Origin of the sequence: Agrococcus sp. SGAir0287 (genome assembly GCF_005484985.1) — a bacterium.
Lineage (GTDB): Bacteria > Actinomycetota > Actinomycetes > Actinomycetales > Microbacteriaceae > Agrococcus.
In genome coordinates this window covers 170157-226526 of record NZ_CP027942.1, presented here as the reverse complement: position 1 = coordinate 226526, position 56370 = coordinate 170157, and the positions used below count along the sequence as shown (strand labels likewise).

The window sequence follows — 56370 nt, the reverse complement described above, 5'->3', positions numbered from 1 at the left end:
GAACGCGAGCACGACGCCGTTCAGCAGGCCGCCGAAGACCGCCCCGCGCCAGCCCGCGACGGCGTTGCCGAAGACGCCGCCCGCGCCACCGCCGAAGAACAGCATGATCATCGGCGGCACGAGCACGAACCAGCCTGCGAGCGCGAAGACGCCCATGAGCACGAGGAAGACGACGGTCGAGGTGATGAAGCCCACCATGACCGACGTCGGCCCCTTCGTGAACGTGACGGGGATGTCGAGGGCAGGCTTCGTGCCCGGCAGCACCTTCTCCGACAGGCCGCGGAACGCGGGCACGATCTCGGCGAGGAACATGCGCACGCCGAACAGCAGGATCGCGATGCCGGCGGCGAAGCGCAGCGCCTGCAGCAGCCCCCACACCCACGGCAGCACGGCGGAGCCGGCCATCTGCTCCTCGACGATCGCGGCATCCGCGAACGCGATGGCGACGAGCATGATGATGCCCGTCACGAACGCGGTCGAGACGGTGATGTCCTTGAAGAACGACAGCGCCTTCGGCAGCCGCAGCCGCTCGGAGTCGTGGCGCACGGGGTCGCCGAGACGCAGCGCGCGGGCGCCGTAGCCGGCTGCGAGCGCGAGCGTCGACGTCGTGTGCGCGAGTCCGACGGAGTCGTCGCCCATGACCTTGCGCATGAGCGGCTGCGTCCAGAGCGGCTGCAGCACCCAGTAGCAGGCGATGATGACGGCGCCGGCGCCCGCGACGATCCAGCGGTCGACCTCGCCGAAGGCCTCGACGATCGTCGCGGCGAGCACGACGGCCATCCAGTACATGAGGTGACCCGTGAGGTACACGAACCGCGCGGCCGGGAAGACGCGCACGATGAGCAGGTGCACGACGAAGCCGCCGGCGATGATGAGCGGCACGACGGATCCCGGCCCCTCGTTGAACTCGGCGAGGGTCGACTCGGCGGCCGGCGGCTCCAGGCCCATGGCGCTCGAGACGATGGCCTGGAAGGCGACGAGGCCGCCGACGAACAGATCGATGCCGATGTTGAGGATGACCACGCCGATCGTCGCGCGCATCGCGCCGCCGACGACCTCCTCGATCGGCTTGCGCTGCAGGGCGAGCCCGACGAGGGCGATGAGCCCGATGAGGATCGCGACCTGGCTGAACAGGTTGTCGGTGATGGTGCGGACGATGTCCTCGAAGACGCCCATGGGGTCCCCTCTCGGTGCTGGTCCCGAAATGGTATAGCCCACTTCGCGAGCGCGCCAGGCTCGTCACACGATCGTCACATCGCGAGCGCGAGCCATGTGCGCGGCGCAAGCGCCCCGAGCGGATGCGACGGGCGTGGAAGAGTGTCGGCATGGCGGCAGATCGCACGACCCTCGTCATCCTCGGCGCATCCGGAGACCTCACGTCCCGGCTGCTGCTGCCCGGCATCGCGACGCTGCTGCGCGCCCAGCCATCGCGCTCGCTCGAGATCGTGGGCGCCGACCTGCGCGACCTCGGGCAGGACGAGTGGCGCGAGCGCGTGCGCACGGCGATGACGCTCGCGCACGGCGCGGGCGACGACGCCGAGCTCGGCGCCGGCGCGCGCCAGGTGGTCGAGACGACGCGCTACGTCGCCGGGGACGCCACCGACGCGACCGCGCTGCGCGCGCTGCTCGACGGCGTCGACTGCGACCGGCTCGTGCTGTACTTCGCGCTGCCGCCGCAGATCAGCAGGAAGGTCTGCGAGGCGCTCGTCGAGGTCGGCGCGCCCAAAGGCGCGATCCTCGCGATCGAGAAGCCCTTCGGCTCGAGCCTCGCCGATGCGCGCGACCTCAACGCGCTCGTGCAGCGCATCGTGCCCGAGGACCAGATCTTCCGCATCGACCACTTCCTCGGGCTCTACACCGTGCTCAACCTGCTCGGCATGCGCTTCGCGAACCGCATCCTCGCGCCGCTGTGGGATCGCGAGTCGATCGAGCGGGTCGAGATCGTCTACGACGAGACCGTCGCCCTCGAGGGCCGCGCCGGCTACTACGACTCGGCGGGCGCGCTGCGCGACATGATCCAGAGCCACCTGCTGCAGGTGCTGGCGCTCGTGGCGATCGAGCCGCCTGCGACGGTCGACGCCCGCGACCTGCGCGACGCCATCGGGCAGGTGCTGCGCGCCGCACGCGTCGAGGATCCGACGAGGGATGCGCGCCGCGCGCGGTACACGGCCGGCCGCATCGGCGAGCGCCACGTGCCCGACTACGTCGAGGAGGAGAGCGTGGATGCCGCCCGCGGCACCGAGACCCTCGCCGAGGTCACGGTGCACGTCGAGAACCAGCGATGGGCCGGCGTGCCGTTCGTGCTGCGCAGCGGCAAGGCGATGGGGCGGATCCGCAAGCAGGCGGTCATCCACTTCCGCGAGCCGGCGCACGTGCCGCACGGGTTCGGCGGGCGACGCGAGGGCGACCGGCTCGTGCTCGACTTCCGCCCCGACTCCTTCGCGATCCACCTCACGACGAACGGCAAGGGCGATCCGTTCACGCTCGAGCAGTCGGTGCTGCGCGGCGAGCTCGGCGGCGGTCAGCTCGAGCCGTACGGCGAGGTGCTCGCGTCGATCCTCGACGGGGATCCGCGGCTCGCGGTGCGCGCGGACGCCGCGGAGGAGTGCTGGCGGATCGTCGAGCCCGTGCTGCGCGCGTGGAAGCGCGACGAGGTGCCGCTCGCCGAGTACCGCGCCGGGGGCACGGGACCGCGCGGCTGGGCGTCGAACGGCCCGTCGAAGGAGTAGTCGCTCGGGTCTCTCCGGGCGAGCACGTCACGGAGTCTCGCGACGGCTCGACCAGCTGGAGGTGGCGCATCTCGATGCGCTCGACCCTTCGAGGCTCGCTTCGCTCGCACCTCAGGGGCCGGTGCTCGGGGGGCCCACGCAGCCGGTCGAGGAGCGCGCGAGCCGCCAGGCGAGCACGCGTCACGAAACCACGCGACCGCCGCACCCGCCCAGCCACCCGCGCGGTCGCGTCGAGCAGGCACGTCACGTGGTCTCGCGACGGCTGCGGCCTGCGGCTGCGGCCTCCTCGACCAGCTGGGGGTGCAGACCCAGCGCCGCCCCTACTCGTCGACGAAGGGGATGTGCTTGAAGCGCCAGCCTCGCTCGATGGACGCGACGACGCCGGCGATCGTGATGCCGACGTTCCAGTCGGCCGGCAGGCGGATGGGCGAGACGAACGACCATCCGAGCCGATCGCGGACGGGCTCGAGGTTCGTGACGAGCTCGACGAGCTGCGGCAGCTCGAGGATCGCCGCGCCGACGACGATGGTGAACGAGACGGCCGCGACGACGGCGCTCGCGACGGGGAAGCGCTCGGCGAACCGTGCGCGACCGTGCTCGGCGGTCCCGCGCTCCGGCGTCATGCGACGCGCGCCCGACGACGTCACGAGCCGTGCGCGGCGCACCCGACCGGAGGCGATCCTCGCCTCGATGCGAGCGCCCGGCAGCTCGAAGCGCGCGGGGCTCGTCGCCTTCGCCACCTGCACGCCGTCGCGGTAGAGCTCGATGCGCTCCTCGCCGTCCGCCGAGTCCTGCTCGACGACCCAACGCGATCCGTCGTGGTCGATGCCGAGCTGCGTACGCCACAGGAACTGCACGTGCCGCATCGGCCGCAGCGCTCGTCCGTCCCCCGGCTTCGTCCGTCCCATGCCGGCGACGCTACGGACGCGCGCCTCGGCCCGCGTCATCCCTTCGACGCACGCGTCGGCCGCGGCATCCGCCGGTCGATGGATGCCGCGCGCGGGTCGGGACTGGCCACGAAGGGCTGCCCTTCGTGGCCGATGCCGACCGTTCGTGGCCAGCGTTCGACCGTGCGTGGCCAGTCCCGACCGTTCGTGGCCAGTGCCGACGGCGGCAGCCGATCGCCGCCGCACCGGCGCGCGCAGCAGGCGAGGTTAGGCTTGCCTCATGTCGCAGCGTCAGGAGGAGCACGCGCTCCGAGCGACCGCGACGCGCGACTCCCTGCCGGACCTGCTCGGCGGACGCCGCTCGGCGATCGAGGCGAGCATCCCGCCCGCCGCATTCCTCGTGGGCTGGCTCGCCGGCGGCGCGCTGCCCGGATCCCTGACACTCTGGCTCGGCTGCGGCGCCGCGGTGCTCGCATCCCTCGTCATCGCGATCGTCGGCCTCGCGCAGGGCCGACGCCCGCGAGCCGTCGTCGTCGGCCTCCTCGCGGTCGTCGTCGCCGCCCTCGTCGCCGCGCACACCGGCGAGGCGCGCGACTTCTTCCTCATCCGCCTGCTCTCGAACGCTGCGAGCGCCCTCGCATGGGCGGGATCGATCGTCGTGCGCTGGCCGCTGCTCGGCCTCATCGTCGGCGCCGTCGTCGGCACGCGCACGCGCTGGCGCCGCGACCCGGTGCTGCTGCGCGCCTACCAGCGGGCATCGTGGATCTGGGTGCTGCAGTACGTCGTGCGGCTCGCGGTGTTCGTGCCGCTGTGGTTGCTCGACCTGCCCGGCGCGCTCGCCTTCTTCCAGGCCGTCCTGACCTACCCGCTCGTCGCCGCGTGCCTCGTCGTCTCGGGCGTCGTCCTCGTCCGCTCCATCCCGCACGGGCACCCCGGCATCCGGCATCCGCGCGCGCCCGAGGAGCGGGCGGCGACCGCATCCGGCACGCCGGACGACGCCTGAGGGTCTTGTGAGCCCGCCGCGCCCGGGGCTACCCTCGTGGCCAAGCCAAGCGGTGCGGACCGACCAGGAGCCTTCACTCACCTCGCGATAGCGAGCTCCCAGCGCCAGTCCGCACCGCTTCCTCGTGCGGCGACGGATGCGCGATCACGCCGCGGATGCTCCGAGGAGGACGCGTACGGCGGCGAGACGCCGAGCGACGGCTGGCAGCACGCACGGGAGCCGCACCCGAGGGCGCTGGCGCGCGCTGACGTCGCGGGAGCGAGGGCTCGAGGGTGCACACCGCAGCGCGCAGAGGATCCACGGATCTTGATCGACGGTCGCACCGAGGTTGGCTGGCCCCCGACGAAGCGGAGAACGGTGCGACCGTCGATCACGTGCGAGAGAGCACGCTTCGACGCTAGCCGCGCGAGGAGCGCCCGATCCGCCCATTCGACGGGAGATGTGGGCGGTCCTTGCCGGATCGAGAAGATCCTCGATTCCTGTGCCGCGGCTGCGGTGACGCGCCGCGAGCGCCAGCGCCTCGCCGACTGCGCGTCAGCGACGGCGAGCGCGGCCGCGCGGCAGCAGCTCGACGTCGGGCAGGCGCGGGGACGGCAGCGTCGGCTCGCCGCCCGGGACGACGCCGAAGCGCTCGCGATCGTCCTCGGCCGCGTCGCGCTCGCGCATCCACGCCTCGCGCGCGGCGGCGACGTCGTCGTGCCGCGTGCCGACGAAGTTCCAGAACATGACGATCTCCTCGGCGAACGGCTCGCCGCCCAGGAGGATCGCGACCACGTCGCCGCTCGCCGCGGCGTCCGTCTCGACGCGAACGAGGTCGTCGCCCGGCGCGAGCACCGCCATGCCGCCGACCGGCACGGGCACGCCGCCGATCACGAGGCCGTCGGTGAGCGCGAGGACGCCGTGCTCGAACGTCGCACCGACGGGTACCTCGGCGACGCCGCCGGCGGGCAGCCGCACCTCGGCGCCGAGCAGCGGCGAGTGCACCGGCACCTCCGCGCGCAGCGTGCCGAGCGAGCCGGCGAACACCTGCACCGTCGCGTCCCCGACGCGCAGCGTCGGCACGGCGTCGAGTCCAGCGAAGTGCGGGTCGATCCAGCGCTCGGCCTCGGGCAGCGCGACCCAGAGCTGCACGCCGTGCAGCGCGACGGTGTCGGGCGTCGAGTGCTCCGAGTGGGCGATGCCGCGACCGGCGGTCATGACGTTGACGCCCCCCGGCGAGACGGTGTGCACCGAGCCCACGGAGTCGCGGTGCTCGATGCTGCCCGCGACGAGCCAGGAGACGGTCTGGAGGCCGGTGTGCGGATGCGGCGGCACGTCCATGCCGCCATGCGTCGTCACGTCCTCGGGGCCGAACGCATCCGCGAAGCACCACGCGCCCACCATGTGCCGATGCTTGTTCGGCAGCACGCGCAGCACGGGCATCGCGCGGGGTCCGCCGAGCGGCACCTCGCGCGGCAGCAGCAGCTCGACGCCGGCGCGCTGCGCCTCGTCGATGCACGCGCGCTCCGACTCGACGACCGGCGCGGCCTCGTCGTTGCTCATGGCACGAGGCTACGCCGCGATGGCGATCGTGCGCCGGGGAGGGGCGGACGACCAGGATGCGCCGCTACGGTTCGTCGCATGAGCGAGCATCGGAGCGTCGGGCACGACGGCATCCCACGCGCGCCCGAGCCCCTCATCCATCCGCTCGGCGAGCGCGACCGATCCGTGACGCCCGACGGCGTCCCGCTCTCCGGCTGGTGGCGCCGTCTCTTCGCCTGCCTGCTCGACGCTCTCCTGATCGGCGTCGCCGCATCGATCGTCACGGTCCCGCTGCAGATCGCTCGCCCCGACGTGTGGCTCGGGACCGTGCAGTCGGGGAGGGTCCTCGACATGCTCGTCACCCTCGACGCGCGCCTGATCGTCGGCCAGCTCGTCACCGCCGCCCTCCTGCTCGTCATCGGCGGCGCGTACTCGATCCTCATGACGTCGCGACTGGGGTGGACGCTCGGCAAGCGCGCGCTCGGCATTCGCGTGCGGCATCGCGACCGCGAGCGGTTGCCGACGCTCGGCGAGGCCGCCGCGCGCTGGGCGGTGGCGCTCGCGCCCGGCGCGCTCGGACAGGTGCCGAGCGTCGCGGGCATCACGAACCTGTGGACGATGGTCGACGGACTGTGGCCCATCTGGGATCGGCGCCGCCAGGCGATCCACGACAAGGTCGCGCGCACGAACGTCGTCCTCGCGTAGCCGCGCCCCACCCGCACGGCCCCAGGCGCCTCGAGGTCGCGCCCACGGGCGGCACCGCATCCGCCGTCGCCGTACCCTGGAAGGCATGAGCGAGCAGTCCCGGGAGCCCGGCTGGTACCAGGATCCGTTCGGCACCGGCCCCGAGGATCGTCGCTACTGGGATGGCGAGACGTGGCTCGCGGTGCAGCAGACGCAGCCCGTGGCGTTCGAGGCACCGGGCGCGCCCGCGCAGCCCGCGCCGCCGATGCCGCAGCAGCCGCAGACGGGCCAGCCCTTCGACCAGCAGGGCAAGACGTACGACCCGCCACCCGCCGCGCCGCTCGGCTGGGGGCAGCCGGCGTCGCCCGAGGACCGCATCCGCACGCCGGACGGCGTCGAGCTCGCGTCGTGGGGTCGACGGCTCGCCGCCTACGTCGTCGACGCGATCGTGCTCGGCGTCGCGTTCGCGGTGCTCGGCGGCGTGCTGGGGCTCTGGTCGGCGTTCACGGACCTCGCCGAGTCGATCGACCCGACCGCGACCGACCTCACGCCGCAGGTGGAGGCCTTCGTCGCCCAGCACTCGGGCGCCCTGCTCGCGTTCTCGCTGCTGCAGATCCTCATCAGCGGCGCCTACCACGTCGTGCTCGTCGCGACGCGGGGCCGCACGATCGGCAAGCGCATGCTCGGCATCCGCGTGCGCCTCCGCGAGCGCGAGGGGCTGCCGATGTGGCGCGCCGCGCTCTCGCGCTGGCTCGTGCACTACGGGCTGCCCACCCTGCTGTCGGGCGTGCCCGGGCTCGCCTTCCTCGGCGCCGCCTTCCCGATCGTCGACGGCCTGTGGCCGCTGTGGGATCCGCGCCGCCAGGCCATCCACGACAAGCTGGCGAAGACCGCCGTCGTGCGCGGCTGACGGTGCTCGTCGCGGCCGCGATCGGCGGCATCGTCCTGCTCGGCTCGACGACGCAGCGCGTCGCCGGCATCGGCTTCGGGCTCGTCGCCTCGCCGATGCTCATGCTGCTGCTCGGACCGCTGCAGGGGGTGGTCGTCGCGAACGTCTTCGGGCTCGGCACGGCGCTCGTCGCGTACCTCGGCGTCGTGCGGCAGGTGGAGTACCGGCGCATCCTCCCCATCGCGGCCGCGGCGGTCGTCGCGATCGTGCCCGGCGCGCTGCTGGCGCGCTCGCTGCAGGGGCCGCAGCTGTCGATCCTCGCGGGCTGCCTCGTGCTCGTCGCGCTGTCCATCAGCGTCGCCGCCAGGCGCATCCGCGGGCTCGACCGCTGGCCGGGCCTCGTGACCGCCGGCGCCGCGGGTGGGGTCATGAACGTGCTGGCCGGCGTCGGCGGACCGGCCGTCACCGCCTACGCGATCGCCGCGCGGTGGGAGCACAAGGCGTTCGTCACGAGCATGCAGGCGTACCTCGTGATCGTGTGCGTCGTCTCGCTCGTCATGCGCGGCGAGCTGCCCGCGCTCACGCTGCCCGAGTGGATCGTGGCGGTCGCGGCCCTCGGCGTCGGCGCGGTCGTCGGCGCGTGGGCGGCGCGCCGCATCGATCCGCGCGCCGGCCGCATCGCCTGCGTCACCGTCGCGACGCTCGGCGGCGTCGCCGTCATCGTGACGGGCGTCGTGCAGCTCGCGACGGCGTAGCGACCTCGCGACGCGGATGCGCCCCGAGCGGAGCCTCGGGGATGGAGTCGACCCGAGGCCCCGCTCGCAGCGCATCCGCGCGGCGGCCGCGGCGTCAGACGACGGCGCGCATCGCCTCCTCGAACGCGGCGGTGGCCGCGTCGGACGGCTCGGATCGCAGCGCGGCGCGCACCACGTCGGGGCGCGCGGTGCACGCATCCACGCCGTGCAGCGCGAGGTCCACGAGGCGCTGGGGCGATCGGATGCTCGCGGCGAGCACCGACGTGTCCGTGCCTGCGACGATCCTCGCCATCCCGCCGATCCGTGCGGCGCCGTCGTGCCCGGCGTCGTCGAGGCGGCCGAGGTACGGGGCGATCCAGCGCGCCCCGACGCTGGCGGCGGCGAGAGCCTGGTGCTCCTCGTAGACGGCGGTGACGAGCACGGTCGCGCGGTCGGCGACGAGCGCGGCGGCGACGCCCAGCCCGACCTCCGTCGCAGGCACCTTGACGGCGACCTGTGGGGCGATGTCGCGCAGCATCCGCGCGTGGTCGAGCATCGCGTCCCGTGTCTCGCCCCACGTCTGCAGGAAGACCTCCTGCGCGCCGGCGGCGATCCATCCCGACACCAGCGCGGGCAGGTCGGCGAGCCGTGCGCCGCTCGCGCGCAGGATCTCCGGATTGGTCGTGACGCCGACGACGAGGCCCTCGTCGAGCAGCGAGCGGACGGCGGCGTCGTCGGCGGAGTCGGCGTAGAGGCGGATGCGGCGGGTCATGGTGCGTGCTCCTTCGGTGTCGTCGGGGACGGGCGTCGGGCGCGCCGGTCGGCGCCCGTCCAGGCGGCGACGCTCGCGTAGCGGTCGCGGACGACGTCGGCGATGCGAGCTCGCGGCTCGATCGTCTGCGTCGTCGCTGGGCGCAGCTCCGCAGCGAGGTCGGCGACACGACGACCGTGCAGCGCCGCGGCAGCCTGGATCGCGGCGCCCCTCGCCGTCGACTCGTCCGCGTCGCGCACGTGCACAGGGGCATCCAGGAGGTCGGCGAGCAGCTGACGGTAGGCGCCCGAGCGCGCGCCGCCGCCCATGACGGTGACGGCTCCGTCGCACGGCGCGCCGACCTCGCGGATGCGCGCGTGCGCTGCGACGAGCCCCAGCAGCACGCCCTCGAACGCGGCGCGCGCGAGCTGCTCCCGCGTCGTCGCGGTGGTGATCCCCGCCAGCACGCCGGTGGCGTCGGGGCGATCCGGCGTGCGCTCGCCGTCGAGGAAGGCGGCGAGCACCGGCCGGTCGTCGCTCGCATCGGCGGCGAGGGCGAGGTCCCCGAGCGCACGCACGTCGACGCCGAGCATCCGCGCCGTCCAGTCGGTGACCTTCGTCGCGTTGAGGGTGCAGGCGAGCGGCAGGTAGCCCCCGGTGGCGTCGGCGACGCCCGTGACGACGCCTGATCCATCGAACACCGGGGCATCGGCGACGGCGATGACGACGCCGGACGTGCCGAGGCTGTACGCGACCTCGCCGATGCCGAGCCCGAGTCCGACGACGCCGAGGTGCTGGTCGCCGCCGCCGACGCTCACGACGACGTCGGCGGCGAGTCCGAGCCGGTCGGAGACGTCCCGACGGACCGTGCCGACGACCTCGTCGGGCCCCAGCACCTCGGGCAGGAGGGGCAGCCAGTCGCGCCGACCGACGAATTGGTCGAGCAGATCGGTCCGATACCGCCCCTCGTGCGCGGCGAAGTATCCCGTGCCCGACGCTTCCGAGCGATCGGTCGCCGCGCGCCCCGTGAGCCGCCAGGTCATGTAGTCGTGCGGCAGCAGCACGTGCCGCGCGCGATCGAGGAGGGCCGGCTCGTGCTCGGCGACCCAGGCGAGCTTCGTGATCGTGAAGGCCGGGATCGGCACCGAGCCGACCGCGCGCGCCCACGCGTCGCCGCCGAGCTCGGCGACGATGCGCTGCGCCTGCGGCGCCGAGGTGGTGTCGTTCCAGAGCTTCGCGGGTCGCAGCGGCTCGCCCGCGTCGTCGAGCAGCACGAGCCCGTGGCACTGCCCCGCGACCGCGATCGCCCGGATCTCGGTCGGTGCGACGTCGGCGGCCGACGTCGCCTCGACGAGCGCGACCTCGAACGCCGCCCACCATGCCCGCGGATCCTGCTCGCTCACGGGCGGATGCGTGACGGGATGCGGTGCGCGGCCGCTGCCGAGGAGCACGCCGGAGGTCGCATCGCGGAGCTCGACGGTCGTGGACTGCGTCGAGGTGTCGACGCCGGCGACGATGGGCATGCAGGGACCTCTCGGAGGGGTGCGGGGTGCAGGGTGCGGGTCGACGCTAGCCGTCGTCGCCGATGCGACCCAGCGCGCTGGGGACGGCGTCCTGCCGCTTGCCGACCGCACCGCCGGGGTGCGTCTCGAGCATCTGCTCCCAGGTGTAGCCGCGCTGCCGCATGAGGAGGATCGCGAGCGCGTCGCCCCACGCGGCCGTCGCGAGGGTCGAGCCCATCGCGATGACGCCGCCCGGGTCGCCCGCGCCGAGGTCGAGCGTCACGACGACGTGCGCGCGCTGCGCCATCGTCGAATCGGGCGCGGAGGTGAGGGCGACGATGCGCACGTCGCGACGGGTCGCGATCGTGATGAGCTCGTTGATCTCGCTGGACTCGCCGCCCTTCGAGATGGCGAGCAGCACGTCGGCGGCTGTGAGCACGCCCATCGTGCCGTGCAGCGCATCCATGGGGTGCAGGAATGCGGCGGGCGTGCCGCACACCGACAGGAGGTGCGCGAGCCGTCGCGCGATCGCCCCAGAGGTGCCGGAGCCCGTCACGAACACCTTGCCGCGGCACGCGAGCAGCACCTCGAGCACCTCGACGAACGAGTCGTCGAGGTCGTCGGCGACCGCCGCGACGGCGGCGGCCTCGTCGAGGACTGCCTGCCTGGCGGCGGCGAGGATCGGCGATGGCGATGCGTGCATGGTGCGGCTCCTGGGTCGGGGCGAGCGAGGCGGGATGGGTGGCGTCGGCAGACGCGTCAGGCGGCGTCCCACGCGATGCGCCGGAGCGCCTGCGGGGTGCGATCGGCGTCGGGGACGAGCGTGCCGTCGGTGCGGCGTCCGCTCATGACGATGACGTCGTCGGCGACGTCGACGACCTCGTCCTCCTCGCTCGAGACGAGGATCACGGTGATGCCGCGCTCGTGGGCGAGGGAGCGGACGAGGCGGTGGATCTCGGCCTTCACCCCGAGGTCCACGCCCTTCGTCGGCTCGTCGAGCAGCAGGACGCGCGGCTCGAGCGCGAGCGCGCGAGCGATGACCACCTTCTGCTGGTTGCCGCCCGAGAGCCGCTCGATCGGGGCGTCGCGGTCGCCGCGCACGCGCAGGGCATCCATGAGCTCCATGGCGCGCGCCCGCATGCGACGCCGCGACAGCAGGCCGGCGCGGCGGGTCTGATGCAGCACGGGCAGCATGAGGTTCACGATGGAGTCGAGCTGCGGGACGATGCCGTCGTGCTTGCGCTCCTCGGTGACGTAGACGACGCCGCCGCGGATGGCGGCGCGCGGGCTGCGCGGCGCGTGACGCCTGCCGTGGACGACGACCTCGCCGCCGAGGATGCGGTCCATGCCTGCGAGGGCGTGGAGGAGCTCGGTGCGTCCGGCGCCGACGAGGCCGTAGATGCCGAGCACGCGTCCGGCGCGAGCCTGCAGCGTGACGTCCTCGAGTCGTGCGGTCGCGAGTCCGCGCACGTCGACCGTGATCTCGGCGTCCTCCCGACCGCCGCTCGCCGTCGCGTCGGTGGGCTCGTGCGTGACGTCATCGCCGGCGATCGCGTGCACGACGTCCGCCCGATGGACGGTGTCGACGCTGCCGTCGATGCGGACCTCGCCGTCGACGAGCGCGACGATGCGGTCGCACACCGCGTACAGCTCCTCGAGCTTGTGGTCGACGAGCACGATGCCGAGGCCACGGTCCGCGAGCCCGCGCACGGTCTCGAGGAAGCGATCCACCTGTCGGCCCTCGAGGGCCGTCGTGGGCTCGTCGAGCAGGAGGTAGCGGGCGTCGCGATGCGTCGCGATGGCGACCTCGAGCAGCTGCCTGGTCGCGACCGGGATCGAGCCGACGAGCGCGTCAGGGTCTACGTCGAGGTGGAACTCGTCGATGAGCGCGCGTGCGCTGGCACGCATCGCCGCTCGACCGAGCACGCCCGCGCGGCGCTCCTCGCGACCGAGGAACACGTTCTGCGTGACCGTGAGGTTCGGCAGCAGCGAGAGCTCCTGGTAGACGGTCGAGACGCCGGCGGCGATCGCCGCCTTCGGCTCGCCCCGCGGCACCTCGACCCCGTCGACGCGCACGCTGCCCTCGTCGGGGCGGACGGCACCGGAGATCGACTTCATGAGCGTCGACTTGCCCGCGCCGTTGTGTCCGACGAGGCCGACGACCTCGCCGGGTGCGACGGCGACCGAGATGCCGCGCAGCACGACCGTGCCGGCGTACGCCTTCACGATCCCGTCGACGACGAGTCCGCGCTGCGCCTGAGGCATCTCGGTCGCCGCCATGTCAGCCGACCTCGCCGGGGGCGGGCGTCTCGCCTGCCGTGAACACCTTGAGCGGCAGCAGGATCTCCGCCTCGGGCTCGGCGCCGTCGATCCATGCGCCGATCTGCTCGATCACCTGCGCGCCGTACGACTCCGGCTCCTGGGCGACGCAGCCCGCGTAGGGCGCGACGATGGGCTCCTCGGAGGCGCAGAAGCCGTAGAGGGCGACGTCGGTGCGACCCGCGAGCGCCTGGAGCGCGCCGTAGGTGGCGGGGCCGGTGCTGGCGAAGATGACGTTGATGTCGGGGTTGCCCGAGAGCATCTCCGTGGTGGCCTCGAGGCTGTCGTCCGGCTTGACGTTGCCGTCGACGCTCGCGACGATCGTGGCGTTCGGATTCGCGGAGATCGTGTCCTCGAAGCCCTGGTCGCGCGTGACCGTCGGCGTCTCGTCGGGCTCGGTGACGAAGCCGATGTTCAGCTCGGCGTCCTCGCCCATGTCGGCGAGCACCTGCTCGGCCATCTGCTCGCCACCTGCGTAGTTGTCAGCGCCGAGGTACTGCACGATCGACGCACCCTGCGCCTCGAGCGCGTCGGGGTCGATGCCGACGTTGACGGTGAAGACCGGCACACCCGCGGCGTTCGCGGCTGCGACGATCGCAGCGCCCGGGCCGGACTTCACGGCGTTGAGCGCGAGCGCGCACGGCTCCTGCTGCAGCATCGCCTCGACCTGCGCGAGCTGCTGCGCGTCGTCGTCGTTGGCGATCTGCACCTGGACCTCGAAGCCGGCCTCCTCACCGGCCTCCTGGAAGCCCGTCTGCATCGCGACGTAGTACGGGTTCGTGAGGTTGGGCAGCGAGACCGCGATGAACGGGCTGTCCGCATCGCACGCGGCGGGCCGGGGGATGTCGCCGGAGGATGCGTCGGGCGTGCCCGTGCCGGTGTCGATGGCGCCGCTGCAGCCGGCGAGCAGCAGCATCGCTGCCGTGGCCGCGGCGGTGCCGAGGATGGTGCGTCGCATGGGTGGGTGCTCCTTGTCGAGAGGGATCGGTGAGGGAGGGAGGGTCAGGTCGTGGCCGGCTCGGGCGCGGGGCGTCCCGGTCCGCGCATCCGTCGCAGGAGCGCGCCGAGCGACAGGTTGCGGCGGTGGGTGTCGAGGATGACGCCGCCGAGGATGATGACGCCGATGACGAGCGGCTGCCAGTAGCTCTCGACGCCGACGACGTTCATGCCGTTGGAGACGGTGGCGATGAGCACGGCGCCGAGCAGCGCGCCGCCGATCGAGCCGATGCCGCCGAAGAGGCTCACGCCGCCGACGACCGCCGCGGCGATGGAGTAGAACAGCTCGTTGCCGCTGCCGGCGCTCGGATAGCCGACCATGAGCCTGCTCGTCGTGATGAGCCCGCCCATCGCGGCGCACAGGCCGCTCGTCGCGTACGCGAAGACGATGACGTTGGCGCTGCGCACGCCCGCGAGCCTGCTCGTCTCGGCGTTGCCGCCGACGGCGTACAGGTGCACGCCCGTCGCCGTGAGGCGCAGCAGGATCGTGAACGCGATCGCGGCGATGGCCACGAGCACGATGGGCATCGGGATGCCGAACAGGCCGCCGCGGCCGATGATCGCGAAGAGCGGGTCGGCGACGTTGACCGAGCTCGATCCCGTGAGGATCAGCGGGATGCTCGCCGCGACGCCGAAGGTCGCGAAGGTGACGATGAACGGCGGCAGGTGCAGGAAGGCGACGAGCGCGCCGTTGATCGCGCCGACGAGGAGGCCGAGCGCGATCGCCACGAGCGCCGCGAGGTACCAGGGCAGCCCCGCCTGCATCGCGAGCGCGGCGGACATCCCCGTGAGCGCGATGTTCGAGCCCGTCGAGAGGTCGATGCCGCCAGTCAGCAGCACGAACGTCTGGCCGAGGGCGAGGAAGGCGATGACCGCGCCGTTGAGCAGCAGGATCTCGAGGTTGCCGAGGGTCAGGAAGCGCGGCGACAGCAGCGCCAGTGCACCCGCGACCAGCACCACGACCACCGCGATGCCGACCTCGTTGGGGATCCGCCGGATCATCGTGCCTCCTCGCACCACCGCGCTGTCTGCGCTCATATGAGCGTCTTGTGCGCTCATCTGTCGGAGGCGATACTAGGCACACGATGCGGCACGATGCAAGCGCCGCCGAAGGAGCACGATGCCGAACCCAGCGGTCGAGCCGACGCTCGGCGACGACGCCCGCCTCGAGCGCGAGCTCGCCATCCGAGCCGCGCGACGCTTCTACCTCGACGACCGCAGCAAGGTGGAGATCGCGCAGGAGCTGGGCGTCTCGCGCTTCAAGGTGGCGCGCCTCCTCGAGCTGGCGCGCGAGACCGGCATCGTGCGCATCGCGATCGACGACGAGGGGTTCGTCGACGACGAGCGCGCCGAGCGACTGCGCGAGCTGCTCGGCCTCGGACGCGCCGTCGTCGTGTCGACGCACGGAGGCGGCGACGACGCGCGACGCATCGTCGGCGCCGCCGCCGCGAGGCTGCTGACCGACAGCCTCGAGGACGGCGAGGTGCTGGGCATGGGATGGGGGCGCACGCTCGCAGCGACCGCCGTCGCCATCGAGCGACTCCCCCGCGTCTCCGTCGTGCAGATGACGGGCGCCACCGAGGCGTCGCGCGACCTCTCGCCCGTCGAGATCGTGCGCCGCATCGGGCTGCGCTCCGGGGGCGAGGTCGTGCCCGTGTTCGCGCCGCTCGTGGCGGACGACGCGGAGACCGCTCGGGCGTTCCGCAGGCAGTCCGACATCGCGAGGGCGCTCGCGATGCACGACCGCGTCACGACCGCGGTCATGTCCATCGGCGGCTGGGACTCGCGTGCGTCCCAGCTCTGCGCGAACCTCGATCCCGCGTTCCGCGACGACCTGCTGGCGCGCGGCGTCGTGGCCGAGATCGGCATCACCCTCGTCGACGCGACCGGCGCGGAGATCGCCCCGGACTTCGCCGAGCGCGGCGTCGCCGTCACCTCGCAGCAGCTGCGGGCGATCCCGCGCGTCATCGGCGTGGCCGCCGGCGCCGAGAAGGCCGTCGCCACCGTCGCCCTCGCGCGAGCCGGCCTCGTCACCGAGCTCGTCGTCGACGTCGCGCTGGCCGACGCCGCGATCGAGCACGCCGGACGCGCGGCATGACGCGCGTCGCCGCGTCGCTGTGGTCGGTGGCGCCAGGCGAGCAGCATGCCGTCGCGACCAGGCTCGCCGACGCCGGGGTGCGCCGCTTCCACTGGGATGCGGCCGACGGCACGATCGGACCGGCGGGCGGCTTCACGGCGGACGAGGCGCGGCGCCTGACGCCGAGGGGCTGCGCGGGCGAGGCCCATCTCATGACGATCGACCCGCTCCGTGACCTCGACGACTGGCTGCCGCTGTGCGACACCATCGCGGTCCATGCCGTCGGCGACGGCTGGCGCGCCGCAATCGATCGCATCCGCGCGGCGGGCGCGACCCCTGCGCTCGCCGTCGCGAGCGCGGCGGAGCTCGTCGCCGCGGACCTTCCACCCGACGTTGGGGTGCTCGTGATGGCCGTCGCGCCCGGGCATGCCGGCTCGCGGTTCGACGAGCGCGCGGTCGAGGTCGTCCACGCGGCGCGCGCCCAGGGCCGTGCGCTCGTCGGCGTCGACGGGAGCGTGACCGACGAGCGCGGACGCGCGCTCGTGGCGGCGGGTGCCTCGTGGCTCGTCAGCGGCACGAGCCTCACCGCGAGCGATCCCGCCGCCTGGCTCGCCGCCGTCTCGCAGCGCTGATCCGCGCTGAGGCGGGCCGAGCCATCCCGGCGCTCAGCGCGGCGGCGAGATGTGCAGCCAGTAGAACGACTGCGTGCCGAACGTCAGCGAGAAGCGGCCGTCGTCGGCGATCGTCGGGAACTGGCCGCCGCCGAAGAGATCATGGAGCTCGGAGCCCGACCAGTCCGGAGCGTCGATCGTCACGTGCACCGGGTTGTGGCTGAACGAGAAGACGCACAGCACGTGCTCCTCCTTCGGCCCGTGGTACGTGCCGTCGCCCTCGTACGAGCGCACGAACGCGAGCACCGACTCGTTGTCGGTCTCGAGCACGCGGATCGAGCCCATGCCGAAGACGGGATGCTGCCTCCGCACGTGGATGACGGAGCGCATCCAGTTGAGCAGGCTCGACGCCTGCGCCATCTGCGCCTCCACGTTCACCGAGGTGTAGTGGTAGACGAGCGACTGCACCACGGGCAGGAACAGCTTGCCGGGGTCGGCCGACGAGAAGCCGGCGTTGCGGTCGGGCGTCCACTGCATGGGCGTGCGGCTCGCGTCGCGGTCGTCGAGCCAGATGTTGTCGCCCATCCCGATCTCGTCGCCGTAGTAGAGGAACGGTGATCCGGGCAGGGACATGAGCAGCGCGTTCGCGAGCTCGAGCTCGGCGCGCGAGTTGTCGAGCAGCGACGCGAGCCGGCGCCGGATGCCGACGTTCGAGCGCATCCGCGGGTCGTACGCGTACCAGCCGTACATCGCCTGCCGGTACTCCTCGCTCACCATCTCGAGCGTCAGCTCGTCGTGGTTGCGCAGGAACACGCCCCACGCCGAGCCCGGCGGCACCTCGATCTGCTCGGAGAGCACGCGCTTCAGCTCGGAGGCGTTCTGCGCGCGCAGGCTGTAGAAGATGCGCGGCATCGTCGGGAAGTCGAAGGCCATGTGGCACTCGGGCTCCTCGGCGGTGCCGAAGTACTCGGCGGTCTCGGCCGGCCACTGGTTGGCCTCGGCGATGAGCACGCGGCCCGGGTACTCGGTGTCGACCATCGTGCGCAGCTCGCGCACGAACTGGTGCGTCGCCGGCTCCGACTCGCCGTTGCCCTCCTCCGACTCGTACAGGTACGGGATGGCGTCGAGGCGGATGCCGTCGACGCCGATGTCGAGCCAGAAGCGGAGGATGTCGCGCACGGCCTCGTGCACGGCGGGGTTCTCGAAGTTCAGGTCGGGCTGGTGGGAGAAGAAGCGGTGCCAGTAGAACTGCCGCCGCTGGCTGTCGAACGCCCAGTTCGACGTCTCGGTGTCGACGAAGATGATGCGGACGTTCGGGTAGCCCTCGTCGGTGTCGCGCCAGACGTAGAAGTCGCCGTACGGGCCCTCGGGATCCTCGCGGGAGGCGAGGAACCACGGGTGCTGGTCGGAGGTGTGGTTGATCGGGAGGTCGATCATGATGCGCATGTTGCGCGCGTGCGCCTCCGACACGAAGTGCTTGAAGTCGTCGATCGTGCCGTACTCGGGCAGCACCGCCTCGTAGTCGGAGACGTCGTAGCCGCCGTCCTTGAGGGGCGACTGGAAGAACGGCGGCACCCAGATGCCGTCGATCCCGAGCCACTGCAGGTAGTCGAGCTTCGAGGTGAGGCCCTGGAAGTCGCCGAAGCCGTCGCCGTTCGAGTCGACGAACGACCGCACCATCACCTCGTAGAAGACCGACTTGCGGTGCCAGTCGGGATCGAGCTGCAGCCCGGGCACGTGGCTGCCGCCGATCACGGGGATGGGTGCGGTGAACGACATGCGCGGTCCTCTCGCTCGGCTCGGCTCGTGCGCGGTCGCGCCCCGCGGGACGCATCGCCCCAGCCAACCATCCGCACGGCCTCCGCTGCCAGGGGTCGCGGGGGCTTGCGTGCGTGCAGGGTCGTGTCGCAGCAGCCCTCCGAGTGGCCACGAAGGGCTGCCCTTCGTGGCCGATCCTCGCCCTTCGTGGCCGACGTCAGGCCCTTCGTGGCCGATGCGCGCCCCTCGTGGCCGATGCTGCGCCCGGCGCGGCCGGTCAGACGCGCGCCGTCGACCCCCGCACGACGAGCTCCGGCTCGATGAGCGTGTGCGACGTGTCGCCCGAGGGCGCGGCGAGGTCGGCGACGAGCCAGTCGACGACGCGCTCGCCGTGCTCGCGCGGATCCTGCCGCACCGTCGTGAGCTCGAAGGCCCCCGCGTAGGCGTGGTCGTCGACGCCGACCACCGAGAGCTCCTCCGGCACGCGGACGCCGAGCGTGCGCGCTGCGAGCAGGATGCCCATCGCGATCTCGTCCGTCGCGGCGAACACCGCGGTCGGCGGATCCGCCGACCGCAGCAGGTCGAGCGCGTGCCGGTAGGAGGCGTCGGCCGTCGGGTCGTGCAGCAGGGTCGGCTCGGGCTGCAGCCCCGCGGCGCGCATCGCCCGCTGGTAGCCGCGCTCGCGCAGGCGCTCGGCGGCGAAGAGCGACTCGTCGAGCACCGTCGAGCCGCCCACGTGCACGATGCGCCGGTGCCCAAGATCCAGGAGATGCTCGGTCGCGAGCGTGCCGACCCGCTCGTCGTCGAGGCACCACGAGCGCACCCCCGCGGCGCCGTCGCCGAGCGCGACGGCAGGGATGCCGATCGACGCGAGCCTGGACACCTCGCGATGCGTGAGCGCGAAGGTCGTCGAGATGAGCGCGTCGATGTGGTGCCGCTGCAGGAAGCGCTCGAAGACCCGCTCGCGCATCTGCGCCCCCCGGCCGAGGTCGTACAGCACGACGTCGAGATCGTGCGCGAGCGCCGCCTCGGCGATGCCGCGCAGCAGCGTCGAGACGTACCAGGAGTCGATCGCGGGGGCGAGGACGCCGATGGCGCCCGTGCGCCCCGTGGCGAGCGAGACCGCGGCGGGCGAGGCGCGGAAGTCGAGGGCCGCGGCGGCGTCGAGCACGCGCCTGCGCGTCGCATCCGCCACGGATCCGCGACCGGACAGCGCGCGCGACGCCGTCGCCTTCGACACGCCCGCGAGCCTCGCGACGTCGTCGATGACGGCCATGGCGCTCCCTCGCGCATCCGATCCCCGGCTGCGGACGAACGGACCGCAACCGGTTCCAACGACTATCACGGATGGACAACGAAGTGGAAGCGGAGCCCCTGCATCGTTGCGGCGTCGAGGATGCGTCGGTTACGGTCGCAGTGCTGTGGAACCGGTTCCGGTTCGGGCGAGGACGCCTCAGCGGGCGTCCCGCACTGTCTCCGGTCGTCCCGCAGCACTCGCACCAGATGGAGACAGGAGTTCCGATGAAGCGCTCCCAGCGCCGCCTGCTGATGCCCCTCGGCATCGTGGGCATCACCGCGCTCGCACTCACCGGCTGCGTCGGCGACGAGCCGACCGGCGGCGGCTCCGGCGGCGACGCCGGCGGCGGCAGCGGAGACTGCAGCGACTACGAGACCTACGGCACGTTCGACTCGGGCGCCGAGGTCAACGTCTACGGCACCATCGTCGACACCGAGCAGGAGCAGCTCGAGGAGTCGTGGGCCGACTTCGAGGACTGCACCGGCATCGACGTCGTCTACGAGGGCTCGACGGAGTTCGAGGCCCAGATCAACGTGCGCGTGCAGGGCGGCAACCCGCCCGACCTCGCGATCTTCCCGCAGCCGGGCCTCCTGGCGTCGATCGCGGCGCAGGACGGCGTCGCCTCGCCGCTGCTGCCCGCGCCCGACTCGGTCGCCGAGAACGCGCAGGAGTTCTGGAGCGAGGACTGGCAGGCCTACGGCACCGTCGACGGCACGCTCTACGGCGCACCGCTCATGGCGAGCGTCAAGGGATTCGTCTGGTATTCGCCCAGCATGTTCGAGGAGAACGGCTGGGAGATCCCGACGACGCTCGACGAGATGGACGCCCTGACGGCGACCATCGCCGAGTCCGGCGCTGCCACCCCGTGGTGCGCCGGCTTCGCCTCCGGCGAGGCCACCGGCTGGCCGGGCACCGACTGGCTCGAGGACTACATCCTCCGCCTGCACGGCCCGGACGTGTACGACCAGTGGGTCGCGCACGAGATCCCCTTCGACGACCCGCGCATCGTCGAGGCGCTCGACCGCGTCGGCGACATCCTGAAGAACCCGGACTACGTGAACGGCGGCTTCGGCGGCGTCGACACGATCGTCTCGACGGACTTCGGCGAGGCGGGCCTGCCCATCCTCGACGGCGAGTGCGCCATGCACCACCAGGCCTCGTTCTACTCGGCCCAGTGGCCCGAGGGCACCGAGGTCGCGGAGGACGGCGACGTGTGGGCGTTCCTGACGCCGGGCGTCGAGGCCGACGCCAACGCCGTGACCGGCGGTGGCGAGATCGTCGGCGCGTTCTCGGACTCGGACGAGACCGTGGCCGTGCAGACGTTCCTCTCGAGCGACACCTGGGCGAACATCCGCGTCTCGATCGGTGGCGTGACGAGCGCCAACACCGGCCTCGACCCGGCGAACGCGCAGAGCCCGCTGCTGCAGCAGGCCGTCGAGATCCTGCAGGACCCGAACACGACCTTCCGCTTCGACGGCTCGGACCTCATGCCGGGCGCCGTGGGCGCGGGATCGTTCTGGACCGGCATGGTCGACTGGATCGGCGGGACCGACTCGCAGACGGTGCTCGCCACCGTCGAGGCGAGCTGGCCGTCCTGACCTGACGGACGACGCCGGGGGTGGGCTCGCCCGCCCCCGGCGTCTCCCATACCCGCTGACGAAGGGACGTCCATGACGACGCTCGACCTCATCGGCAAGATCCTGCAGGTGGTCGCAGGGCTCGCCGCCTTCGGCGCACTCGTCGGACTGCTGCTCGTGTCGCTCGACACGAAGCCGTCCGAGCGACGCGGCGCCATCATCCGCACCCTCGTGCTCGGCCTCCTCGGCTGCCTCGTGCTCGTCGCGCCGATGCTCATCCCGAGCCTCGTGTCGAGCGCGCGCGTGCCGGTGCTGCTGGGCGTGACGATCCTCGCCATCGCCGGCGTGCTCCTCGTCGGCGACCTCGTGCGTCCCGAGCGGCTCGGCGCCGCCATCCGCGCCGGCGGCCCGATCCTCGTCGTCGCGATCGCGATCCTCGTGCTGCCGGGCTACGTCTCGAGCGGCATCGGCGAGTGGATCTCGCCCATGGTCACGACGACGTTCGGCCTCCTGCTGATCGCGCTCGCCGCGACCACGGCGGTCGCCAAGCTCATGCCCGGGCGCATCGGTCGGGCGCTGTCGGGCGGCGTGCCGCTCGTGCTCGCGGGCGTCGCGATGCTGCTCTTCCCGACGCTCTACGGGGAGGACGTCGACCGGTGGCTCACGCCGCAGGCGGCCCTCATCATCGGCGTCGGCGGCATCGTCGTCGGCGTGCTCTCGGCCGCGGTCGAGCTGGCCGCGCCGGGCCGCATCGCACGGCACGTGCGCCTCGTCGCGATGCTCGCGCTCGCCGCGGTCCTCGCGGTGCTGACGCTCACGATCCCCGAGCTCGGCGCGTGGCCCTACGCCGCAGCCATGCTCGTCGCGGTCGTCGGCGTGCTGCTCTACCTCGCCTCGGGCGACGACGAGTCGCGGCCCATGGTGCCGTTCCTCGTGCCCGCGGCGGCGCTGCTCGCGATCGGCCTGCTCTACCCGGCCATCCGCACGACGATGCTCGCGTTCACCGACCGCACCGGCGCGTTCATCGGGCTCGACAACTTCGTGTGGATGTTCACGCAGCGCGACGCGCTCGTGACGCTCGGCAACACGGTCGCGTGGGTCATCCTCGTGCCGCTCGTGTCGACGGTCATCGGCCTCGCCTACGCCGTCTTCATCGACAAGAGCGCCGGCGAGAAGGTCTACAAGATGCTCGTCTTCCTGCCGATGGCGATCTCGTTCGTGGGCGCGGGCATCATCTGGCGCTTCATGTACGCGTTCCGCGGCGGAGACCGGGAGCAGTTCGGCCTCGTCAACCAGATCATCGTCTGGTTCGGCGGCGAGCCGCAGCAGCTGCTGCAGAACGCGCCGTGGAACACGCTCGCGCTCATCATCGTGATGATCTGGATCCAGACGGGCTTCGCCATGACGGTGCTGTCGGCGGCGATCAAGGGCATCGCGGTCGAGCAGCTCGAGGCGGCGGAGCTCGACGGCGCGAGCCCGTGGCAGCGGTTCTGGAACGTCACGGTGCCGGGCATCCGATCGTCGCTCGTCGTGGTCGTCACGACGATCTCGATCGCGACGCTCAAGGTCTTCGACATCGTCCGCACGATGACGGCGGGCAACTTCGACACCTCGGTCGTCGCCAACGAGATGTACACGCAGGCGTTCCGCGCCGGCGAGCCCGGACGGGGTGCGGCGCTCGCGCTCATCCTCTTCCTGCTCGTGCTGCCGATCGTCATCTACAACGTGCGCGTGCTGCGCAGGCAGAGGGAGATCCGATGACCACCGTCGCCACGACCCCCGACCCCGAGATCGCGTCGGTCGACGACGCGCTGAACACGGGCGGCGGACGCGCCTCGCGCGTGAAGCGACGCCTCACGTCGCCGATCGCGACCGTCGTCGCGCTCGTCATCGCCGTGCTGTGGACGATCCCCACCTTCGGCCTGCTCGTCTCGTCGTTCCGCCCCGCGGAGCTCATCGAGACGACCGGCTGGTGGACGATCTTCCAGAACCCGGGCTTCACGCTCGACAACTACGCCGAGGTGCTGTTCTCCTCGTCGGGCACGGCGCCGCAGCTGGGCGAGTACTTCGTGAACTCGCTCGCGATCGCGATCCCGGGCACGCTCATCCCGCTCGTGCTCGCCGCGCTCGCGGCGTACGCGTTCGCGTGGATCAAGTTCAAGGGCTCGTCGACGCTCTTCGTCGTGATCTTCGCGCTGCAGATCGTGCCGCTGCAGATGGCGCTCATCCCGCTGCTGCAGCTGTTCGTGACGTTCGTGCAGCCGGCGATGGTGTGGACGAGCGACGTCTTTCCCGTCATCCCGGACCGGCAGTTCGTGTCCGTGTGGATCGCGCACTCGATCTTCGCGCTGCCGCTGGCGATCTTCCTGCTGCACAACTTCATCTCGGAGATCCCGGGCGAGGTCATCGAGGCGGCGCGCGTCGACGGCGCCGGTCACGGGCAGATCTTCCTGCGCATCGTGCTGCCGCTCGCGATGCCGGCGATCGCCTCGTTCGGCATCTTCCAGTTCCTGTGGGTGTGGAACGACCTGCTCGTCGCACTCGTGTTCTCGACGGGCCAGCCGGACACCGCGCCGTTGACGCAACGCCTGGCCGAGCTCGCGGGATCCCGCGGCGAGGACTGGGAGCGCCTGACGGCGGGTGCGTTCATCTCGCTCGTCGTGCCGCTGCTCGTCTTCTTCGGGCTGCAGCGGTTCTTCGTGCGCGGCCTCCTGGCGGGGTCGGCGAAGGGATGACCGCTCGCCCCGCGGCGCATGCTGCGGGAGCGGATGGAAGGGGGTCGCCCGCCGGCGGCCCCCTTCCGCGTGGGCGGGGCGAGCTCGCCGCGCATCGCACGCGGACCGGCGTGGTCTCCTCGGCGGAGACGGTCGTGTCGGGGCGTGCGCGGGCGCAGCGCTAGAGCCGCATGCACTCCCCCGCGAAGGCGACGCCGACGTCCGCGGCGCCGTCGAGGCCGGGCACGACGACCTCGAAGGAGACGGTGCGGCCGCTGATGGTGCCGGCACGCGTCTCCTCGGCGAGGACGTGCTCGCCGGAGTCGGACTCGAGCATCACGGCCGTCACGACGGTCTCGCCCTCGCGCTGCTCGAGGGTCGCCGTGAACGACCCTTCCGTGGCGCTCACGAGGGCGCCGATGCCCTCGCCGTCGGCGCGGTCGACGATGGTGCACGAGACGTCGCCGGCGATCTGCCGGCCATCGACGACCAGCGTGGGCGACCCGTCCGTGGTCGTGACCGGTTCGGGCACGGCCACGGTCGTCGACGAGCACGCCGCGAGGGCGAGGAGGGCGGCGGACGAGACGGCGGCGGAGGCGATGGAGCGCATGCCACGATCCTGCTTGCAGCGTCTGGATCGAGCCTGACGACGGTGGTCGCCCGCCGCATCCCATGCGCACGACCGCGCGCGGCTCGACGCCGCCGAACTTCGCCCGTCGCGAGTCGGATGGCGCGCGCCCTCGCGGGGGGGTGCGCTGCACGACTCCCCGGGTCGTCTGTGGACAGGCGATCCCTCCACAGCGCATCCCTCGCCGTCGGCATCCGTGGGCCGCGCGACCTAGCGTCGCCGCGGCACGACCAGGAGGCACCATGCGACCGCGACGAGCACGCACCCATCCCATCCACCCCGACCGACGTCGTCGGTGGCGACGACGAGGCGCGAGCGCGCTCGGCGCCTGCGTGACGCTCGGCGCGACCCTGCTCGGCATCGGCGCAGCGCCTGCGTGGGCCACGCCCGCCGTGCTCGCCGCCGAGAGCGCCGCGTCCACGACGCTGCCCGGCACGCTGCTGCTGGGCGGCTGGAGCGACGGCGGCGTCTCGACGCTCCACGCCTACGCCACGGCCGGCGAGCGCGTCGTGGCGGCGCTCGCGACGAGCGATCGCTCGGGGACCGGCGCGCGGGTCGTCGTCCGCGATCCAGCGGGCACCGTCGTGCACGACGCACGCCTCGAGGCGGGCGCGCCGATCGGCACCGAGCTCGGCGGCGCGTGGACCGCGCAGGTCGACGGCGTCTGGTCGATCGCGGTGCACGACGGGCCGGGCAGGCAGGCGGGCCTCACGTGGGACGTCGCGGTCGAGGGCGCCGTCGGCCCGATCGCCGGCCGTGTCTGGACCGAGTCGCTCGCGATCCACACCCCCGAGCCGACCACGATCGCCGTCCACGCGGCGGCACCCGACGGCGCGATCTACCGGGTCACGCTCGACGGCTACGACGGCGTGGACTCGACGCTGCGCATGAACGACGTCGGCAACGCCGCCGCCGGCGCGTGCGAGCCCGCGCACCGGTCCGTGCCCATGTCGCACTCGCCCGAGGCGGGTGGTGCGGGGACCGCCTGGTGGCAGCCCACGAGCGACGACTGCGACGACCTCACCGACTTCCGCCTCTTCCTCGACGCACCCGCCGCCGACCTGCCTGCATCGACGACCGCGTGGGCCGACGGCCGCACGGAGGAGACGTGGCTGTCGGCCGAGTACGTCTCGCCGACGATCGCCGGGCTCGCCTTCGTGCGCGACGGTCCGGGCGCGAACGCGGGCGTCGTGTCGGGCGAGCTGCGCGGCCAGCCCGGCGTCGTGCGCGTCGAGGTGGATGCGGACGGCGACGGCGCGTTCGACGGCCCGCGCGACGTCGTCGACGAGGTGGCGGTGCTCGAGCCCGGTGCGTTCTCGTGGCGTTGGGACGGGCACGATGCGGCGGGCTCCCCGGTGCCCACGAGCGCGACGCGCCTCACGATCCGCGCGTCCATGGCGCAGGTCTCGCCCATCCACTTCCTGCGGATCGATGCGGAGACGAGCGCGGGCGGCATCGAGGTGGAGGCGCTGACGGGGCCGCAGCCCGGCGTCGCGACGCTGCACTGGGACGACACGGCGCTCGTCGCCTCGAGCGACGCGCGCTGGACGCGTACGGATCCGCTCATGGGCAGCGATCCGGCGACGACGTCGGCGGGCGGCGTGCACGGCTGGGAGGCCGGTGGCGAGCACCCGAACCAGAACGACGGCGTCGGCGGATCGTGGGGCGACCTGCGCTCGATCGACGACTGGGCATCCATCGTCGACCACGCGGAGGCGACGATCGCCGTCGAGGCGCTGCCCGACGTGCGCATCGACAAGCGCGTCGACGCGGAGGCCGTCGTCGCCGGCGACGGCAGCGCCGCGACCGTCGTCTGGACGATCGAGGTCGGCAACCTCGGACTGGTCGCCGCGACGGACCTCTCGGTGGTCGACGGCTACCCGGCTGCGCTCGATCCCGCATCGCTGCAGGTCGTCGCCGGCCCGACGCAGGGAGCGATCGACCTCGCGTCGGGCACGTGGACGGTCGGAACGCTCCCGCCGGGTGCCACGGCATCGGTCAGCCTGCAGGGCACCGTCTCGACGACGCCGGGAACGGCCGCGACCGTGGTGAACGTCGCTCGCGTCACCGGTCCGCAGCTGCCGCCACCGACCGGCTCGTGCATCCCGAATGAGGGCCTCGAGGCCGACGACGACCGCTGCGACTCGGTGGGCACGCCGCTCGAGCCCACGCCGACGCCGACCACGGAGGCGGCGCCGCCCGCTCCCGTGAGCGACCCGCCGCTGCGGAGCAGGGGCCGACCGGAGCCCGAGCCGCTGCCGCAGACGGGTGCCGACCTCGACGGCGCGCTCGCCGTCGGTGGCGCGGCGACCCTGGCGCTCGGGCTCGCGGCGATCGTGTGGCATCGTCGCCGCGCGCGCTCCCGCTCCGGCGCCGTCTGACGCAGGCGGACGAGCGGATGCCCCGGCCCGAGCGGCCGGGGCATCCGCTCGTCGGTCAGCGCGAGTAGGTGCCGACGATGCGGTTCTGCTCGAGGATCGAGCCCGCGTTCCGATCGAGGAAGGCCTCGCGCGTGGGCTCGCCCGTCACGGGCTCGGACAGCGCGTAGACCCAGGCGTAGTAGTGATGGTCGCCGTGGCCCTGCGGCGGCTGCGGGCCGTACCAGCCGGGCTCGCCGGCGCTGGTGGGGGCGGCGCGACCCACGGACGGGTCGATGGGTCCGTCGACGGCCGGCAGGCCGTACACGACCCAGTGCGTGAAGCCCCGCGCCATCGGCGCGTCGGGGTCGTGCACGACGAGCGCGAGCTCGACGGCGTCCTCCGGCACGCCCGACACCGCGAAGCGCGGCGCCTCGTTGCCGCCGTCCTTCGCGAGCCGGTCGGGCATGCGGCCGCCGGCCTCGTAGTCCTCGCTCGTGATGGTCAGATCTGCGACGTGCGGTCCCATGGACGTCCTTCCTGCCGCGCGGGCGCGCGGTCCCATCCATGCTCACCCGGCGCGCCGGCAGGCGCACCGGCTTGCGTCCGGCCCGCGAGACGCCCCGAGCCCGTCCGCATCCGCTCTGCGAGGATCGACGTCAGGCATCGCGTCCCGCGGAGGACGCGGCGCGACGACGAGCACGAGGAGCATTCGCGATGCAGCGCACCAGGATCGGCCGCAGCGGCCTCGAGGTCTCCCGGGTCATCGTCGGGTGCATGAGCTTCGGGGAGCCCGACGTCGGCAACCACGGCTGGACGCTCCCCGAGGAGGAGTCGCGCGGCTTCATCCGGCACGCGCTCGAGCTCGGCCTCACGACGTTCGACACCGCGAACTCCTACTCCGCCGGCCGCTCCGAGGAGATCGTCGGCAAGGCGCTCGCCGACTTCGCGAGGCGCGAGGACGTCGTGATCGCGACGAAGGTCTACTTCCCCATGCGCGAGGGCGTCAACGGCCGTGGGCTCTCGCGCGGGCACATCCTCGAGTCCGTGGAGGCGAGCCTGCGACGGCTCGGCACCGACTACGTCGACCTGCTGCAGATCCACCGCTTCGACCCGACGGTGCCGGTCGAGGAGACCCTGCAGACGCTCGACGACGTCGTGCGCTCGGGCAAGGTGCGGTACATCGGCGCCTCGTCGATGTGGGCGTGGCAGTTCGCGAAGCTGCAGCACGCGGCCGAGCTGCACGGGTGGACGCGCTTCATCTCGATGCAGGCGCAGTACAACCTCATCACCCGCGAGGACGAGCGCGAGCTGTACCCGCTGTGCCTCGACCAGGGGGTCGGCGCGCTGCCGTGGAGCCCGCTCGCCCGCGGCAAGCTCACGCGTCCCTGGGATGCGCAGACGTCGCGGTTCGCCACGGACGCCATCGCGGCGAACCTGTACCAGCAGGCCGAGGACTCGGATCGGCGGATCGTGGATGCGGTGCTCGCGATCGCCGCCGAGCGGGAGGTGCGACCGGCGCAGGTGGCGCTCGCCTGGGTGCTCGCGCAGCCCGTCGTGTCGTCGCCGATCGTCGGAGCCACCAAGATGCAGCACCTCGACGACGCCGTCGCCGCGACCGAGCTGACGCTCACCGACGACGAGCTGCGACGGCTCGAGGAGCACTACGTGCCGCACGCGATGGAGGGCTTCGTCTGATCGGTCGCGAGCCCGCCCGGCTGGTCGCTGCCTCCGTCCGACCGGCCGCAGCTCGCCCCTGACCGGTCCGGTGCGACTGCGACCAGTCGTGGCACCCGCGAGGGCTACGGCGTCGGGGTGCGGGCGTCGTAGCGCAGGAACGAGCCCTGCATCCGCGTGACGAGCAGCACGAGCGCCACGATGCAGAGGCCACCGAGCAGCGGCGGGAACCAGAGCGCGACGAGCGACGCCGTGAGGCCCGCGTAGAGGTCGCCGAGGCGAGGACCACCGGCGACGACGACCGTGAAGACGCCCTGCAGCCTGCCGCGCATCTCGTCGGGTGAGGCCTGCAGCAGCATCGTCGAGCGGAAGATGGCGCTGATCTCGTCGCTCGCTCCCATGCCCGTCATCGCGAGGCACGCCAGCGCGAGCGCCGGCCAGGCGACGCCGCTCAGCTCGTCGGTCACGGAGACGCCCGACAGCGTCGTGACGAGCAGCACGACGCCGAGCAGCGCGCCGGCCGTGCCGTAGAGCATGATGGCCCGCTGGACGGCGAGACCGTGCCGGTGCACGTGCGCGACGGGACCCGACAGCAGGCTCGCCAGCAGCGTGCCGACCGCGCCGGCCGCCGTGAGCACGCCGACCGTGATGGGGCCGCCGCCGATGACGAGCGCGCCGACGGCGGGGAAGAGCACGTTGGGCCTGCCGAAGACCATCGCGACGATGTCGACGACGAACGACATGCGGATGTTCGGCGCCCGGCGGAGGAATCGCATCCCGTCGCGCAGCGACTCCAGTCCCGGCTTCGCGACGCGCCCCTGCGGCGGCATGGCGGGCAGGCCGAGGATGCCGACGAACGCGACGGAGAAGAGCACCGCGTCGACGGCGAAGGTCAGCGGCAGCCCCACGGTCGCGGCGAGGACGCCCGCGAGCGCGGGGCCGATCGTGACCATCGCGCCGATCGCGATGCCGTTGAGCGCGGCGGCGCGCGAGAGGAGGTGCGCGGGCACGATGCGGGGCGTGATCGCGCTGCGCGTCGCGCCCGAGATCGTCGTGGCGACGGCGTTGATCGTGGCGAGCACGTAGAACGGCCAGACCTCGACGCGCTGCCCCTCGGCCATGGCCCACGCGTCGTACGCCGACATCGCCACGATGCCGAGCACCGTGATCCAGCCGAGCGTCGCGGAGGCGAGCAGCACGCGCTTGCGGTCGAACGCGTCGGCGAGCATGCCGCCCCAGAGCCCGGCGACGATCATCGGCAGGAGGCCGATGGGGCCGACGAGCGACACCGCGAGCGTCGACTGCGTGATGTCGTAGATCTGCAGGCCGACGGCGACGACCGTCACCATCGAGCCGATGCCGGAGATCGCGTTGGCGATCCACAGGCGCGCGAACGCGGGCGACGCGCGCAGCGGCTCGAGGTCGACGAATCGTCGGCGGCCGACCGGCGCGGCGTCGGTCGGCTGCACGGGGCCGGGCTGGGCGATCGCGTCGGAGGTGGCCTGAAGGCCGGCCTCCTGACGCTCGGGCGCTGCCGTGTCGGGCGACTCCGCGTCGTGCTCGGCGTCGGCCGCTCGGCCCGGGACGATCGGCACGCGCCCCGTCGTGGGGTCGCCGCCGGAGTCCATCGTCACCGCACGAGCCTACGGCCCGATCGCGCGCGGACCGGTCCGCAGGCCCCGCGCGACGTCGATCCGGCTAGCGGCGCGTCTCGTCGCGCACCCGCACGTCCCGACCGACGGCATCGTCCGCGCCGCCGCTCGAGAGCCGCCGCATGCCCAGCGCGGCGAGGATGCCCGTCACGATCGCCAGCGGCCCGACGACGACGAGGATCGCGCCCCACCAGGGCAGCACCTCGGCGAGCGCGACGACCACCGTCACCGCGAGGGTCGTGACCGTGGCGAGCGCGAGGCCGCCGGCAGCGGCCAGCAGCGCGACCCCCATTCGGGCGTCACGCGTGCGATCCATGACGTCGCGCCGCAGCTCGTCGAGCTGCTCGCGCACGATGGCGCGCAGCTGGCGCGGCAGGTCGCGCACGACGTCGATCGGCGTCCTGCGCCCCTCGCGCTCAGCCACGGCGCCGGCTCGGGGTCTGGCCGTCGTCGCCGCGTCGGCGGCGGCCGAGGATGCGCTTCGCCACGAAGGCGGCGACGAGCGAGAGGATGCGGGGCAGCATGGCGTCCTTCCTGGAACGGGCGGCGGATGCGCCGCGAGCCCGTGAGTGGGCTCACCCTGGAGACGTCACCAGCGGCGCATCCGTCACGGATCCGCGGCGCGCCGCCGGCGTCGCAGCGTGGCATGCTGACCGCGAGCGAAGCAGATGAGGATCCACCCATGAGCGCCGACGTCGCAGCCCCACCCCCGTTGGCGATCCGCCGCGTGCGCCGCATGCTCGGACGCGACCCGCACGAGGGCGGCCGCGCGGCGACGCCGCTCGAGCTGCTCTTCGACCTCGCGTTCGTCGCCGCGTTCGGCATCGCGGGCAACGAGATGGCGCACGCGCTCGCCGAGGGCCACGTCGCGGTCGCCATCGGCGGATTCGCCTTCGGCGTCTTCGCGATCACGTGGGCGTGGATCAACTTCTCGTGGTTCGCGTCGGCGTTCGACACCGACGACTGGGTGTACCGCCTGACGACGATGGTGCAGATGGTCGGCGTCGTGGTGCTCGCGCTCGGCCTCTCCGACGTCTTCCACTCGCTCGAGGAGGGGCACGGGGTCGACAACGCCGTGCTCGTCGCCGGCTACGTCGTCATGCGCGTCGCGATGCTCGCGCAGTGGCTGCGCCTCGCGGCGCAGTCGCCCGAGCATCGCCTCGCCGCGCTCACGTACGCGACGGCCATCGCGATCGCGCAGGTCGGATGGGTGGCGCTCGCGGTCGCGCACCTCGAGCTGCTGCCGACGATCGCGGTCGCGGGGCTGCTCTACGTCGTCGAGCTCGGCGGCCCCGTGGTGGCGGAACGCCGCACGCCCACGCCGTGGCACGCGCACCACATCGCCGAGCGCTACGGGCTGCTCGCGATCATCGCCCTCGGCGAGGGCGTGCTCGGCACCGTCGCCGCCGTGCAACCCGTCATCGCCGAGCAGGGCTGGTCGACCGACGCGATCGTCCTCGTCGCGGCGGGGGTCGCACTCACGTTCGGCATGTGGTGGGCGTACTTCGCGATCCCGTTCGGCGATCTGCTGCATCGCGATCGCCGCGGGTCGTTCGCGTTCGGCTACCTCCACATCCTCGTCTTCGCCGGGATCGCGGCCGTGGGTGCGGGGCTCCACGTCGGCGCGTACGTCGTCGAGGGCTCGGCGAGCGTCGGGTTCTCGGAGGCGGCGCGTGCCGTCGCGATCCCGGTGGCCGTGTACCTCGTCGCGCTCGTCGGCATCGCGGACATCCTCGCCGGTCGCGTCCGCCCGGGGCACCTCGCGCTCCTCGTCGCGGCGATCGCCGCGCTCGTCGTCGCCGTGCTGCTGTCGGACACCGGCTCGCCGTTCGCCCTGGACATCGCGCTCGTCGCGGCAGCGCCGTGGATCCTCGTCGTCGGGCTCGAGGTGCTGGGCAGGCGGCAGCAGGAGCAACCGGTCCTCGATCGACCGCACACGGCCTGACCGCACGCCGACGGCCCCGCATCCACGTGGGATGCGGGGCCGTCGTGCGTGGGGCGGTCGGTCAGCCGACGGGCGCCGTGGCCGGCGGCTCGACGAGCGTCGACTTCGGGTCGTCGATCTCGGGCAGGCGCGCCGCGACCTGGTCGCCGAGCCACGCGTCGACGTTCCTCCAGTACGCGATCGCGCGCTCGCGGATCTCGGGGACGCGCGTCTTCGAGACGTGGCCGACGATGTTGCCGACGAGCCGCTCGCGCGCAGCGTCGTCGAGCACGTCGCGCACGAGCGTGCGCGCCTGGCCGAAGTCGTCGTCCTCGGGGTGCAGGGTGGCGGCCGAGCGGATGAGCTCGCCGTCGGACTCCCAGCCGCGGTCGTCGCCGTGCGCCGCGGGGTCCGCGTGCGGGCCGCCGAACGAGTTCGGCGCGTAGACGGGCGTCGACGCCGGCCGGTAGCCGTGCCGCATCGCGCCGTCCTTCGAGTACGAGTGCACCTCCGCCGCGTGGGGGCGGTTGACGGGCAGCTCGGCGTGGTTCGTGCCCACGCGGTAGCGGTGCGCGTCCGCGTAGCTGAAGATGCGCGCCTGCAGCATCTTGTCGGGGCTCGCGGCGATGCCGGGCACGAAGTTCGACGGCGCGAACGTCGCCTGCTCGATCTCGGCGAAGTAGTTCTCGGGGTTCCGGTTCAGCTCCATGCGGCCGACCTCGACGAGCGGGTAGTCGCCCTTGGGCCACACCTTCGTCAGGTCGAACGGGTTGAAGCGGTACGACGCGGCATCCGCGTACGGCATGATCTGCACGTACAGCGTCCAGGACGGGAAGTCGCGGCGGTCGATCGCCTCGTAGAGGTCGCGGATGTAGTAGTCGGCGTCCGAGCCTGCGAGCTGGTCGGCGACGTCCTGCGGCATGAACTCGTTGCCCTGGTCGGTCTCGAAGTGGTACTTCACCCAGAAGCGCTCGCCTGCGGCGTTGATCCACTGGTAGGTGTGCGAGCCGAAGCCGTCCATGTGCCGCCACGTCGCGGGCAGCCCGCGGTCGCCCATGAGCCACGTGACCTGGTGCGCCGACTCGGGCTGCAGCGTCCAGAAGTCCCACTGCATGTCGTGGTCGCGCAGGTTCGAGCCCGGCAGGCGCTTCTGCGAGCGGATGAAGTCGGGGAACTTGATGCCGTCCTTGATGAAGAAGACGGGGGTGTTGTTGCCGACGAGGTCGTAGTTGCCCTCGGTCGTGTAGAACTTCAGCGCGAAGCCGCGCGGGTCGCGCCATGTGTCGGGGCTGCCCTGCTCGCCGGCGACCGACGAGAAGCGCGCGAGCATCTCGGTCTCGACGCCGGGCTGGAAGACGGCGGCGCGCGTGTACTGCGAGACGTCGCTCGTCACCGTGAAGGTGCCGAACGCGCCGCCACCCTTGGCGTGCACGACGCGCTCGGGGACGCGCTCCCGGTTGAACTGCGCGAGCTTCTCGACGAGGTAGTGGTCGGTGAGCGCGATGGCGCCGTCGGCGCCGACCGACTGCGAGTGCTGGTCGCTCGCGACCGGCGCTCCGGAGTTGGTGGTGGTCCGCTGGGTCATGGTGTCCTCTGCTTCCTCGGTCGGGTCATGGGGCGGGTCGGTTCGGTCGGAGGGTCGGTGCAGCGCCCGACGGTCGTCGGGACGTGCGCCGCGGTCAGCGCTCGGAGCGCGCGCAGTCGGCGCAGAGCCCCCAGAAGGTCACCTCGGCCTGCACGACGGCGAAGCCGGCGGGCGCGGGCGCGTGCAGGCATGGGGCCTCGCCCGTCACGCAGTCGACGTCCTCGACGCGTCCGCACCGCGAGCACACGGCGTGGTGGTGGTTGTCGTCGACGCGCAGCTCGAAGCGCGCGGCGGAGCGCGCGGGCTCGAAGCGGCGCAGCACGCCGGCCTCGTGCAGGGCGCCGAGCACGTTGTGCACCGACTGCAGCGAGATGCCGGGCTCGAGGTCGCCCACGCGCCGATGGATGGCGTCCGCGTCGGCGTGCGGATGGTCGGCGAGCACCGCGAGCACGGCGAGGCGTCCGCGCGTCACGCGCAGGCCCCGCGTGCGCAGCATGCCCTCGTGCGCGACACGACGCTCGAGGGCGGCGTCGATGCCGTCGTCCGGCGGCGTCTCGACGAGGTGCATGTCCCCCATCCTGCCGCCCTATCGTGAACGACTCAAATCTGCGGCGTGTCGAGTCGGCGACCGACGGGCGGACGGTCGCACCGCGCGCCGGACGCCGCAGCGCGTCGCCGCGCCCACCCCGCATGCACGCGAGGCGGGCGCAGCGACGCCACGGACTCAGCGCTGCGCGGCCTCCTCGACGGCGCGCGAGCGGTCCGCGCGCGTCTTCACGAGGCTCGCGACCGTCGCGATCGCGATCGTGCCCGCGATGAAGGTCAGGGAGAACCAGATGGGGATGTCGAACGCCCACGGCACGGGCTCGCCGCCGTTGATGAACGGCACCTCGTTGACGTGGAGGGCGTGGAGCACGAGCTTCACGGCGATGAAGCCGAGGATGGCCGCGAGGCCCTGCCCGAGGTAGACGAGGCGCTCGAGGAGCCCGCCGATGAGGAAGTAGAGCTGGCGCAGGCCCATGAGCGCGAACGCGTTCGCGGTGAACACGATGTACGCCTCCTCGGTGAGGCCGTAGATGGCCGGGATTGAGTCGAGGGCGAAGAGGAGGTCGATGAACCCGATCGCGACGATCGTGAGCAGCATCGGCGTCACGAAGCGCCGTCCGTCCTTCCGCACGACGAGTCGGTCCTCGTGGTACTCGTCCGTCACGGGCAGGATGCGGCGGACGAGCCGCATGAAGCGGCCGTCCGAGGGGTCGCCGTGGTCGCCCTTCAGCTGCTGGATGGCGAGGACGAGCAGCAACGCGCCGAAGAGGTAGAACACCCACGAGAAGTTCTCGATGAGGGCCGCGCCGACCGCGATGAACGCGCCGCGCATGATGAGGGCGATGACGATGCCGATCATCAGCACCTTCTGCTGGTAGATCCTCGGCACCGCGAAGCCGGTCATGATGACGATGAAGAGGAACAGGTTGTCGAGCGACAGCGCCTTCTCGGTGAGGTAGCCGGCGAAGTACTCGCCGCCGAAGGTCCAGCCGTTCGTGACGCCGATGCCGACGCCGAAGAGCAGCGCGAGGCCGATGTAGAACGCCGACCAGCGCGCCGCCTCCCCGAGGGAGGGCTCGTGCGGCTTGCGCACATGCGCGAAGAACTCGTAGACGAAGAACGCGATCGTGACGAGGATCGTGACGATCCAGACCAGGGGTGTCACCTGCATGGCAGCTCCAGGGCTCGGTGTGCGAATCGGACACCAAGGTCTCCTCCATCTCACGGCGATGCCGTGAGACCGACGACCCGGAGCGGATGCTCGAACTGACGGGCTCGTCGCGGTCGGGAGTACTCCCCTTGCTGCGACCAGCATACCGGAGGGCGCGCCGGGCTGGGCGAGCCGCACCGTCGCGAGTGCCCGCATCCCAGCGGATTCCAAGGTCGCACCATTGGCACTCTCACGGGCAGAGTGCTAATCTGGGCGCAGCCTCTCGGGGTGGTCCCCGAGGGCGATCGCCACGACACCCGGTCTCGCGCGCAGGGCGCGGACCGCGTTGCAAGGAGGTGGTTGTCATGGCTCTGACCTTCGACCCGTTCCGCGAGATGGATCGCATGGCGGCGGCTCTGCTGACCAACGGAGGCACGCGGCGCGGCGGCCCGTGGATGCCCATGGACCTCTACCGCGCCGACGACCACTACGTCGTGCACGTCGACCTGCCGGGCGTCGACCCGGGCTCGATCGACCTCGACGTCGACGCGCAGACGCTCACGATCCAGGCCGAGCGCACGCTCGGCGCCGCCGAGGGCGCGCACTGGCTCGCGCAGGAGCGCGCGGCCGGCCGCTTCACGCGACAGCTGAGCCTCGGCGCCGACATCGACCTCGACGCCATCCACGCGTCGTACGAGCACGGCGTCCTGACGCTCACGATCCCGGTGGCCGAGCGCTCCAAGCCGCGCAAGATCGCGGTCGAGCACGCCGGCGGCGACCGTGCGATCAGCCAGGCGCCGTCGACGCAGGAGGTCGGCGCGGATGCGTGACGCGGAGGCGCCGCGCTCGCCGGAGGACGAGGAGCTCGAGCCGACGTTCGGTCGATGGCTCGCCCTGATCGACGGGCGCTAGCGCAGGTCGGCGCGGCCGGGCGGAGGACCGCCCGGCTGCGCTCGCGCGTGCCCTCGCGCCGCAGGCGAGGCGATGCGGCGCGCCCTCAGTGCGGGATGGGCTGCGTCGTCGTCGTCGGCTCGCCGCGGCGTCGCGCAGCCCACGGCTCCAGCGCCAGCACGACCAGCGCGACGGCGATCGGGCCGTAGACGAGCGCGTCGACGACGCCGACGGCCTCCCCCAGCAGCACGGTCGAGACGACGACGAGCAGCACGGGCTCGACGTACGTGAGCAGCCCGAAGAGCCCGAACGGCAGCAGGCGGCTCGCCGACAGGTACATCCAGAGCGCAGCCCCGCTCACGACGCCGAGCAGCGCGAGCATCGGCGCATGGCCCCAGGACGCCGCGCCCGCGCCGGTCGCGGCGTGGACGACGAGCACCACCACGGCGACGGGCAGCAGCACCAGCTGCTCCAGCACCGTCGCCCCCGGCCCGTCGAGGCCGAACCGACGCCGCAGGTCGAAGTAGACCGGGTAGCCGAACGCCACGAGGGCGGTCGCGAACCCCACCGAGCCCCCGATCGCGAGCGCGGCGCCCACGCCGACCAGCGCAGCCACCACGGCCACCACGCGCAGGCGCGACATCCGCTCGCCGTGCAGCACGACGCCGACGAGCACCATGGCCAGCGGCAGCAGCAGGTAGCCGGTCGCGGTGTCGAGGCCGTGGCCGGCGATCGGCGCCCATCCGAAGAGCCACAGCTGCACGGACAGCAGCGCCGCGTCGGCCACCAGGACGAGCGCGAGCACGGGTCGACGGCGGATGCGGGCGAGCACGCGGCCGACGTCGCGCAGGCCGACGGTCGCGGCGAAGAGCGCGACGAGCACCGGAAGCATGACGACGACCCGCCACGCGACGATCTCGAGTCCCGTGAGCGGTGCGAGCAGCGGCGGCAGGAGGAAGAGCGCACCGAAGAGCACCGACGCGCCGATCGAGGCGACCACGCCCATGCCGACGCCGGATGCGGCGCGGAGGCGGGCGGGCGCGAGCATGCGGCCTCCATGCGGCGGTGGGTGGGGGCGTCGCGCGGTCGCCGACGCGCATCCAGCCTAGGAGCGCTCGCGGGCGCGGTCCGTCAGCCCAGCAGGCCGGCCGCGAGCACCGCGAGCGGGCACGCCAGCACCGTCGTCGTGAGCACGATCGTGCGCGTCACGGCGCCCACCGACGTGTAGGACGACGCGATGGCGTACATGTTCTGCGCCGACGGCAGGCACGCGATGACGACGAGCGCCAGCAGCTCGAGGCCGCCGAAGCCGAGCAGCAGCCCGAACCCGAGCGTCGCCAGCGGCAGCAGCACGAGCTTGCCGAGCAGCGGGATGAGCACGACCGTCGTCTCGCGGCGCAGCGGCTCGAGGGGACGGGCGCCCCGCAGCGACATGCCGAACGCCAGCAGCAGCATGGGAATCGATGCGTCCGCGAGCAGATCCGCCGGCATGAGCACGGCATCCGGGATCTCGACGCCCGTCAGCATGACGACGGCTCCGAGGATCGCGGCGGGCACGACGGGCGTCGCGAACGGGCGCAGCGCCCGACGCCACGCGGGCTGCGCTGCCCCCTCGTGCGCGGAGGCGGTGGCGATGCCCATCAGGACGGGCGCGAGCACGAGCACCTGCAGCAGGATGCTGGGCGCGAGGAAGGACGTCGTGCCGAGGATCGACGTCGCGAGCGGGATGCCGATGTTGCCCGAGTTCGTGAAGCCCGTCGTCGTCGCGAGCACTGCCACGGCCGTCGTCGAGCGGCGCATGCGCGCACGGGTGAGCAGCGCTCCCGCCGTCACGAGCATCGTGAGCACGATCGGCGCGACCGTCGCGAGCGAGAACGTCGACAGGAAGACGCTCGGGTCGGCCCGGGCGAGCACGACGAACGTGAGGCCCGGCATGCCCACGAGCAGCGTGAGCCGGTTGAGGATGCGCTCGGCCTCGGGGCCGACGACTCCGATCCTGCGCACGAGGTAGCCGATCGCGATGACGAGCGCGACGCCGCCGAACGCGAGGGCGGCGTCCGCCATGTTCTCGACGTCCACGAGCGGATGCCTCCCATCCGTGTCGTGGATCCGGTGCCCCTCGATCCTGCCACCTCCGCTGGCGCCACAGCGGTCGCGCGACTACCGTGCGGGGCATGGGTCAGGAAGCGCTGCCGTTCGGAACCCCTTCGGAGCCCGGGGCGGATCCCCTCGAGGATGCGATCGAGCGCGCGCTCATGAGCGCGGGCCTCGGCGCGGGCGGCGCGCTCGAGACGCAGGACGAGCTCGGGCAGGCGCCCGACCCCACGGCCGCAGAGGCGGGCGACGCGTCGGCGGGCGCGGCCGACGGCGACTGAGGCGGCTCGCGCTCCCGCGACCCGCGCGCGCTACGGCACGAGCAGGATCTTGCCGCGCACGGCGTTCGCGACGTTGAGGCGCTGCGCCTCCGCAGCGTCGGCGAGCGTCATCGTGCGCGCGATCTCGACGTCGAACGAGCCCGAGGCCATGCGGCCGAGGACGACGTCGTACGCCTCGTGCCGCAGCGCGATGCTGCGCTCGGAGAGCGGCTCGGGCTTGCCGCCCATCCACCCCTGCACGCCGAGCGCCGCCGCGGCGTCGCTCCACACGATCGTGCCGATGCGGTGCGGATCGGCGACGAGCTGCGCGGAGACGGCCATCGACTCCTCCGTGCCGACGCAGTCGTAGACGACGTCCACGCCGTCGGGCGCCGCCTCGCGCACGCGCTCGAGCAGGCCCGGACCGTACGTGACCGGGGTCGCGCCGAGCTCGCGCATGCGCGGGTGGTTGGCCTCGCTGCCCGTCGCGACGACCGTCGCGCCCTGCAGCACCGCGAGCTGGATCGCGGCCTGCCCGACGGCGCCGGAGCCGGCGTGGATCAGCAGCGTCTCGCCCGCGCGCAGCTCGAGCTCGACGAGCCCCTGGTACGCCGTGGAGGCGGGGATGCCCATCGCGGCCCCCTGCTCGAAGGTCACGCCGTCGGGCAGCGCGTGCAGCTGCTCGGGCGTGGCGACCGTGTGGGTCGCGTAGGCGCCCTTCGCGTTCTGCACGACGACGCGGTCGCCGACGCGCCAGCCCTCGACGCCCGCGCCGACCTCGACGATCTCGCCCGCGGCGTCGCCGCCGGGCACGCGCGGCGTCGTGATCTCGCCGGAGGGGCGCGAGCCGGAGCGCAGCTTCGAGTCGAGCGGGTTCACGCCCGCGGCGCGCACCGCGACGACGACCTCGCCGGGACCCGCGGTGGGGTCGGGCACGTCGACGAGGTGCATGACCTCCGGCTCGCCGAACTCGGTGTACTGGATCTGCTGCGCCATCGCCATCGCTCCCTCGACTCGTGCCGTGCGCATCCAGTCTGCCTCGGATGCGCGTGGTGGCGAGCGGGCGTTCGCGCCCGGCCGAGCGCGTCGCGGGATCAGGCCGCGTCGGTGGGCGCCTGGTGCGCGGCGAGGGCTGCGAAGGGCACGATGCACCACACCTTGCGGAGGGTCTCGTGGACCGTCCAGTGCCCGCGCCAGCCCTCGGGCGTGACGAAGAGCGAGCCGGGGCCGATCTCGAACGTCGAGCCGTCCTCCTCGGTGATCGTCGCGCGACCCGACACGATCTGGCACATCTCGTGGTAGCCGGGCCGCGTGCTGCGGAACGAGCCGGGGGTGACCTCCCAGACGCCGGCGCGGATGCCCTCGGCCGACTCCCACACGGTCGTCGACGCCTCGGTCTGCCCGTCCTGCTCGGCGGTCGCCTTCGGGCGGTGCTCGCCGGGATCGGCGGTGACGGCGTCCTGCAGGACGATGGCGAGGGGCGAGACGGTCGTGTCGGTCATAGATCGATCGTCGCGTCAGATAGAATGATTGTCAACAATCTGGATTTCGGCATTTCTCCTGTCGATCCTCAGCAGAACTGTCTACGATCGGGAGCGGACCCGCCACGAGCGGCGTCACGAGAGGGGGACGTTGCCGTGCGAGGAGTCGAAGCGCTGTCCGCGATCGCGAGCAAGCCCACGGCGGTCATCATCGCCGACCAGCTGCGCGAGGGCATCATCGAGGGAGCCTTCTCCCCCGGCGACCAGGTCAACGAGGCGCAGGTCGCGACGCGGCTGAACGTGAGTCGCGGCCCGGTGCGCGAGGCGCTGCATCGGCTCGTGCAGGAGGGCCTGCTCATCTCGCGCCCCAACCGCGGCGTGTTCGTGCGCGACCTCACGCCCCGCGACGTCGCCGAGGTGTTCGAGGCGCGCGAGATCATCGAGTGCGCCGCCTCCGAGCGCATCACCGAGCGCCCGCAGTCCGAGCGCGACGTCACCGCCGACGAGCTCGACGCCCTCCTCGACCGCATGTCGGCGGCCCTCGAGCACGACGACTGGCCGCAGCTCGGCCGCGAGGACCTCCAGTTCCACACCGCGCTCGTCGGCGCGGCTGGCAACACGCGCATGGTGCGCGCCTACGAGACGCTCGCGACCGAGGCGCTCATCTGCCTCACGCACTTCCCCGGCGCGTACCCGTCGCGCGACCGCGTGCTGCCCGACCACCGCGAGATCGTGCAGCAGCTGCGCGACGGCGACATGGAGCGCCTGCACCACACGCTGCACCAGCACCTGTCGTTCGACGGCCACGAGCTGCACACCCACGACGACGAGGGCGCCGGCGACTTCCGCCACGGCCGCCCGGAGCACGACACGATCGCCTGACCGCCGGCTCGGCGCCCTGACCTCGAGGGCAGGCGCCGCAGCCCGCGTCAGGCGGCCGTGTACCCGCCGTCGATCGGCAGCACGGCGCCCGTGACGTACGACGACGCCGGCGTGCCGAGGAAGTGGATCGCCTCGGCGACCTCCTCCGGGCGGGCGAGCCGCCCCATCGGGATCGTCGCCGCCCGGGCGCGGCGCGCCGCATCCGGATCGGGCTGCCGGTCGAAGCCCGCCTCGATCGCCGCCGTGGACGTGAGGCCGGGCGCCGCGACGTTGACGCGGATGCCGCGCGGCGCGAGCTCGATCGCCGCACCCTTGCCGAGCATGATGAGCCCGCCCTTCGCGGCCGTGTACATCACCTGCCCCGCGATGCCGACCATGCCGAGCCGCGAGCTCACGAGCACGACCTGCGAGGCGCCCTCGCGCATCGCGGGCACGGCGTGCTGCAGCACCGAGAAGACGCTGAGCACGTTCGCGTCGAGCAGCGCGGACGCGCGCTGCAGATCCATCGCCTCGATGGCGCCGTCGCCCTGCAGCCCGTGGCACAGCACGAGCGTGTCGATGGGGCCGAGGATGCGCGCGGCCGTCGCGATCAGCTCGGCCGCGAACGCCTCGTCGCCGAGGTCGCCGGCGAGGTAGTGCTCGTCGGGTCCCATGCCCGCAGGTGCCCGCTCTCGGCGGCCCGTGAGGAGCAGCCGCGCGCCGCCCGCGCGGAACCGCGCCGCGACCGCCTCGCCGATGCCGCTCGTCGCACCCGTGACGACGACCGCGAGGCCCTCGTCGGCCTCGGGTGCCGTCACGCGCGCGCCTCGCACACCATCTGCACCTCGACGCAGCTGTCGCGCGGCAGGCCGGCGACGCCGATCGCGGTGCGGGCGTGGCGGCCGTGCTCGCCGAGCACCTGCACGAGCAGCTCGCTGCCCGCGTCGGCGACGTTCGACTGCTCGCCGAAGCCGTCGGCGCTGTTGACGAAGACGAGGATCTGCGCGATGCGCAGCCGGTCGAGCCCGCCGACCGCGCCCGCGGCGACCGACAGCGCGTTGAGCGTCGCCTGCCGCATCATCGCGCGCGCGTCGTCGACCGAGACCTCGGCGCCGACCGTGCCCGTCAGCGGCAGCGCGCCGTCGCGGTAGGGCAGCTGGCCGGCGATCCAGATCGTGCCGTCGCGCTGCGCGCGCCAGCTCGTGTACCTCGGGTCGTCGTCGACGACCGGCAGGTCGAGGCCGAGCGCCGCGAGCGCGGCGTTCGGGTCGGTCTCGAGGTCTGCGTAGGTGTGCACGCTCATGCGTGGCTCCTCTCTCGGCCGCGTCGCGCGGCTCGCCGTGCGGTGGGTGCGTCGTCGCCCGGACGACGCGGGTCAGTTGAGCTGGGCGCGGGCGTCGACCTGCCAGCGGTCGACGATCGTGCCGTCGGCGTCGATGACGACGAGCTCCTCGAAGCTGTTCACGACGGGGCACACGTGGTGCGGCACGATCGCGACGGGCTCGCCGATCGCCGGCCGCTCGCCGCCCTCGGGCAGCGCGAGGTACCCGTGGTACTCGTTGAGGCTGCGCAGGCATCCGTCGTGCGACGGCACCTGGCCGTAGCCGCGCTCGGGGTTGCCCTCGCGGGCGAGCGCCTTCGTGCCGGCGTCGACGATGACGTGCGGGTGGCCCTGGTCGCTCACGACCGTCGACGCCACGAACAGGGCGATGTCGTCGGCTGTGCAGTCGCCGATGCGCACGTTGTCCCAGTCGTTGAAGACGTACTCGCCGGGTCGCAGCTCCGTGATGACGGGATCGGTCGAGAACTGGAAGGTCGGGGTCGAGCCCGCGCTCACGATGGTCGCCTCGACGCCGTGCTCGGCGAGCGACGCCACCGCCGCGCGCAGCGCGTCCGCCTGCTCGATCGCAGCACCTTCCGGCGCTCCGACCGTGCCGCCCTGCCCGGGGTAGGTGTAGATGCCGCGCACGTCGAGACCCGCTGCGCGCGCGTGCACCGCGAGCGCTCCGGCCTCGTGCGGCTGCACGCCCGAACGGCGCGCGCCGCAGTCGATCTCGACGACGATGCCGAGCGAGCCCGCGGCGTCGCCCATGGCCTCCGCGAGCCGGTCGACGGCGCCGACGCTCTCCACGCCGACCGTGAGCCGGATGCGGCCCGCGAGCGCGCGGATGCGGTCGGCCTTCGTGCCGACGGCCCACACGGGGTAGGCGAGCAGGATGTCGTCGCAGCCCGCGTCGGCGAAGATCTCGGCCTCGGCGAGCGTGCCCGCCGTGAGCCCGATCGCGCCGGCCTCGAGCTGGATGCGGCCGATCGCGACGCTCTTGTGCGTCTTGACGTGCGGGCGCAGCCGCTTGCCGTGCCCGTCGGCGAACGCCTGCATGCGCTCGACGTTCGCGATCAGCACGTCGCGCACCACCACGGGCGCCGGCGTGCTCACGCTCGTGCCGAGCGCACGCAGCTGGCGGGGGAAGTCACGCATCCGCACCGCCGACGTCGCCCTGCGTCGACGAGCCGGCGACCGGATCGACGAGCGTGAGGATGACGTTGCGCGGCTCGCTGAGCGCCAGCACGGCGTCGGCGACCCCCTCGCGGCCCACGCCCGAGCGCTTGGATCCGCCGAACGGCATCGAGTCGATGCGGAAGTCGCTCGTCTCGTTCACGAGCACGCTGCCGACCTGCAGCCGCTCGACCGCGCGCATCGCGAGCGACATCGACGCGGTGAAGATGCCCGCCTGCAGCCCGTACTCGGTGTCGTCGACCTGCGCGAGCGCGTCCTCGACGTCCTCGAACGGCGTGATCGTCACGACGGGCCCGAAGACCTCCTCGCGCTGCACGCGCGCGTCGCGCGGCACGTCGAGCAGCACGGTCGGCGACAGGAAGGCGCCGTCGCGCTCCCCGCCGACCGCGACGTGGGCGCCGGCGTCGACGGCCTCGTCGATCCAGCGCTCGACGCGCTCCGCCTCGCGGCGGGAGATCATCGGCCCCACGTCGGTCGCCGCGTCGCGCTTCGAGCCGACGACGAGCGCGCGGGTGCGCGCGACGACGTCGGCGACGAGGCGCTCGTGGTGGGATGCGTGCACGAAGACGCGCTGCACCGACAGGCAGTTCTGGCCGGCGACGCCGAACGCACCGTCGACGATGCCGGCGGCAGCGGCGGCAGCATCGCCGTCGGCCGCGACGATCACGGCGTTGTTGCCGCCGAGCTCCATGAGCATGGGGCGCGCGCCCGCGGCGCGCGCGATGGCGTCGCCCGTCGCGGGTCCGCCGGTGAACGAGACCGCCGCGACGCGTCGGTCGGCGACGAGCACGGTGCTCGCCGCGCGGTCGGCCACGAGCACCGCCATGCGCTGCGGCGGCATGCCGGCGCGCAGCAGGACGTCGAGCAGCGCGAGCGCCGACAGCGGCGTGACGCGCGCGGGCTTCAGCACGACGCCGTCGCCCGCGATGAGCGCAGGGCCCACCTTGTGCGCGACGAGGTTGAGCGGATCGTTGAACGGCGTGATCGCGGCGACGACGCCGAGCGGCACGCGGCGGTTCCAGCCGACGCGGCCGGCGCCGCGAGCCGTGTCCTCGAATGCGAGCGTCTCGCCTTCGAGCAGGTGCGACGCGGCGGCCGACAGTCGCAGCGTCTCGGCGGCGCGCGCGACCTCTCGCGTCGCCTCGCGGATGGTCTTGCTGCTCTCGCGCGAGACGATCCCCGCGATGCGCGAGGCCTCCTCGCGCACGAGGTGCGCGGCACGCTCGAGCGTCTCGCGCCGCTGCCACAGCGGCCACGCGTCGTCGCGGACGCTGCGGTCGACGGCGGCGATCGCACGGAGCATCGTGGCCTCGTCGGCCTCGTGCACGGCGGCGACGACCGTGTCGTCCTCGGGGTCGGCGACCTCGAGCGTCAGCGGCTGGCGGATCCAGGCGCCCTCGGCGTACCCGCCCCCCGGGATGCCGAGGGCGCGCAGGGCGTCCTCGGCATCCCGGGGCGCGCGCACCGCGGGCGGCGCGTGCGTCGTGGTGGCGAGCACGTCAGCTCAGCCGATCCTGCAGCGCGTAGTACGCGCCACCCGCACGCAGATGCAGCCACGGCTTGCCGAAGTAGCCGGGGATCCACGGGTGCTTCAGGTCGCGCCAGATGTTGCGGTGCGTCTCGCCCGCGACGACGTCGGCCATGACCTTGCCCATGTAGTTCGCCATCTGCACGCCGTGACCGGAGTAGTTCGTCGAGTAGAAGACGCCGTTCCGCTCGCCCGCGTGGACCATCTGGTCCATGGAGATGTCGACGAGGCCGCCCCACATGTAGTCGATGCGCGCCTGCCGCACCTGCGGGAAGATCCGGTGCATCGCCTTCTTCAGGATCTCGCCGCTCTCGCGGTCCTGCGACGGGTCCGAGAGCGCGAAGCGCGCACGGCCGCCGAAGAGGAGGCGGTTGTCGGGCGTGATCCGGAAGTAGTAGATGAAGTTCTTCGTGTCCGACGCCATGCGACGGTTGGGCAGCAGCTCGTCGACGACCTCCTGCGGCAGCGGCTCCGTGACGACGATGAAGCTGCCGACGGGGATGATGCGCCGCTGCTGCCAGCCGAAGGGCTTGCCCGTGTAGCCGCTCGTGCCGACGACGACGCTGCCGGCGCGCAGCGTGCCGCGCGACGTCTGGATGTCGTGCACGGTCGTGCTGCCCTTGCGCTCGAGCCCCACGACCTCGGCGTGCTCGTGGATCGTCGCGCCCTCGTCGACCGCGAGGCCGGCGAGCGCGTGCCCGAACTTGCCCACGTGCATGCCGGCGCCGAGCGGGTCGACCATGGCGCCGTGGTAGACGTCCGAGCCGATCTCCGAGCGGATGTCGTCGCGCTCGACGATCCGCACGGGCTGGTCGACGAGCCGGTGCAGCGCCTCGGCCGTCTGCTTGAGGCCCTCGAGGTGCGAGGGCTTCCACGCGAGGTTCATCTTGCCGGTGCGCGCGTAGTCGACGTCGAGGTCGTGCTCGCGCACGAGGTCCTCGATGAGGTCGATCGCCGCGTTGTACTCGCGGAAGTACCCGATCGCGCGCTGCTCGCCGTACCGCTTGATCGCGGTGCGGAAGCCGATCGCGAGGCCGGTCGTCGCCATGCCGCCGTTGCGGCCCGACGCGCCCCAGTTGACGGTGTTCGTCTCGAGCACGGCGACCGACTTGCCGGCCTTCGCGGCGTGGTACGCGGTCGACAGCCCGGTGAAGCCCGCGCCGACGACGGCGACGTCGACCTCCTTCGGCAGCGGCGTCTGCGTGTAGTCGCCGCTGGGGGTCGCGGTGTCGAGCCAGTAGGAGTGCATCTTCACGGTGCCGGGGTCCTTCGAGGTCGGCGAGCTGGGGATGGTGGCGTCGTGGGTGCTCATGCGGGGTGCGTCTCCACCGTGATGAGCCGGCGCTCGATCGGGTCGCGCAGGATGTCGACGTAGGTGTTCGCCTCGCCCTGCACCACGCGGTCGTGGACGAGCGGCACGACGACGTCGAGCTGCATGATCGCGGCCTCGACGGCCATCGTCGCCTCCTGCCGCTCCTCGCCGATGGGGAGGCCGAGGGCCGTGTCGACGAGGGCGTCGACGGCGGGGTCGCACAGCTGGGAGATGTTGAAGCCGCCGTCGCACGTGAAGTCCTGCGCCATGAACGACAGCGGGTCGCCCATGTCGAGGAGGCTGTTGCGCGAGACGATCGCGGCGTCGAAGCTGCCTGCCAGCAGGTCGGCCTCGATGTTCACGTACTCGCGCACGTCCTGCGTGACGTCGAACCCGGCGTCCTCGAGCTGCTGCTCGAGGCGCACGGCGATCTCGGGCAGCTCGGCGCGGTCGGTGTACGTCGCGAGCGTGATGGGCGTGCCCTCGATCGCCGCGGGCTCGATGCCCGACTCGACGTCGCCGCGCAGCTCCGCCGCCCACGGGATGGCCGGGCCCATGAGGCCGACGGCCGGGTCGGCGTAGCCCTCGTAGACGCCCTCGACGATGGAGTCCGTGTCGATGGCATCGCGAGCGGCGGCGCGCACCGCCGGGTCGGTGAACGGTCCGCTGGCGCTGTTGAGCGTCAGGAACGTCGTGCGGGGCTGCAGCACCTCGTTGACCATCGCGGGGTCGAGCAGCTCGACCTGCGAGACCGGGATGCTCTCGGCGAGGTCGACCTCGCCTGCGCGCAGCGAGCCGGCGCGCGCCGTGCCGTCGGGCACGAAGTAGGCGTCGATGCCGGCGATGGCGGCGGGCTCGCCCCAGTAGTCGTCGAAGCGGTCGAGCGTCGCCTCCGTGCTGCTGAAGTCGGTGAGCACGAACGGGCCCGTGGCGGTGCCGACGGGCGTCACCGAGCCGTCGTCGAGGTACGCCGAGGCGGCGAGGATCGACAGCTGGGGGCTCGCGAGGCGGTTCGGCAGGAGCGCGTCGAGGGAGTCGGTCGTGATGGTGACCTCGTACTCGCCCGTCGCCTCCGCGTCGATCGTGATGCCGTTGAGCACGCGCGGCGGCGGCGAGTAGGCGGCGGCGCGGTCGAGCGTGTTCACCACGGCCTCCGCATCCATCGCCGTGCCGTCGTGGAAGACGACGTCCTCGCGCAGCTCGAACGTCCAGGTGAGGTCGTCGACCTGCTCCCAGTCGGTCGCGAGCATCGGGTCGATGCCGAGCTCGTCGTTCAGCTGCACGAGCGTCTCGCCGACGCTCCAGCGCGAGAGCTTGAAGGCGTCGTCGCTGAAGGGGTTCATGCTGGCCTTGGGCGGCTGCATCATGGCGACGGAGATGCGGTCGTCGCCCTCGGCGCCTGCGTCGGTGGCGCAGGCGGTCGCGGCGAGCGCGACGGACGTCGCGATGGCGACGATGGCGGTGGCCCTTCGGCCTCGGAGCTTGGTCACGGATCGAGCCTTTCGGTGCTGTGCGGTGCGTGGGGAGGGATCAGGCGATGCCGAGGGCGCGGTTGACCTCGTCGAGCGAGGTCATGCGCACGGCGCCGTAGTGGGGCAGGTCGGGGTCGTAGCCCCGGTCGAGGAAGACCTTGTTCGTGAAGCCGAGCTCGGCCATCGGCACGTGGTCGTAGAGCTGGTGCGACGAGATGTGGAGGAACTGGTCGGGCGTCGCGTCGAGCTGCTCGAGCATGAAGTCGAACGCGTGGTGGCGGGGCTTGTAGGCGCGGCACTGCTCGGCGGTGAGCACGCGGTGGAACGGGGCGCCGAGTCGGGAGACGAACGTGTTCACGTACAGGTCGTCGGCGTTCGACAGCGCGACGAGCGGGAAGTGCTCGGACATCGTCTTCAGCGGCGCCGGCACGTCGGCGTGCGGGCCCCACGTCATGAGGTCGCGCAGGATCGTCTCGACCCAGCCGTCCTGCACCTCGATGCCGAAGCGCGCGCACGTGCGGCGGAACGAGCGGTCGATGATCTCGCCGTAGGGGCGGTACTCCATGATCTCGTCGTACCGATCGAGCCGGAAGCGGTCGAAGAACGCCTCGATGCGGTCGGCAGGCAGCAGATCCGCCACCATCGGCTCGACGGTCTTGCGCATCTCCCAGTGGATGAGAGTCCCGATCACGTCGAAGGAGATGTACGTCGGGCGGGGCAGCTGAACGGTCATGGACACGGCCTTTCGGTGGCGAGGATCAGGAGACGGAGGTCGGGACGACGACGGTGGGCGCCGGTCCGGTGTGGACGCGCGAGCGCAGCGCACGGCGGCGACGGCTGATGCGCGGGCGACCGCGGCGCAGGTCGACCGTGATGCTCGAGAGCGACACCGCGAACACCGACAGCAGCACGAGGCTGCCTGCGGGCACGAGCACGAGGAGCGGCGAGCGCTCGACGTACGGCATGCCCTCGGCGAGCACGAGGCCCCAGTCGGACTCCGGCGGCTGCGGGCCGAGCCCGAGGAAGCCGAGGGCGGCGAGCGCGAGGGCGATGCCCGGCAGGCGCAGGCACGCGTGGCGGAAGACGGGGCCGACGACGCTCGGCAGCACGTAGCGCAGCATGAGCCTGACGCGGCCGACGCCGAGCACGGGCGCGATGCGCACGTGCGGCTGCGCCTTCACCTCGGCGACGAGCGCCGCCGTGTGCGCCGCGAGCGGCGACCAGCTCACCGCCGTGACGGCGATGGCGGCGCCAAGCGCCGAGGGGCCGACGATCGCGGCGGTGATGAGGCCGGCGAGGATGGGCGGGGCGGCGTTCGTGACCTCGATGGGACCGACGCCGATGCGCGGGAAGAGTCCGACGACGATGCCGATGACGAAGCACACGGCAGCGACGATCGCGCCGGTGCCGAGCGTCGAGAGCGCGCCGTGCGAGATGCGCGCGAGCAGGTCGCGGCCGCTGGAGTCGGCGCCGAGCGGCAGCTCCCAGCTGGGCGCCTGCAGCCGGTCGAACGCGACGGAGAACGGGTCGCGCGGCAGGCCGGCGACGGCGACGAGCACGAGGAGCGCGAGCATGACGGCAGGCAGCACGAACGCCCAGCGGCTGCTCGGCGCGGGTGGCACGGGCGTCGGCATCGAGCTCGAGCGCAGGGCCGGCCCGAGCAGGAGCCGGCGCAGCAGCGCCGCGCCGATGCCGAACGCGACGGCGAGCAGCATGAGCACGATGACGCCCGCCTGCAGCGAGGGGATGTCCTGCGCCTGGGCCGCCGCGAGCGTCGTCTGGCCGATGCCGGGGATCGCGAAGACCTCCTCGACGACGACGGCGCCCGCCGTGATGCCGACGAGGATGAGTGACATGGGCGCCGCGACGCCCGGGATCGTGCGCCGCAGCGCCGCGAGCACGATGCGCGGCGTCGAGTAGCCGGCGACCTGCCACGTGGCGACCCAGCGCTCGCTGAAGGTGCTCGCGAGCGCGTCGGAGAGGAGGCGGCCGAGGAATCCGCCCGCCGTGAGACCCATCGCGAGCGCCGGCAGCACCACGTACTGCGGCCCGCGCCAGCCGAACGGCGGCAGCCAGCCGAGGTAGACCGCGAAGACGACGAGCAGCACGGCGGCGAGCAGGAACTCGGGCAGCGCCGTGAACACGGCGGCGACGCCTCCGCCGGTGCGCGCCGGCTTGCCCTGCAGACCGCGTCGGATCGTGGGGATCGTGAGCAGCGTCGCGAGGATCGTCGCGACGACGAGCGCCGCGAGCATGAGGATGAGCGAGTTGCCGAGCGCCTCGAGCACCGCGGGCAGCACGGGCTGCCGCGTCGTCCACGAGTTGCCGAGGTCGCCCTGCAGCGCGTTGCCGAGCCAGGTGAGGAAGGCGCTGAGGACGCCGCCCTCGAGCCCGAGCTCGCGGCGGATCGACTCGAGCGCCTCCGGCGTCATCTCGCCCTCCGCGTAGCGCGAGCGGAAGACGGAGACGGCGACGTCGCGGCCCGAGAGCAGCGGCAGCACGCCGAGGAGGAAGACGACGGCGAGGATCGTCACGAGTCGCGAGGCGCCCGAGATGAGGGCGGAGCCCGTGCCGAGCGGCAGCCGCAGGCGGCGTCCGACGGGGCCGACGAGGCTGGGGGAGGTCGAGAGTGCCATGGTGCTGTCTCCTTCGCGTGCCTACTCGGCGCCGACCAGCTGCGGCGTCGCGCGATCGAGGGAGGGGATGGATGCGAGCAGGTCGCGGGTGCGCTCGTGCTGCGGCGCCGTGAGCACCTGCAGCGTGGGCTGGTCCTCGATGACGGCGCCGCCGTGCATGACGATGGTGCGCTCGCAGAGGCTCGCGACCATCGAGAGGTCGTGGGAGACGACGACGATGCCGGTGCCGCGCGTGCGGGAGATCTCCTGCAGCAGGCCGACGATCGACTCGCGCATCGGGAGGTCGAGGCCGCTGACGGGCTCGTCGGCGAGCAGCAGGTCGGGGTGCGTGGCGATGGCGCGGGCGATGGCGACGCGCTGCGCCTGACCGCCGGAGAGCTCGTGCACGCGGCGGCGGCGGTAGCCCTCGTCGAGGCCGACCGACTCGAGGGCCTCGGCGGCCATGGCGGCGTGGTCGCCCGGGACGCGCAGGCGCACGAGCGGCTCCTGCAGCAGCGCCTCGACCGTCATGAGCGGGTCGAGCGTGCTCGCGGGGTCCTGCGGCACGTACTGCACCTTGCGCCGGTACCAGGCGAGCGAGCGCACGGGGCCGGGGCGCACGTCGGTGCCCTCGCAGCGGATCTCGCCGGTGGTGGCCGACTCGATGGCGAGCATGAGGCGCAGCAGCGTCGTCTTGCCCGAGCCGGAGACGCCGACGATGCCGACGCGCTCCCCCGCCTCGATCGTGAGGCTCGTGGGCTCGAGCGCGACGCGCTCCTCGGGCGAGCTGAAGAGGCGGCGTCCGGGGACGACGTACGTCTTGCCGACGCCCTGGACGTCGAGGAAGGTCGCGCGCTCGGGCTCGGCGGCGACGGCGGGCTCCTCGCGGAGCCGGGCGGTCGCGGGCTCGAGCGTCGCGGCGCGCGCGGCGGCGACGAGCGAGCGCGTGTACTCGTGACGAGGCGCGGTGAAGAGCGTCGAGAGCGGCCCCTGCTCAACGACCTCGCCGGAGCGCATCACGACGGCGTCGGTGCACAGCTCGGCGGCGACGCCGAAGTCGTGGGTGATGAAGAGGAGCGACGGCGTGCGCTCACCGGCGGTGTAGGTCTGCAGCACGTCGAGCACGCGCTTCTGCGTGACGACGTCGAGCGCGGTCGTCGGCTCGTCGGCGACGAGGAGGCCGGTGTCGCAGGCGAGGGCGAGGGCGATGCAGACGCGCTGGCGCTGGCCGCCGCTCAGCTCGGCCGAGAAGAGCTCGACGGTGCGGGCGGGGTCGGGCAGGCCGACGGACTCCGCGAGGTCGATCGCCGCCTGCGTCGCCTCCTTGCGCGTCAGGCCGCGGTGCCGGCGCAGGGGCTCGACGAGCTGGTCCTTGATGCGCACGAGCGGGTTGAGGGCGACGGCGGAGTCCTGGAATACGGTGGCGACGCGCGCGTGGTCGGGGCGGCGGGAGGCTGCGACGCCGAGCACCTCGGTGCCGCCGACGGTGATGCTGCCGTCGACGACGGCGTGCGAGGGGAGGCGGCCGATGACGGCGCCCGCGGTGAGAGACTTGCCGGAGCCGGACTCGCCGAGGAGGCAGACGCGCTGGCCGGGGGCGACCGAGAACGAGATCCGATCCACGATCGTGCGACCGCCGATCGCGATCCGGAGATCGGTGACGTCGAGCTTGTGCATGTTCACCTCGTGAGCCGTTGTCGTGGTCTGCGCCATTGCAGGAGGACGTGGTCTGGACGCTATCCGCGCCGAATGCAGATTGTCAACAATCCGCGCCCTTTGTCACATGATCGAAACGCGAGCGAGATCGCGTCGTCGCGCGCGACGCCGAGCGACGCTCCGAGCAGCGCCGCACGGCCCGCGTCACGCATGCTGCAGCCCCTCGTGCGAGACGTGTCGGAGCGGCTCGAGCTGCAGCGTGCAGTGGTCGGTGTCGAAGTGCGCGCCGATGCAGGCGTGCAGCTCGTCGAGGATCGAGTGGAACTCGTCCGTGCCGATCTCGTCGGCGAGCACCACGTGGGCCGAGAGGGCGTTGACGCCCGAGGTGATCGTCCATGCGTGCAGGTCGTGCACGTCGACGACGCCGGGCACCGAGAGCATGTGGGTGCGCGTCGCGTCGAGGTCGACGTCCTTCGGCGTCGCCTCGAGCAGCACGCGCAGCACGTCGCGCAGGAGGCTGTAGGCGCGCGGCGCGATCATCGCGGCGATCGCGAAGGAGGCCAGCTGGTCGACGACGTACCACTCGGTGATGAGGATGATGATGCCGGCGACGATGACCGCGACGGAGCCGAGCAGGTCGCCGAGCACCTCGAGGTAGGCGCCGCGCACGTTGAGGCTCTCCTTCTGCCCCGACTGCAGGATGAGGAGGCAGACGAGGTTCGCGGCGGCGCCGATGATCGCCGCGATGAGCATGGGGCCCGCCGCGACCTCGACCTCGGTGCCGAAGCGCTTGATGCCCTCGATGACGATGACGACGGCGATGACGCCGAGGATGATGCCGTTCGCGAGCGCGGCGAGCACCTCGACCCGCATGAGGCCGAAGGTGCGCTTCGACGTCGGCGCGAGCGTCGCGAGCAGGCTCGCGATGAGGGCGATGAGCACGCCGGTCGCGTCCGTGAGCATGTGGCCGGCGTCGGCGAGCAGCGCGAGGGAGTTCGCGATGAACGCGCCGATGAGCTGCACGACGAAGATCGACGCCGTGATGCAGAGCACGACGACGAGCTTCATGCGGTGCTTGCCCGTCGCGGTCGCGTGGCCGTCGAGCCCGTGGCTGTGGCCGTGGCCGCCGTGGCCGCCGTCCGCCTCGGGCCTGGCCGGGTGCGTCGCCGGGAACGCGTGACCGTGGTCGTGGTCGTGGCCGTGGTCGTGGTGGTCGTGTCCCGCACTCATGGGACCGACGATAGACGGATTGCGGATTGTTGACAATCTTCATCTTGGACGATCGGCGTGTCGCGATCGCCCATCGACGTCATCCGAGGCGCGCGACCACCGCATCCGTGAACGACGTCGTCGTCGCAGAGCCGCCCAGGTCGGGCGTCGCCGTGCCGTCGGCGAGCACCTGCTCGAAGGCGCTCGTGAGCGCGGCGGCGCCCGCCGTCTCCCCCAGGTGCTCGAGCATCATCGCGGCGGCCCACAGGGCGCCGACGGGGTTCGCGATGCCCTTGCCGGCGATGTCGGGCGCCGATCCGTGCACGGGCTCGAACATCGACGGGAAGCGGCGCTCGGGGTCGAGGTTCGCCGAGGGTGCGATGCCGATCGAGCCCGCGACGCCGGCGACGAGGTCGGAGAGGATGTCGCCGAACAGGTTCGAGGCGACGAGGGTCGACACGCTCGTCGGCTTCATCACGAGCCGGGCGGCGAGCGCGTCGATGAGCACCTTCTCGACGACGACCTCCGGCGCCTCGGCGGCGACCGTCTCGGCGACGACCTCGTCCCAGAACGGCATCGTGTGGATGATGCCGTTCGACTTCGTGGCCGACACGAGGGTGCCGCCGCGCGAGCGCGCGTGCGCCGCGGCGAAGCGCGTGACGCGTGCGATGCCCTTCCGCGTGAACACGGCCTCCTGGATCGCCGTCTCCGACTCCCCCGAGCCGAAGCGACCGCCGATCGTCGAGTACTCCCCCTCGACGTTCTCGCGCACGACGAGCACGTCGAGCCCCTCGAGCCCGGGCATCGAGCCCTGCACGCCCGGCAGCAGCCGCATGGGCCGCAGGTTGACGTACTGGTCGAAGGCGCGGCGGATGGGGATGAGCAGGCCCCACAGCGTGACGTCGTCGGGCACGTCCGGCGTGCCGACGGCGCCGAGGTAGATGCCGTCGCCGTCGGAGAGCTGCTCGATGCCGTCGACCGGCATCATCCGCCCCGTGGCGCGGTAGCGGTCCGACGACCAGTCGCGCACGCGCCAGTCGATTGCGAACCCGTGCGCGGCGCCCACGGCGTCGACGCAGCGCACCGCCGCCTCGGTCACGTCGACGCCGATGCCGTCGCCGGGGATGGTGTCGATGCGGTACGTGGTCGTCATGTCGGTCCGTTCGTCGGGGAGGGTCCTGGATGCGCTACTGGGCGAGGTAGCCGCCGTCGACGGGGATCGTGACCCCGGTGACGTAGGCGGCGTCGTCGCGCACGAGGTACGCGACGGCGGCGGCGACGTCGGCGGGCGTCGCGATGCGGCCGAGGGGGATGGCGGCGGCGACGCGGTGCTCGGTCGCGGCGGGATCGCTCTGGCGCGCGACCCACTCGTCGTACAGCGGCGTCCGCGTCATGCCGGGAGCGACGGCGTTCACGCGGATGCCGTGCGGCGCGAGCTCGACGGCAGCCGCCGTCGTGAGCGACTGCAGCGCGCCCTTCGTCGCCGAGTAGATGCCCATCGTCGGCACGCCGATCGACGCGAGGCGCGACGTGATCTGCACGATCGAGCCGCCGCGGCCGGCGTCGCGCATGGCGCGCCCCGCGGCCTGCAGCATGGCGATCGCGGCGAGCGCGTTCGTCGCGAACGTCGCGCGCACGTCGGCGGCCGGCACGTCGAGCAGCGGTGCGGCGTGGTCGACGGCGGCGTTCGACACGAGCGCGTCGAGGCGCCCGCGCTCGGCGAGCACCTCGGCGACGATCTCGTCGGCAGCGCCGTCGTCGCGCAGGTCGGCGACGACCAGCGTCGCGTGGGGCGCGAGCTCGGCGACGAGCGCCGTGCCGCGCTCGGCCGAGCGCCCGTGCACGACGACGTGCCAGCCGTCGCCGACGAGCCGGCGCGCGATCTCGGCGCCGATGCCGGAGGTCGCGCCCGTGACGAGCGCGACCCGGCGGTCGTCAGCGGCCCGGGGCACGTCAGCTCGTGGCGCGGCGGGCGAGGCTGAAGTAGCGGATGCTCTCGTACTCCTCCAGGCCCTCCGCGCTGCCCTCGCGGCCGAGGCCGGACTGCTTGACGCCGCCGAATGGCGCCGCGGCGTTCGAGGGCACGCCCTGGTTGATGCCGACGATGCCCGTCTGCAGCGCATCCGCGACGTCGAACGCGCGGTCGAGGCTCTCGGTGAAGACGTAGCCCGCGAGGCCGAACTCGGTGTCGTTCGCGCGCTCGACGCCCTCGGCCTGCGTGCCGAAGCGCTGGATCGCCGCGATGGGGCCGAAGATCTCGCTGCGGGCGACGAGGCTCGTCGGATCCACGTGGTCGAGCAGCGTCGGCGCGTAGAAGTGGCCGGCGCCGTCGAAGCCGTGGCCACCGGTGCGCAGCGTCGCGCCGTGCTCGAGGGCGTCGTCGACGTACTGCTGCATCTGCGTCGCGGCGCGGTCGTCGATGACGGGGCCGACGGCCGCCTCCCCGAAGCCGCTGCCGACCGTCGCGGCGGCGAGGCGCTCGGTGAGCCCCTCGACGAACGCGTCGGCGATGCCGTCCTGCACGTAGATGCGGTTGGCGCCGATGCACGACTGGCCGACGTTGCGCATCTTCGCCGCGTACGCGCCGTCGACGGCGCGCTCGAGGTCGGCGTCGTCGAAGACGAGCAGCGGCGCGTTGCCGCCGAGCTCCATCGACGAGCGCAGCACGTTGACGGAGGCGAGCTCCAGCAGCGTGCGGCCCACGGGCGTCGAGCCGGTGAACGACACCTTGCGCACGCGCGGGTCGCGCAGGACGGCGGTGCTGAAGGCCGAGGCCGAGGAGGTCGTGACGACCTGCACGAGGTCGGCGGGCACGCCCGCCTGCACGGCGAGCTGCACGGCGAAGATCGTCGTGAGCGGCGTGAGCGCGGCGGGCTTCACGATCGCGGGGTTGCCGGCGGCGAGC

General features: G+C 72.8%; 51 protein-coding genes (2 of these 51 running past the window's edge). 16 read left to right on the top strand and 35 right to left on the bottom strand.

The features are described 5' to 3' along the window. Positions 1-1176 carry the 5' portion of a PTS transporter subunit IIC gene (locus C1N71_RS01055; RefSeq protein WP_137754712.1) on the bottom strand. 621 nt of this gene lie to the left of the window's left edge, so 1176 of the gene's 1797 nt are visible here — the first part of the coding sequence; it begins with the start codon at positions 1174-1176; its stop codon lies beyond the left edge, outside the window. Positions 1177-1325: 149 nt separating this feature from the next. Here C1N71_RS01055 and C1N71_RS01050 point away from each other — a divergent pair, with 149 nt between their 5' ends. Then, the gene (locus tag C1N71_RS01050) at positions 1326-2729 is read left to right on the top strand and encodes a glucose-6-phosphate dehydrogenase (RefSeq protein ID WP_137754711.1); all 1404 of its coding nucleotides are present in this window, start codon (positions 1326-1328) and stop codon (positions 2727-2729) included. 320 nt (positions 2730-3049) lie between these two features. Here C1N71_RS01050 and C1N71_RS01045 read toward each other — a convergent pair whose 3' ends face one another. Next, the gene (locus tag C1N71_RS01045; protein WP_137754710.1) at positions 3050-3637 is read right to left on the bottom strand and encodes a hypothetical protein; all 588 of its coding nucleotides are present in this window, start codon (positions 3635-3637) and stop codon (positions 3050-3052) included. A gap of 259 nt (positions 3638-3896) precedes the next feature. On the opposite strand from C1N71_RS01045, the gene C1N71_RS01040 reads away from it, so the two are divergent. After that, complete coding sequence (locus tag C1N71_RS01040) at positions 3897-4619, top strand: DUF3159 domain-containing protein (protein ID WP_137754709.1); 723 nt, start codon at positions 3897-3899, stop codon at positions 4617-4619. 534 nt (positions 4620-5153) lie between these two features. Here C1N71_RS01040 and C1N71_RS01035 read toward each other — a convergent pair. Continuing rightward, entirely contained in the window at positions 5154-6161 is a 1008-nt protein-coding gene (locus C1N71_RS01035) for a pirin family protein (RefSeq protein WP_137754708.1), read from the bottom strand. 78 nt (positions 6162-6239) lie between these two features. On the opposite strand from C1N71_RS01035, the gene C1N71_RS01030 reads away from it, so the two are divergent. The 3 genes from C1N71_RS01030 to C1N71_RS01020 all read left to right on the top strand — a co-directional run bounded on the left by C1N71_RS01030 (position 6240) and on the right by C1N71_RS01020 (position 8468). Next, on the top strand, positions 6240-6845 hold the full coding sequence (locus C1N71_RS01030) for an RDD family protein (protein WP_137754707.1): 606 nt from the start codon (positions 6240-6242) through the stop codon (positions 6843-6845). An 85-nt stretch (positions 6846-6930) separates the two neighbouring features. Next, entirely contained in the window at positions 6931-7734 is an 804-nt protein-coding gene (locus C1N71_RS01025) for an RDD family protein (RefSeq protein WP_137754706.1), read from the top strand. A 2-nt stretch (positions 7735-7736) separates the two neighbouring features. Next, positions 7737-8468, top strand: a complete 732-nt coding sequence (locus C1N71_RS01020) for a TSUP family transporter (RefSeq protein ID WP_175414040.1) — start codon at positions 7737-7739, stop codon at positions 8466-8468. A gap of 94 nt (positions 8469-8562) precedes the next feature. Here C1N71_RS01020 and C1N71_RS01015 read toward each other — a convergent pair whose 3' ends face one another. From C1N71_RS01015 to C1N71_RS00990, 6 genes are read right to left on the bottom strand one after another with little or no spacing between them, the layout of a single operon-like run. Next, positions 8563-9219 carry a transaldolase family protein gene (locus C1N71_RS01015; protein WP_137754704.1) on the bottom strand — a complete coding sequence of 219 codons (657 nt, stop codon included), beginning with the start codon at positions 9217-9219 and terminating at the stop codon, positions 8563-8565. After that, on the bottom strand, positions 9216-10721 hold the full coding sequence (gene xylB, locus C1N71_RS01010) for a xylulokinase (protein WP_137754703.1): 1506 nt from the start codon (positions 10719-10721) through the stop codon (positions 9216-9218). Before xylB ends, C1N71_RS01015 begins: the two co-directional genes overlap by 4 nt. Before the next feature lie 46 nt (positions 10722-10767). Further along, on the bottom strand, positions 10768-11403 hold the full coding sequence (locus C1N71_RS01005) for a KpsF/GutQ family sugar-phosphate isomerase (protein ID WP_137754702.1): 636 nt from the start codon (positions 11401-11403) through the stop codon (positions 10768-10770). A gap of 56 nt (positions 11404-11459) precedes the next feature. Next, the gene (locus tag C1N71_RS01000) at positions 11460-12980 is read right to left on the bottom strand and encodes a sugar ABC transporter ATP-binding protein (RefSeq protein ID WP_137754701.1); all 1521 of its coding nucleotides are present in this window, start codon (positions 12978-12980) and stop codon (positions 11460-11462) included. A 1-nt stretch (position 12981) separates the two neighbouring features. Next, a complete protein-coding gene (locus C1N71_RS00995; protein ID WP_137754700.1) occupies positions 12982-13977 on the bottom strand; it encodes a substrate-binding domain-containing protein in 996 nt (331 codons plus the stop codon). A 44-nt stretch (positions 13978-14021) separates the two neighbouring features. Then, entirely contained in the window at positions 14022-15017 is a 996-nt protein-coding gene (locus tag C1N71_RS00990; RefSeq protein WP_137754699.1) for an ABC transporter permease, read from the bottom strand. A gap of 118 nt (positions 15018-15135) precedes the next feature. On the opposite strand from C1N71_RS00990, the gene C1N71_RS00985 reads away from it, so the two are divergent. Together C1N71_RS00985 and C1N71_RS00980 are read left to right on the top strand one after the other, a co-directional pair. Further along, the gene (locus tag C1N71_RS00985; protein WP_137754698.1) at positions 15136-16113 is read left to right on the top strand and encodes a sugar-binding transcriptional regulator; all 978 of its coding nucleotides are present in this window, start codon (positions 15136-15138) and stop codon (positions 16111-16113) included. Then, positions 16110-16724 (top strand): hypothetical protein, encoded by a 615-nt coding sequence (locus C1N71_RS00980; protein ID WP_137754697.1) that lies wholly within the window; start codon positions 16110-16112, stop codon positions 16722-16724. Before C1N71_RS00985 ends, C1N71_RS00980 begins: the two co-directional genes overlap by 4 nt. 33 nt (positions 16725-16757) lie before the next feature. On the opposite strand, the gene treS is transcribed toward C1N71_RS00980, so the two are convergent. Continuing rightward, positions 16758-18482, bottom strand: a complete 1725-nt coding sequence (gene treS / locus C1N71_RS00975; protein WP_137754696.1) for a maltose alpha-D-glucosyltransferase — start codon at positions 18480-18482, stop codon at positions 16758-16760. 256 nt (positions 18483-18738) lie between these two features. Beyond that, positions 18739-19737, bottom strand: a complete 999-nt coding sequence (locus C1N71_RS00970) for a LacI family DNA-binding transcriptional regulator (protein ID WP_137754695.1) — start codon at positions 19735-19737, stop codon at positions 18739-18741. A gap of 245 nt (positions 19738-19982) precedes the next feature. Here C1N71_RS00970 and C1N71_RS00965 point away from each other — a divergent pair, with 245 nt between their 5' ends. The 3 genes from C1N71_RS00965 to C1N71_RS00950 all read left to right on the top strand — a co-directional run bounded on the left by C1N71_RS00965 (position 19983) and on the right by C1N71_RS00950 (position 24070). Continuing rightward, positions 19983-21356, top strand: a complete 1374-nt coding sequence (locus C1N71_RS00965) for an ABC transporter substrate-binding protein (RefSeq protein ID WP_137754694.1) — start codon at positions 19983-19985, stop codon at positions 21354-21356. 834 nt (positions 21357-22190) lie between these two features. Then, complete coding sequence (locus C1N71_RS00955) at positions 22191-23096, top strand: carbohydrate ABC transporter permease (RefSeq protein ID WP_254678179.1); 906 nt, start codon at positions 22191-22193, stop codon at positions 23094-23096. Beyond that, positions 23093-24070 carry a carbohydrate ABC transporter permease gene (locus C1N71_RS00950; protein WP_137754693.1) on the top strand — a complete coding sequence of 326 codons (978 nt, stop codon included), beginning with the start codon at positions 23093-23095 and terminating at the stop codon, positions 24068-24070. Before C1N71_RS00955 ends, C1N71_RS00950 begins: the two co-directional genes overlap by 4 nt. Positions 24071-24230: 160 nt before the next feature. Here the strand turns inward: C1N71_RS00950 and C1N71_RS00945 are convergent, their stop codons facing one another. Continuing rightward, positions 24231-24659, bottom strand: a complete 429-nt coding sequence (locus C1N71_RS00945) for a hypothetical protein (protein ID WP_137754692.1) — start codon at positions 24657-24659, stop codon at positions 24231-24233. A gap of 350 nt (positions 24660-25009) precedes the next feature. Between C1N71_RS00945 and C1N71_RS00940 the strand changes: the two genes are divergently transcribed. Continuing rightward, complete coding sequence (locus tag C1N71_RS00940) at positions 25010-27058, top strand: DUF11 domain-containing protein (protein ID WP_137754691.1); 2049 nt, start codon at positions 25010-25012, stop codon at positions 27056-27058. Positions 27059-27113: 55 nt separating this feature from the next. Here the strand turns inward: C1N71_RS00940 and C1N71_RS00935 are convergent, their stop codons facing one another. Next, positions 27114-27563, bottom strand: a complete 450-nt coding sequence (locus tag C1N71_RS00935; protein WP_137754690.1) for a YbhB/YbcL family Raf kinase inhibitor-like protein — start codon at positions 27561-27563, stop codon at positions 27114-27116. 188 nt (positions 27564-27751) lie between these two features. Here C1N71_RS00935 and C1N71_RS00930 point away from each other — a divergent pair, with 188 nt between their 5' ends. Beyond that, entirely contained in the window at positions 27752-28732 is a 981-nt protein-coding gene (locus tag C1N71_RS00930; protein ID WP_137754689.1) for an aldo/keto reductase, read from the top strand. Between the two features lie 104 nt (positions 28733-28836). Here the strand turns inward: C1N71_RS00930 and C1N71_RS00925 are convergent, their stop codons facing one another. Together C1N71_RS00925 and C1N71_RS00920 are read right to left on the bottom strand one after the other, a co-directional pair. Further along, complete coding sequence (locus tag C1N71_RS00925; protein ID WP_217496049.1) at positions 28837-30339, bottom strand: MFS transporter; 1503 nt, start codon at positions 30337-30339, stop codon at positions 28837-28839. Between the two features lie 70 nt (positions 30340-30409). Further along, positions 30410-30787: a phage holin family protein gene (locus C1N71_RS00920; RefSeq protein WP_137754688.1), complete on the bottom strand. Its 378-nt coding sequence runs from the start codon at positions 30785-30787 to the stop codon at positions 30410-30412. 258 nt (positions 30788-31045) lie between these two features. Here C1N71_RS00920 and C1N71_RS00915 point away from each other — a divergent pair, with 258 nt between their 5' ends. Next, on the top strand, positions 31046-32308 hold the full coding sequence (locus C1N71_RS00915; protein ID WP_217496017.1) for a low temperature requirement protein A: 1263 nt from the start codon (positions 31046-31048) through the stop codon (positions 32306-32308). A gap of 61 nt (positions 32309-32369) precedes the next feature. On the opposite strand, the gene C1N71_RS00910 is transcribed toward C1N71_RS00915, so the two are convergent. From C1N71_RS00910 to C1N71_RS00900, 3 genes are all read right to left on the bottom strand, one after another. Continuing rightward, a complete protein-coding gene (locus C1N71_RS00910; RefSeq protein WP_137754687.1) occupies positions 32370-33872 on the bottom strand; it encodes a catalase in 1503 nt (500 codons plus the stop codon). A gap of 94 nt (positions 33873-33966) precedes the next feature. After that, the gene (locus C1N71_RS00905; RefSeq protein ID WP_137757130.1) at positions 33967-34368 is read right to left on the bottom strand and encodes a Fur family transcriptional regulator; all 402 of its coding nucleotides are present in this window, start codon (positions 34366-34368) and stop codon (positions 33967-33969) included. 228 nt (positions 34369-34596) lie between these two features. Beyond that, entirely contained in the window at positions 34597-35589 is a 993-nt protein-coding gene (locus C1N71_RS00900; RefSeq protein WP_137754686.1) for a TerC family protein, read from the bottom strand. A 344-nt stretch (positions 35590-35933) separates the two neighbouring features. On the opposite strand from C1N71_RS00900, the gene C1N71_RS00895 reads away from it, so the two are divergent. Continuing rightward, positions 35934-36398 (top strand): Hsp20/alpha crystallin family protein, encoded by a 465-nt coding sequence (locus C1N71_RS00895; protein ID WP_137754685.1) that lies wholly within the window; start codon positions 35934-35936, stop codon positions 36396-36398. Between the two features lie 167 nt (positions 36399-36565). Here the strand turns inward: C1N71_RS00895 and rarD are convergent, their stop codons facing one another. Then, positions 36566-37507, bottom strand: coding sequence for an EamA family transporter RarD (gene rarD, locus C1N71_RS00890; RefSeq protein WP_137754684.1), 942 nt, complete (start codon positions 37505-37507; stop codon positions 36566-36568). Positions 37508-37590: 83 nt separating this feature from the next. Further along, positions 37591-38538: an AEC family transporter gene (locus C1N71_RS00885; RefSeq protein ID WP_137754683.1), complete on the bottom strand. Its 948-nt coding sequence runs from the start codon at positions 38536-38538 to the stop codon at positions 37591-37593. A 95-nt stretch (positions 38539-38633) separates the two neighbouring features. Here C1N71_RS00885 and C1N71_RS00880 point away from each other — a divergent pair, with 95 nt between their 5' ends. After that, positions 38634-38834 (top strand): hypothetical protein, encoded by a 201-nt coding sequence (locus C1N71_RS00880; RefSeq protein ID WP_137754682.1) that lies wholly within the window; start codon positions 38634-38636, stop codon positions 38832-38834. Between the two features lie 30 nt (positions 38835-38864). Here the strand turns inward: C1N71_RS00880 and C1N71_RS00875 are convergent, their stop codons facing one another. Both C1N71_RS00875 and C1N71_RS00870 read right to left on the bottom strand, forming a co-directional pair. Further along, entirely contained in the window at positions 38865-39842 is a 978-nt protein-coding gene (locus C1N71_RS00875) for a quinone oxidoreductase family protein (RefSeq protein ID WP_254678049.1), read from the bottom strand. A 65-nt stretch (positions 39843-39907) separates the two neighbouring features. Then, complete coding sequence (locus tag C1N71_RS00870) at positions 39908-40315, bottom strand: cupin domain-containing protein (protein WP_137754681.1); 408 nt, start codon at positions 40313-40315, stop codon at positions 39908-39910. Between the two features lie 135 nt (positions 40316-40450). On the opposite strand from C1N71_RS00870, the gene C1N71_RS00865 reads away from it, so the two are divergent. Further along, positions 40451-41176, top strand: a complete 726-nt coding sequence (locus C1N71_RS00865) for a GntR family transcriptional regulator (protein ID WP_175414039.1) — start codon at positions 40451-40453, stop codon at positions 41174-41176. Between the two features lie 47 nt (positions 41177-41223). Here C1N71_RS00865 and C1N71_RS00860 read toward each other — a convergent pair whose 3' ends face one another. The 13 genes from C1N71_RS00860 to C1N71_RS00800 form a co-directional block, all read right to left on the bottom strand. Next, complete coding sequence (locus C1N71_RS00860; RefSeq protein ID WP_137754679.1) at positions 41224-41973, bottom strand: SDR family NAD(P)-dependent oxidoreductase; 750 nt, start codon at positions 41971-41973, stop codon at positions 41224-41226. Then, complete coding sequence (locus C1N71_RS00855) at positions 41970-42458, bottom strand: RidA family protein (RefSeq protein WP_137754678.1); 489 nt, start codon at positions 42456-42458, stop codon at positions 41970-41972. The genes C1N71_RS00860 and C1N71_RS00855 overlap by 4 nt, the downstream gene beginning before the upstream one ends. A 72-nt stretch (positions 42459-42530) precedes the next feature. Next, entirely contained in the window at positions 42531-43634 is a 1104-nt protein-coding gene (locus tag C1N71_RS00850) for an alanine racemase (RefSeq protein WP_137754677.1), read from the bottom strand. Next, positions 43627-45171 (bottom strand): aldehyde dehydrogenase family protein, encoded by a 1545-nt coding sequence (locus C1N71_RS00845; protein ID WP_217496016.1) that lies wholly within the window; start codon positions 45169-45171, stop codon positions 43627-43629. The genes C1N71_RS00850 and C1N71_RS00845 overlap by 8 nt, the downstream gene beginning before the upstream one ends. 1 nt (position 45172) lies before the next feature. Next, positions 45173-46513, bottom strand: coding sequence for an NAD(P)/FAD-dependent oxidoreductase (locus tag C1N71_RS00840; RefSeq protein ID WP_254678048.1), 1341 nt, complete (start codon positions 46511-46513; stop codon positions 45173-45175). Beyond that, positions 46510-48003, bottom strand: a complete 1494-nt coding sequence (locus C1N71_RS00835) for an ABC transporter substrate-binding protein (protein WP_137754676.1) — start codon at positions 48001-48003, stop codon at positions 46510-46512. Before C1N71_RS00835 ends, C1N71_RS00840 begins: the two co-directional genes overlap by 4 nt. Positions 48004-48043: 40 nt before the next feature. Further along, positions 48044-48718 carry an HAD-IA family hydrolase gene (locus tag C1N71_RS00830; protein ID WP_137754675.1) on the bottom strand — a complete coding sequence of 225 codons (675 nt, stop codon included), beginning with the start codon at positions 48716-48718 and terminating at the stop codon, positions 48044-48046. Positions 48719-48743: 25 nt separating this feature from the next. Next, positions 48744-50621, bottom strand: a complete 1878-nt coding sequence (locus tag C1N71_RS00825) for an ABC transporter permease subunit (RefSeq protein ID WP_137754674.1) — start codon at positions 50619-50621, stop codon at positions 48744-48746. A gap of 21 nt (positions 50622-50642) precedes the next feature. Then, positions 50643-52277: an ATP-binding cassette domain-containing protein gene (locus C1N71_RS00820; protein ID WP_175414038.1), complete on the bottom strand. Its 1635-nt coding sequence runs from the start codon at positions 52275-52277 to the stop codon at positions 50643-50645. Positions 52278-52460: 183 nt separating this feature from the next. Continuing rightward, complete coding sequence (locus C1N71_RS00815) at positions 52461-53486, bottom strand: cation diffusion facilitator family transporter (RefSeq protein ID WP_137754672.1); 1026 nt, start codon at positions 53484-53486, stop codon at positions 52461-52463. Positions 53487-53565: 79 nt separating this feature from the next. Next, positions 53566-54618: an isocitrate/isopropylmalate dehydrogenase family protein gene (locus tag C1N71_RS00810; protein ID WP_137754671.1), complete on the bottom strand. Its 1053-nt coding sequence runs from the start codon at positions 54616-54618 to the stop codon at positions 53566-53568. A gap of 34 nt (positions 54619-54652) precedes the next feature. Beyond that, positions 54653-55417: an SDR family NAD(P)-dependent oxidoreductase gene (locus C1N71_RS00805; RefSeq protein WP_137754670.1), complete on the bottom strand. Its 765-nt coding sequence runs from the start codon at positions 55415-55417 to the stop codon at positions 54653-54655. A 1-nt stretch (position 55418) separates the two neighbouring features. Continuing rightward, a protein-coding gene (locus C1N71_RS00800; RefSeq protein ID WP_137754669.1) for an NAD-dependent succinate-semialdehyde dehydrogenase crosses the window boundary here: on the bottom strand, positions 55419-56370 show its 3' portion. It continues 533 nt past the right edge of the window; 952 of the gene's 1485 nt are visible here — the last part of the coding sequence; its start codon lies off the right edge, out of view — the gene reads right to left on this strand; its stop codon occupies positions 55419-55421.

What these genes read in the sequence shown, in the direction of transcription:
- C1N71_RS00850 (WP_137754677.1), bottom strand. Translation starts at nt 43,634, where the DNA reads ATGCGTGACTTCCCCCGCCAGCTGCGTGCGCTCGGCACGAGCGTGAGC.
- C1N71_RS00880 (WP_137754682.1), top strand. Translation starts at nt 38,634, where the DNA reads ATGGGTCAGGAAGCGCTGCCGTTCGGAACCCCTTCGGAGCCCGGGGCG.
- C1N71_RS00895 (WP_137754685.1), top strand. Translation starts at nt 35,934, where the DNA reads ATGGCTCTGACCTTCGACCCGTTCCGCGAGATGGATCGCATGGCGGCG.
- xylB (WP_137754703.1), bottom strand. Translation starts at nt 10,721, where the DNA reads ATGCCCATCGTCGCCGGCGTCGACACCTCGACGCAGTCCACGACCGTC.
- C1N71_RS00980 (WP_137754697.1), top strand. Translation starts at nt 16,110, where the DNA reads ATGACGCGCGTCGCCGCGTCGCTGTGGTCGGTGGCGCCAGGCGAGCAG.
- C1N71_RS01035 (WP_137754708.1), bottom strand. Translation starts at nt 6,161, where the DNA reads ATGAGCAACGACGAGGCCGCGCCGGTCGTCGAGTCGGAGCGCGCGTGC.
- C1N71_RS00820 (WP_175414038.1), bottom strand. Translation starts at nt 52,277, where the DNA reads ATGCACAAGCTCGACGTCACCGATCTCCGGATCGCGATCGGCGGTCGC.
- C1N71_RS00870 (WP_137754681.1), bottom strand. Translation starts at nt 40,315, where the DNA reads ATGACCGACACGACCGTCTCGCCCCTCGCCATCGTCCTGCAGGACGCC.
- C1N71_RS00965 (WP_137754694.1), top strand. Translation starts at nt 19,983, where the DNA reads ATGAAGCGCTCCCAGCGCCGCCTGCTGATGCCCCTCGGCATCGTGGGC.
- C1N71_RS01050 (WP_137754711.1), top strand. Translation starts at nt 1,326, where the DNA reads ATGGCGGCAGATCGCACGACCCTCGTCATCCTCGGCGCATCCGGAGAC.
- C1N71_RS00930 (WP_137754689.1), top strand. Translation starts at nt 27,752, where the DNA reads ATGCAGCGCACCAGGATCGGCCGCAGCGGCCTCGAGGTCTCCCGGGTC.
- C1N71_RS01025 (WP_137754706.1), top strand. Translation starts at nt 6,931, where the DNA reads ATGAGCGAGCAGTCCCGGGAGCCCGGCTGGTACCAGGATCCGTTCGGC.
- C1N71_RS01005 (WP_137754702.1), bottom strand. Translation starts at nt 11,403, where the DNA reads ATGCACGCATCGCCATCGCCGATCCTCGCCGCCGCCAGGCAGGCAGTC.
- C1N71_RS00810 (WP_137754671.1), bottom strand. Translation starts at nt 54,618, where the DNA reads ATGACGACCACGTACCGCATCGACACCATCCCCGGCGACGGCATCGGC.
- C1N71_RS00925 (WP_217496049.1), bottom strand. Translation starts at nt 30,339, where the DNA reads ATGGACTCCGGCGGCGACCCCACGACGGGGCGCGTGCCGATCGTCCCG.
- C1N71_RS00905 (WP_137757130.1), bottom strand. Translation starts at nt 34,368, where the DNA reads ATGCTGCGCACGCGGGGCCTGCGCGTGACGCGCGGACGCCTCGCCGTG.
- rarD (WP_137754684.1), bottom strand. Translation starts at nt 37,507, where the DNA reads ATGCTCGCGCCCGCCCGCCTCCGCGCCGCATCCGGCGTCGGCATGGGC.
- C1N71_RS00970 (WP_137754695.1), bottom strand. Translation starts at nt 19,737, where the DNA reads ATGGCCGTCATCGACGACGTCGCGAGGCTCGCGGGCGTGTCGAAGGCG.
- C1N71_RS00855 (WP_137754678.1), bottom strand. Translation starts at nt 42,458, where the DNA reads ATGAGCGTGCACACCTACGCAGACCTCGAGACCGACCCGAACGCCGCG.
- C1N71_RS00840 (WP_254678048.1), bottom strand. Translation starts at nt 46,513, where the DNA reads ATGAGCACCCACGACGCCACCATCCCCAGCTCGCCGACCTCGAAGGAC.
- C1N71_RS00955 (WP_254678179.1), top strand. Translation starts at nt 22,191, where the DNA reads ATGCTCGTCGCGGTCGTCGGCGTGCTGCTCTACCTCGCCTCGGGCGAC.
- C1N71_RS00830 (WP_137754675.1), bottom strand. Translation starts at nt 48,718, where the DNA reads ATGACCGTTCAGCTGCCCCGCCCGACGTACATCTCCTTCGACGTGATC.
- C1N71_RS00900 (WP_137754686.1), bottom strand. Translation starts at nt 35,589, where the DNA reads ATGCAGGTGACACCCCTGGTCTGGATCGTCACGATCCTCGTCACGATC.
- C1N71_RS00915 (WP_217496017.1), top strand. Translation starts at nt 31,046, where the DNA reads ATGAGCGCCGACGTCGCAGCCCCACCCCCGTTGGCGATCCGCCGCGTG.
- C1N71_RS00950 (WP_137754693.1), top strand. Translation starts at nt 23,093, where the DNA reads ATGACCACCGTCGCCACGACCCCCGACCCCGAGATCGCGTCGGTCGAC.
- C1N71_RS00945 (WP_137754692.1), bottom strand. Translation starts at nt 24,659, where the DNA reads ATGCGCTCCATCGCCTCCGCCGCCGTCTCGTCCGCCGCCCTCCTCGCC.
- C1N71_RS00815 (WP_137754672.1), bottom strand. Translation starts at nt 53,486, where the DNA reads ATGAGTGCGGGACACGACCACCACGACCACGGCCACGACCACGACCAC.
- C1N71_RS01045 (WP_137754710.1), bottom strand. Translation starts at nt 3,637, where the DNA reads ATGGGACGGACGAAGCCGGGGGACGGACGAGCGCTGCGGCCGATGCGG.
- C1N71_RS00985 (WP_137754698.1), top strand. Translation starts at nt 15,136, where the DNA reads ATGCCGAACCCAGCGGTCGAGCCGACGCTCGGCGACGACGCCCGCCTC.
- C1N71_RS00825 (WP_137754674.1), bottom strand. Translation starts at nt 50,621, where the DNA reads ATGGCACTCTCGACCTCCCCCAGCCTCGTCGGCCCCGTCGGACGCCGC.
- C1N71_RS00910 (WP_137754687.1), bottom strand. Translation starts at nt 33,872, where the DNA reads ATGACCCAGCGGACCACCACCAACTCCGGAGCGCCGGTCGCGAGCGAC.
- C1N71_RS00995 (WP_137754700.1), bottom strand. Translation starts at nt 13,977, where the DNA reads ATGCGACGCACCATCCTCGGCACCGCCGCGGCCACGGCAGCGATGCTG.
- C1N71_RS01040 (WP_137754709.1), top strand. Translation starts at nt 3,897, where the DNA reads ATGTCGCAGCGTCAGGAGGAGCACGCGCTCCGAGCGACCGCGACGCGC.
- C1N71_RS01000 (WP_137754701.1), bottom strand. Translation starts at nt 12,980, where the DNA reads ATGGCGGCGACCGAGATGCCTCAGGCGCAGCGCGGACTCGTCGTCGAC.
- C1N71_RS01015 (WP_137754704.1), bottom strand. Translation starts at nt 9,219, where the DNA reads ATGACCCGCCGCATCCGCCTCTACGCCGACTCCGCCGACGACGCCGCC.
- C1N71_RS00935 (WP_137754690.1), bottom strand. Translation starts at nt 27,563, where the DNA reads ATGGGACCGCACGTCGCAGATCTGACCATCACGAGCGAGGACTACGAG.
- C1N71_RS00990 (WP_137754699.1), bottom strand. Translation starts at nt 15,017, where the DNA reads ATGATCCGGCGGATCCCCAACGAGGTCGGCATCGCGGTGGTCGTGGTG.
- C1N71_RS00875 (WP_254678049.1), bottom strand. Translation starts at nt 39,842, where the DNA reads ATGCGCACGGCACGAGTCGAGGGAGCGATGGCGATGGCGCAGCAGATC.
- C1N71_RS01030 (WP_137754707.1), top strand. Translation starts at nt 6,240, where the DNA reads ATGAGCGAGCATCGGAGCGTCGGGCACGACGGCATCCCACGCGCGCCC.
- treS (WP_137754696.1), bottom strand. Translation starts at nt 18,482, where the DNA reads ATGTCGTTCACCGCACCCATCCCCGTGATCGGCGGCAGCCACGTGCCC.